Genomic DNA, 55,066 nt, shown 5'->3' with positions numbered 1-55,066 from the left:
ACAGGAACACGGTCATCGCCTTCAGCGGCGGGGCAATGAACGCGTAGGCGATCGCGCCACCCATGAACGGGCCGACGCAGGCACTGCCGACCACGCAGGCCAGCGCACCGGTGAAGAAGTCACCGGCCGGGCCGCTGCGGCTGGCCAGCGACTGGCCCAGGTTGCCGATGCCGCCGCCCAGGGTGAACACGCCGGACAGGCTCAGGCCTACCGCGAACATGATGTAGGCCAGCGCCGCCACCACGCCCGGGTGCTGCAGCTGGAAGCCGATGCCGACGGCGTTGCCGATTGCGCGCAGGCCCACCATCAACGCACCGATCACCGCGAATGCGACCAGCACGCCCAAGGTGTACCAGAGCGCGTGGCTGCGTGCGCGCTGCGGGCTTTCGCCACTCTGTGCCAGGCTCAGGACCTTCAGCGACAGGATCGGCAGCACGCAGGGCATCAGGTTCAACACCAGGCCGCCGGCCAGCGCCAGCAGCAGCACCCAGACGAACGAACGGTCCGGGTTCGGTGTGGTCGCCGGCGGGCGCGTACGCAGCGCGTTGTCACCGCGCGCATCGGCGGCGAATTCATTGCCGTCCACGGTGCCTGCGACGGCCGGGGGGGCGGCATCCGTATTGGGCACCGTCGGCAGCAGGCGCAGGGGGGCGCCGTTGGCGCCTTCGCGTGGCGCCACAGCCAACGGGCTGATTACCTCGTTGCGCGGCGGTGCCTGGTCGGCGCTGGCGCTGACCTTGCCGGCCGGGATCGACAGCTTCACCCGGCGGGTCATTGGCGGGTAGCAGATGCCATCGGTCTGGCAGCCCTGGAAGGTCACCACGAGGGTGCCGTCAACCGCGTCGGCAACCGTGCGCCGCAACGGCAGCGGCACTTCCACCTGGTTGAAGTACACCGAGACATCGCCGAAGTGCTCGTCGCGATGCGATTGCGCGGCTGGCCAACGCGGCGTGCCGGCCTGCACGCCGGTGCTGCCTTCCAGCTTCAGCGAGGTGCGGTCGCGATACAGGTAGTAGCCCGGTGCCGGGCTGAAGCGCAGCAGCAGGGTGTTGCCGTCGCTGGCGATGGCATCGAAGCCGAACGCCTGTTCCGACGGCAGCGGCAGCGCCTGGCTGTTGCTGGCCGCACCCGGCAGGCGCAGGCCGCCGCTGTTGCCGGCACCGGCCAGTGGGTTGTTGAACGGACTGGCCGCACCGGCGCGGCTGGCCGGGGCCGCCGCCTGTGCACCGCTGCCGGGCAGGGTGACCTGCACCACGCGCTTCTGCGGCGGGTAGCAGACACCGGCATCGGCGCAGCCCTGGTAACGCACTTCCAGACTGATGGTACCGGCGGCCTCGGTCGGCGTGCCGGGCAGGCTGGCCTGCAGGCGCTCGCGATAGGTTTCGACCTCGCCGAAGAAATCGTCGTGGTGCTTGTCGCCCTTGGGCATCTGCAGCGCGCCGGCATTGAAGGCCGGGTCGGCCTTGACGCTGGTGCGGTGGCGATACAGGTAATAGCCGGGCGCGATCTTGAACTGCAGTTGCACCTGGCCACGTTCGGGGGCGGTGGCGGTCAGCGCGAACGCCTGGTCCACCGGCAGCAGGTCTTTCTCATCCAGGGCGAACGCCGGCAGCGAGAGCCACAACAGGGCGCACAGGGCGGCGCCACGCGCAAACAGAGTCTTCAATCAGTGTCCTCCCGGGTCTGTGCCCGGATCCAGTCCAGATACGCCGGCAGGCCGGCCCGGGTTTCGACCGCGATGCACTCCGGGAGTTCATACGGATGCAGTTCGACGATCCGGGCGATTGCGTCATTGACGCGACTCGCGGTGGTCTTCACCAGCAGCTGCAGCTCGGCGTCGGTGGTCACCTCGCCCTGCCAGCGGTAGGTCGACTGCGCGCCATCGAGGCGGGTCACGCACGCGGCCAGGCGCTCGCCAACCAGCGCGTGCGCGATGCGCTCGGCACTGGCCCGGTCCGGGCAGGTGGTCAACAGCAGCAGGACGGGATCGACGGTCGACATGACCGTCGAGTATAGGGCCGCCGCCGGGTCAGGACCCGGCGGCGGCCGTGGACCGCTGCGTTGCGCGGTCAGTTGGCCAGCTGGCAGGTGGCCGGCTTGGCCGAGGTGAACAGGCCAGGGGTCGCCCACTCGGGGTGGTCGATGAACGGGTTGCGGTTGCCCTGGAAGCTGTAGATCACGTCATTGCGCGCGCGCTCGGCATCATCCGGCGGGTCGGACAGGTGCCAGTCGATCAGCGTCGACAGCAGGCCCATGTAGGCCGGTGAGCTGCTGGTCTTGACGATCCTGCTGCGGTCGTCGGTCAGCTCCAGGTCCGGCTCGGACTGGCCAGTGGCTGCATCCTTGCCGCCCTCGTAGCGGATCGCCATGTACATTACCGCACGCGCCATGTCGCCCTTGCGCTTGCCCCACACCTCGAACGTGCCGGTGTTGCCGTCCGGCGTGCGCACCCAGTTGGAGTTGCCCGGATAGCCACCACTGCCGCCACCCTGGCCGTTGTTGGCCTCGGTGGCGCGCTCGCCGCAGCTGGCGTCGCACTTGCCGAACGGCTTGTTGCCACGGTCGGCGTTCCACTGTGCATCGGTCAGGTACAGCATGTGGGTGTCGGTATACGGCGCGTACGGCAGGCCCTTGTCACCCGTGGTGGTGGCAAAACCCAGCGAGTTCGGCCAGGTGTGCTCGCGGTTGTACTTCAGGCCACTGCCGCTGCCGGCGCGATCGGTCACCTTGGCGTAGCTGCGGTTGCGATACGCGTCAAGGATGCGGTTCGGGTTGTTCGGGTCCTCGTCTGCGATCTCCAGGATGGTCCAGGTACTGGTGCCCGAGCCGCTGTACGGGTAGGCGGTGTGGCCCTTGATTGTCGCGTGCAGCGAGCAGCGCAGCTGGCTCGGGCTGGAGGTGTTGACCTTGGAGTAGTAGCCGGCCGGCACACCCGGGTTGCCCGGGTCCGGATTGCCGCCGGTGCTGGCCACGGTGAAGGCGATGCGGCTGTCGGCCGCCGGGTGTGCGCCCTGCAGGTCGGTGATGCGCGCGGCGCGGATGTCGAAGCGGCAGGCTTCACCGGCCACCAGCGCGGTGTTGGTGGACAGCTTCACGCTGCGTCCGCTGGCCGGGAAGGTCAGCGGCACGCTGCCGGAGGTACCGCAGCTCAGCGCGAACGCGCCGCTGGCCAGGTTCACCGTCTCGCTGAACACCACTTCCAGATCGGCCGCGGCCGGGAAGGTGCTGCTGCCCTGCGCCGGGGTGGTGGTGGACACCGACGGCGGCGTGTTCGGGCCCGGGGTGCCGCCGCCACTGAAGGTCTGGCCGTTGTTGCAGCTGCCGAAGGTCTGCCTGGCCGACTCGGCCCAGGTGAAGTGGGCGTACTGGCTGCCGCTGCCGGTCAGCTGCAGCGAGGTGCCCGGCGCCGTGCTGTTGGTCTCGGCCACCGGAATGTTCTGGCTGGTCATGCCGGCGGCAGGGCCACCGGAGGCGGTGATGGCGCCCTCGTAGCTGAGGAACTGGACCACCTTGCCGCTGGCGTCGACCAGGGCGATGCCGTCGTTCGGGCCGTTCTGGATGCCGTTGGTCGGGTAGTTGACCACGGCGATGCTGGCGCTGCCGCAACCGGCGGCGGTGCCGGCCGGGACCGGGTTGTTGGCGTAGACCGTGGCGGCCGAAGGATTGCTGCCGTTGTAGAGGTAGAGGCGGTAGCCGGACAGGTCTTCACCTGCGGTAGCGACCACTTCGATGGCTTCGCCGACGTCACCGGCGGCGGTGCTGTCGTCGTAGTGCAGTTCGTTGATGAAGACCTCGGCCTGGGCCGGCGCCGCGGCCAGTGCCAGCAGGCAGGCGGCGGCAAGCGGGGACAGCAATCGCATCGACTACTCCTTGTGATTGGGAATGCCTGACCGAGCCTAAGGCCGATCCAGTGACACTTTGTCGTAAATGAACGTCAGATATCTGACAGTGCGACGCTTGTCACCGAAATTGTCCAGGACCGACGCCTTGGCCGAGGCGCGCGGGTGGAAAAATTTTTTCATTCCGCCCTTGAAAGGGGGCGGCGGGGCTCCATCTCTGCCCTGCTCCCGACGTTGTCGGGTTTCTTCACGTGCGGTTCTGGCACTCGCCTGGGGTGAGTGCTAACATCGCCGGACTTTTTTAGACCAATCAATCACTTAAGAGGTCTCCTATGAGCATCAAGCCGCTGCACGACCGCGTTGTGGTCAAGCCGATCGAAGCCGACGAAATCTCCGCCGGTGGCATCGTCATCCCCGACTCGGCCAAGGAAAAGTCCACCAAGGGTGAGGTCGTGGCCGTCGGCCCGGGCAAGCCGCTGGACAACGGCAACGTGCGCGCGCCGTCGCTGAAGGTCGGCGACAAGGTCATCTATGGCCAGTACGCCGGCAGCTCGTACAAGAGCGAAGGCGTCGAATACAAGGTCCTGCGCGAAGACGACGTGCTCGCCGTCATCGGCTGAGCCTCGGCGCGACCTGTTTCAACCTGATCCCAAACTCCCAGCCGCCGGGCACCGTCCGGCGCTACCAATGAGGTAAATGCAATGGCTGCCAAGGATATTCGTTTCGGTGAAGACGCCCGTTCGCGCATGGTGCGCGGCGTCAACGTTCTCGCCAATGCCGTCAAGGCCACCCTGGGCCCGAAGGGCCGCAACGTCGTGCTGGAAAAGAGCTTCGGCGCCCCGACCATCACCAAGGACGGCGTCTCCGTCGCCAAGGAAATCGAACTGGCTGACAAGTTCGAGAACATGGGCGCGCAGATGGTGAAGGAAGTTGCTTCGCGCACCAACGACGATGCCGGCGACGGCACCACCACCGCCACCGTGCTGGCCCAGGCCCTGATCCGCGAAGGCGCCAAGGCCGTTGCCGCCGGCATGAACCCGATGGACCTCAAGCGCGGTATCGACAAGGCCGTTTCGGCCGCCGTCGCCGAGCTGAAGAACATCTCCAAGCCGACCGCCGACGACAAGGCGATCGCCCAGGTCGGTACCATCTCGGCCAACTCGGACGAGTCGATCGGCCAGATCATCGCTGACGCGATGAAGGAAGTCGGCAAGGAAGGCGTCATCACCGTTGAAGAAGGCTCGGGCCTGGACAACGAGCTGGACGTGGTCAAGGGCATGCAGTTCGACCGCGGCTACCTGTCGCCGTACTTCATCAACAACCAGCAGTCGCAGACCGCTGACCTGGATGACCCGTTCATCCTGCTGCACGACAAGAAGATCTCCAACGTCCGTGACCTGCTGCCGGTGCTGGAAGGCGTCGCCAAGGCCGGCAAGCCGCTGCTGATCGTGGCCGAGGAAGTTGAAGGCGAAGCGCTGGCCACCCTGGTCGTCAACACCATCCGTGGCATCGTCAAGGTCGTGGCCGTCAAGGCCCCGGGCTTCGGCGACCGTCGCAAGGCGATGCTGGAAGACATGGCCGTGCTGACCGGCGGCACCGTGATCTCCGAAGAAGTCGGCCTGTCGCTGGAGAAGGCCACCATCAAGGACCTGGGCCGCGCCAAGAAGGTGCAGGTCTCCAAGGAGAACACCACCATCATCGACGGCGTCGGCGACAAGGCCAACGTTGATGCACGCGTGGCGCAGATCAAGACCCAGATCCAGGACACCTCCTCGGATTACGACCGCGAGAAGCTGCAGGAACGCGTGGCCAAGCTGGCCGGCGGTGTTGCCGTGATCAAGGTCGGCGCCTCGACCGAAATCGAAATGAAGGAAAAGAAGGATCGCGTCGACGACGCCCTGCACGCCACCCGTGCGGCCGTTGAAGAAGGCGTGGTTCCGGGCGGCGGCGTTGCCCTGGTCCGCGCGATCACCGCGCTGGCCGGCCTGAAGGGCGCCAACGAAGACCAGAACCACGGCATCCAGATCGCCCTGCGTGCGATGGAAGCCCCGCTGCGCGAGATCGTTGCCAACGCCGGTGACGAGCCGTCGGTCATCATCAACAAGGTCAAGGAAGGCACCGGCAGCTTCGGCTACAACGCCGCTACCGGCGAGTTCGGCGACATGCTGCAGTTCGGCATCCTGGACCCGACCAAGGTGACCCGTTCGGCGCTGCAGAACGCGGCCTCGATCGCTGGCCTGATGATCACCACCGAAGCCATGGTTGCCGAAGCTCCGAAGAAGGACGAGCCGGCCATGGGCGGCGCCGGTGGCATGGGCGGCATGGGTGGCATGGGCGGCATGGACTTCTAAGGTCCACGCCCGCGTCGGACGTTGCCGGCCCTGGCCGGCGCGTCTCCCCGATGCAAGGAAAAACCCCGCCGCGAGGCGGGGTTTTTTTGTTGTCCGGTTGCCGCCATGGCGCCGCGTCGCTACGCTCGCAGGACCATGCCTACCTCGTTCATCGTCGTCGACGACTTCCTCTCTCCAGCCGATGCACACGGCCTGCGCCAGGCCGGGCTGGGCCTGACCTACCCGGCGCAGGAGGGGGCATTCCCCGGGCGTAATTCGCTCGAACGGCTGGAGCTGGACGGCCTGTCCGAGGCCGCGTCGCGGTTGGTCAACGAGCCGCTGCGGCCGGTCAATCCGTTGCAGTCGCACGGCAAGTTCCGGCTGACCCTGGCCAGCGATGTGGGTCGCGCCAAGGTGCACACCGACCATTCGCACTGGTCCGGCATCCTCTACCTCAGCGCCCCGGAGCACTGCGAAGGGGGTACCGAGTTCTTCCGCCATCGCCGCACCAACACCGAGCGCATGGCGCTGAACGCCCACGAGCTGGCTGCGCTGGGCTACGCCAACGGCGGCGACATGCATCGGGACATCATCGAGCGCGACAGCGTCGACGACAGCCAGTGGGAAATGACCATGCGCATCCCGATGCGCTTCAACCGCCTGGTGCTGCTGCGCCCGTGGTTCTGGCATACCGCCGGCCCGGCCTTCGGCGACCGGCCGGAGAATGGGCGGCTGGTCTACCTGATGTTCTTCGAGCAGGCGCGTTGAAGGGAGGTCATCCACGCATGGCGTGGATCTACTTCACGAATGCCTTTGCTGCGCCGTACTCCCACTGCCACGGTACGCCGATGTCGCCGAGCACGAAGGCCACCAGCGCCGGGAAGGTCGCCTCGGCGCGCACATCGTTGCCCAGGATCACCACGCAGCGCTGCTGCTGCTCGACGCACACCAGCGTATTACCGACTGCATCATCGTGGCCGCCCTTGTAGAAGCCCGCGCCTTGCGGGCCACGGAACGTCACCACCCCCAGGCCGGCCGCCAGGTCCTTGCGCTGCAGCGCCTTCGGCAGCTCCGGCTGCAGTGTGGGGAACTGGCTGGCGGTGGTGATCGGCAGCTGCGGCCGCACCAGCTCCTTGCGCATCTTCGCTGACAGCCCATCGCCGCGCACGTAGCCGGCGGCGAAACGGGCCATGTCGGCGATGGTGGTATCCATCGAACCGGCCGCGCGTACGCGGCTGCGCTCATCGTGCGGCTTGGCGGTGCCCTCCATGGTCCAGCCGTCGGCCAGGTTGGTGGCGAAGTCCCCGCGCCACATCATGCTGGTGCGGGTCATGCCGAAGCGGTCGAATACCCGCTGCTGCATCAACGCACCCACATCCTCGCCCAGCCGTCCGCGTTCGATCACGAACTGCAGCAGGATCAGCCCTTCGCCGGAATAGCCGTAGCGGCTGCCTGGATCGAAGTGGAACTTCAGCCGGCCGTCCGGTTCAAGAAACCCGAAGTTGGCAAAGCCACTGGCGTGGTTGAGCAGCAGGCGAGGGGTGAGCTGGCGCCAGCGCGCATCATCGGCCAGCACGCGGTAGTCGGCGTACTTCTTCGTTTCGGGCGGATAGTCCGGCAACGGCTTGTCCAGCGCTGTGGCGATGCTGGCATCCAGATCGATCCTGCGGTCCTGCGCCAGCTGCGCGACCAGATGGCCGAATGCCATCTTGGTCAGCGAGGCGGCGTACATCACCGTATCGGTGCGCAGTGGTTCGCCTGCGGTATTGCGCTCGCCGTAGGCGGCGACGTGCACCACCTTGCCGCCGTCGATCACCGCCAGTGCCATGCCGCGCGCCTGTGCGGCCTGCATCAACCGCTGCGCTTCGGCATCGATGCGGACCGGCGAGGGTACCGGGGGAGGTGCAGCCAGCACGGCCAGCGGGTACAGCGTCAGCAACATCAGGGCAGCACGGCACATGCGTGGAACTCCTGGTGGGGCGCACGGTGATGCTACGCCAGGCTGCCGCTGGCGTCATTGCCGGATGTCAGCTGGCCTGCGGCCGGCGCAGGCAGATCCGGGACGCGCCGGCACCGATGTCCACCTGGCCGCCGCGCATTGCATCCGCACCAAGGATCAGCGCCGGCCGGGCCTCCAGGCCGATCGCCTTGAACACTGGCAGTTCGCTGATGCGGACCTCCATCGAGGGGTGCTGCCAGCCGTTGCCGGCCATGCCGGGCAGGGTGTACAGCCAGGTTGCCTGCTTTCCGCCGCCCAGGCCTTCGGTGCCCTTTTCACGCACCCGCACCCGTGCGTCGCTGCCGTCGGTGCGCAGCCCCAGTGCGCGGGCTGCTTCGGCGTTGAGGACGGTCTGCGCGGCACCGGTGTCGACCACGGCGATGGCGTCCACCGCGGGCGCGCCCAGTGCAAGCATGATGAAACCGAACTGGCGCAGGCCGTCAGTGCGTCCGGGCAGCGCATTGGGCTGGCAACCCGGTCCTTCCAGGTTCAATCCGCCGGGTGTCCACAGCGCCAGTTGATTGCGGCCGAAGTCCCAACGGGTGTCCCAGCGTCCGGTCAGATCGTTGCCGATCAAGCCGTCAATGGCCGGATCATCGTCCTTCGGCAACGACGACAGATCGACCTTCATGGCTTGGGCCTGCAGCTGCCAACTGCCCAGCTGCCAGGACGTTCTGCGTATGCGCTGCAGCCGCGCGGAGGCTGCACTTGCCCCTTGGGCCTGCGATACCTCCGCATCCGCATCTCCCAGACCGTAGCGCCGCACGACGCGGTCATCGACCAGCGTGGCGCCTGCCGCGCTGTCGACCACGAAGCGCAGCGGTTCGGCACGCCCGTCCAGCGACACGGCCACGGCCGGATGACCGCCCTGCATCCACATCGGCAGGATGTGTTCGGGGGAATCGGACGCCAGCGCAGCCAGCGGGGCAGCAAGCAGGACGAATGGGATGAGGCGCAAGGCAGGTCTCCGCAGTGATCATGGGTGACCATTGGCGCGCAGCGGCGTATCGCGGGAACATCGGCGTTGATACCGTCCTGATACAGACCTGCCTGATACTGCCTGCATGACGACTCCCGCCCGTGTCATCGTTGTCGATGACGACGCCAGCATCCGTGATGCCATCGCCGATTGCCTGTTGCTGCATGGCTACCAGGTACGGGTGGCAGCGGACGCGACGGCGCTGGACGTGCTGCTGCAGGTCGATCGCCCGGACGTGATCATCCTCGACTGGATGATGCCCGGTGAGGATGGCCTGTCGGTCTGCCGCCGGCTGCAGGCACGGGCCATTCCGATCCTGATGCTGTCGGCGATGGGCAGCGCACCGGACAGGGTGATCGGCCTGGAGATGGGCGCGGACGACTACCTGGCCAAGCCGTTCGACCCGCGCGAGCTGCTGGCGCGGGTACGCGCGCTGCTGCGCCGGCAGGACAAGCTGCGCGCGCAGGTAGCCAGTGAACTGCGCTTTTCTGGTTGGCGGTTGCTGCCGGAACAACGTCGCCTGCTGGCGCCGGATGGGAACGAGCTGGTGCTCAGCCGTGGTGAATTCAGCCTGTTGCTGGCGCTGGCCGAACGCCCCGGGCGGGTGCTGGGGCGCGAGCAGCTGCTGCAGCTGAGCCGTGGCGAACCGAGTGACAGCGTCGACCGCGCGGTCGACCTGGCGATCAGCCGCCTGCGCCGCAAGCTCGGGCAGGCCTCACCCGGTGCGGAAGCCCTGGTGCAGACATCGCGTGGCGAAGGCTATCGCTTCCACGCCGAGGTACAGGTGCTGTGAACAGCCGGTGGCCGACCGCGCGTTGGATCACGATGCTGGCCCTGGCCAGCCTGCTGCTGGCGACACTGGTCAGCGTGGCCGTGGTTGGCTGGATGCCTCGGCCCGCGCCGCCACCGATGCGGTTGGACCAGGCCGTGCAGGTGCTGCGGGGGGAGCAGGCCGCGGCACCACTGGGCCTGCATCTGGCGACGCAGGATGCGCCACCAAAGGGCAGTGCCAGTGACTGGCTCACCCAGTTGGCGGCGCTGCAGATGGGTTTGCCGGCGAAGGAGGTGCGCCTGGTCTGGAGCGGACAGGGCAAGGCGCCTGATGTGCAGGTCATCGAAGGCGGCGAGGTGCTCGACGGCACGGCGCGGGTCGGTGTACTGAAGGCGCAGGCCGCGCTGCTGACCGCGATGCAATGGCCGCCGTTTGAACTGGGCGTGCGCCAGGCCGATGGCCGCTGGCGGGTGGTCGGCAGCGATCACAGTGATCTGGCAGCTTGGCGGCGACAGGTGATACTGGCGCTGCTGGGCGGTGCCGTGTTGCTGGCGCCGCTGGCGGCGTGGGCATCGATCCGGCTGGGGCGTCCACTACGACGCTTGGCCGATGCCAGTGCACGTGTGGACCTGCAAGCCGACACGCCCCTGCCGGATGATGGCCCGCGCGAGGTACAGATGCTGGCCGCCGCGATCGGCACCGGTCGAGAGCGCCTGCGTGCGCAGGCCCAGGACATGACCCATATGCTGGCTGCAGTGGCGCACGACCTGCGCACACCATTGACCGGCCTGCGACTGCGCGCCGAGTTCGCGCCCACACCACAGGCGGCCCGGATGGTGGCGGACATCGAGCGCATGGACACGATGATCGAGCAGGTGCTCGATTACGCACGCGGCGAATTGCAGCCGTTGCAGATGCGCCCGCTGGATCTGGCCGCGCTGCTGGAGGAGTGCGTGCAGGCAGCGTTGCTGCGCGGTGTCGAGATCTCCATCCAGGGGCCGGACAGTCTGCCCTGGCACGGCGACGCGCTGCTGCTTCGGCGCGCGTTCGACAACCTTATCGACAATGCCGATCGCTATGCCGGGGCGGTGGAACTGCGGCTTGCCGTGGTTGAGCGAGGGGTCCAGCTGGAGGTGATGGATCGGGGCCCAGGTATCGCCGAGGGCGACCGAGTACGCCTGCTGCAACCGTTCCAGCGCAGCGAGCGTTCTCGTAGTCGCACCACCGGTGGAGCGGGACTTGGGCTGGCAGTGGCCGCCAATGTGGCGAGGCGGCACGCGGGCGAACTGCAGCTGCTGCACCGGGAGGGCGGCGGGCTGGTTGCGTGCCTGCTGCTGGGAAAGTTCACCTGATATCGGCTGTGGTTTACAGGCAGCGGCTGTTCGGCTGTATGATTAGGCGCCTAACCATATCACGTGCGTGAGATGATCGAAGCCAAGCACCATGCCCTGATCGAGGAAGCGCAGCGACGCGGTCACGCCAACATCGCGCCGCTGCGCCTGTGTTTCCAGCTGCTCTCGCTGTCCTTGTCGATCGATCGCGACTGCGCCGCGCGGCTGGCACCGCATGGGCTCAGCGAGGGTCGCTTCATCGTGCTGTTCCTGTTGCACGGGGCCGGTGGCGCACTGCCGCCGCATGTGCTGGCCGAGCGCGCCGGCGTGACCCGCGCCACCATCAGCGGCCTGCTCGATGGCCTGCAGCGCGAAGGCCTGCTGCAGCGTCGCAACGATGACGGGGATGGCCGCCGCCTGCAGATCGTGCTGACCGCACCGGGAAAGCGTTTGGCCGAATCGCTGTTCGAGCAGCACACGCAATGGATCGGTGGGCTGTTCAACGGCCTGGATGCTGATGAACAGCAGCAGCTGTCACAGCTGGTGCACAAGGTCTGGCAGCACACGGACGCCGGGCGGGAATCCGCAGCATGAGCACGGCCATTCCTGCGGAACGCCGGCAAGCACTCAACACCGGCCGCGTCCCCGCCACCCATCTGGCAGAATGCCTGGCAGTGGATTTTGCCGCGCTGCTGCAGGTGGTGGCGCCTGCGCTTGCACCGGAGGCGCTGCAACGCATGCGGGACGCCTCAGGCAAGGGCATCACGCTGCGCATGGCCCTGGCTGCGCAACTGCTGCGTGAGGCGGGGCAGGGGGCGCCTGCGCTCTGGCAGCATCACAGCTCCGATACAGTGCGCGGCTGGGCCTGCTACCTGATCGGCAGCGATGCCCGCGCAACGCTGGCAGGGAAGCTGCAGCAGATGCGCACACTGGCCGATGACCCCCATTTCGGTGTGCGCGAATGGGCGTGGCTGGCACTACGCACGGACATCGTTGCCGCACCACTGCAGGCGCTGGAGCACCTGCAACCGTGGTCACAGGAAACATCGCCGTACCTGCGCCGCTTCGCCTGCGAAGCACTGCGTCCGCGCGGTGTCTGGGCCACTCATATCGCACTGTTCAAGCAGCACCCGGAACATGCATCCGCGCTGCTGGAAGCACTGGCCGACGATCCGGAACGCTATGTGCAGGATTCGGTCGGAAATTGGCTCAACGATGCCGGCAAGACTCAGCCGCAGTGGCTGCGCCAGCTGTGTACGCGTTGGCAGCATGAGCGCCACAGCGACGCCAACGCCTACATCCGCAAACGCGCGCTGCGCTCGCTCCGGTAGTGCCGGCCGCTGGCCGGCAACCCCCGAACCCTCAAGGAAGAACCACCATGTCGCACACCTTCATCGAACTCTACACCGCCACCCCTGCCTGGACCACACTTCCGCCCGAGCAGCGGAACGCCTTCTTCGCCCGTATCGGCGCCGGCATGCAGCAGTTCGATCCGGTCCGCATCACGCCGCTGGCGATGGGCCGCATTGCCTCGGGCGTACCGCACGGCAGCGATGAGCAGTTCTATGCGGTCTGGCGCTGCGCAAGCCGCGAGGAGGTCGATGCGTTGATGGCCGGCATTGCCGCTACCGGCTGGCATGAGTACTTCACCACCACCCAGGCGGTAGGCGCGATGGACAGCATGGCCCAGCACCTTGCCGACCTGGCCGCCTTGTAGCGGCGCGGCAGACGCCGGCAGATCCCGGTGCTGGGCATGGGTGGCACATGCGCCTGTCACCCAGACGCGGTAAACAGGACATTGCCAATGTCCATCCGCAGGAAGGTCGATCATGCAGAGCACGCTCCAGGTCACGCTGTTCGGCCCTCTTGGCGACAGCCCGGCGTTGCAGTTGCCGGGGCTGGAGGGGCCGTCGGTGGCCATCCAGGAATCGGCCCTGCGGCGCTTGGTTTCCGATCTCTACACCGCGCGTTCCCTGCTCAACCCCGAGCAGCTGGACGAGGCCCGGCAGGAACTGGATCGCGTGCTGGAACGCTGGGCCGACATCCATGAGGGCCTGCTGCTGGATGTGGAAGTGCATGGCAAATGAGAGACGTTGCGTGGTTGCCGCCGCGTGGGCAGGGCCGGCGCGCATCTCGCTGAACCGCGTCCCCAGTTGCGGATGAAACATTTTGCACTGCGCAAAAGCTGTGCTATCAATACAACCCATGAACGCAGCCGCCACCCGCTTTTACTGGTATTACTTTCCGAAGCCACTGGCGGAGGAAGGACTGCGCTCACCCTGAAGAAAGCTTCAGACGCATTCCCGAAAGCCGCCAGCGAACCTGGCGGCTTTTTTCATGCCGCCACGCTGGGGACCCCAACGTTCCGGAGACCTCCCCCAATGCCCCCGCACACCGACGACCTGCGTATCCGCACCATCGAACCGCTGACACCGCCTGCCCAGCTGCTGGCGATGCTGCCGTGTGACGATGAAGCCTCCGACACCGTCAGCGCCTCGCGCGCGGCCCTGCACCAGATCCTGCATGGCCGTGACGACCGCCTGGCAGTGGTGGTTGGCCCATGCTCGATCCACGACCCGAAGGCCGCCATCGAGTACGCCCAGCGCCTGAAGCCGCTGCGTGACGCGCTGGCCGGGGAACTTGAAATCGTGATGCGCGTGTACTTCGAGAAGCCGCGCACCACGGTGGGCTGGAAGGGCCTGATCAACGATCCGGACCTGGACGGCAGCTTCAGGATCGACAAGGGCCTGCGCATCGCCCGTGGCCTGCTGCGCGACATCAACAAGCTCGGCCTGCCGGCCGGCGTCGAGTTCCTCGACGTGATCTCGCCGCAATACATCGCCGATCTGGTGGCCTGGGGCGCCATTGGTGCGCGCACCACCGAAAGCCAGGTGCACCGCGAACTGGCCTCGGGGCTGTCGTGCCCGGTCGGCTTCAAGAACGGCACCGATGGCAACGTGAAGATCGCCGCCGACGCGGTGGGTGCGGCCTCCAATCCGCATCACTTCCTGTCGGTCACCAAGCAGGGCGGCACCGCCATCGTGTCGACCACTGGCAACCCGGACTGCCATGTGATCCTGCGCGGCGGCAAGCAGCCGAACTACGATGCAGGCAGTGTCGCCGAGGCCTGCCAGGCGCTGGCCAAGGCCAAGCTGCCGACTCGTCTGATGATCGACGCCAGCCATGCCAACAGCCTGAAGAACCCGGACAACCAGCCGAAGGTGATCGAGGACATCGCCGTTCAGTTGGAAGACGGTGAACAGCGCATCGTCGGTGTGATGATCGAGAGCCATCTGGTCGGTGGTCGCCAGGAACTGGTGGAAGGCCAACCGCTGGTCTACGGGCAGAGCATCACCGATGGCTGCATCGACTGGGACACCACCGTGACGGTGCTGGAGCGACTGGCCGCGGCCGTGCGCGCCCGTCGCGACGTGAAGGTGTCCGAAGCCGCTTGAGTGCGGCACGTGTGTGGATGGCGGCCAGTGCCTGCGGGGGTGCGGCCGCGATCAGGGCCGGTCGGAGTTGGAGACCGGCCCATCTGCACCGGCGATGCGCCTGGCGCTGCGCATGAGCGACAGCGCCAGGTACATCGCCGGGGTGGTGCGGATTCCGCCGCGCGAACCTCAATGCACTTCGTCGTGGTACACGAACTTCGGCATTTCCCAGCGGTAGTGGATCGCCAGCAGGCGCAGCGCGAAGCCGCCGCCGAGGCAGCACAGGATCGCGGTGGCGTCGGCCACGCCCCAGTGCAGCAGCAACAGGTAGGCCGCGCCGGTCAGCAGCGCGATGATCGCGTACAGCTCCTTCTGGAAGATCAGCGGCACCTCGTTGCAGAGGATGTCGCGCAGCACGCCGCCGAACGCGCCGGTCAGCATGCCGGCGATCAGCACGATCGGCATCGCATGGCCGGCTTCGCGCGCAATCGAGCAGCCGATCAGGGTGAAGGCGATCAGGCCCAGGCCATCGAGCACCAGGAAGGTGCGGCGGAAGTGGTGCATCCAGCGCGCCACCCAGGTGGCGATCAGCGCCGCGCACACGGTGAAGCCCAGGTACTCGGGATGCTTCACCCAGCCCAGCGGGTAGTGGCCGAGCAGGATGTCGCGCAGTGAACCACCGCCGAGTGCGGTGACGCAGGCGATCATGACCACGCCGAACAGGTCCATGCGGCGGCGGCCGGCGGACAGCGCGCCGGTCATGGCTTCGGCGGAAATGGCGATCAGGTAGATGATGGACAGCAGCATGGGGCAGGCTCCGGGCGCGGTGGGGCCGGCCATGCGCGGACGCCGCCATTGCCTGCGCAATGACGGAATGACGATGACCGGTGCCGCTCCCGCTGTCCTTTTGCCTGAGAGTTCAGCGGCATGGGCCGCGTGCCCCTTCGGCGGATCGTCCCGGGCATGCCCGGTGACCTCTCTCCAGCTCGGCGAGTCGAATGCATGGTTGGTGGGATTCCAGCCCACCGGCCTGAGCGATCATGGGAGCCTGCGCCTTCGGCGGGCGCCAGCGCGGCGCCTCTCTCCTGCATTCGGGCGCCAGTATATCCGCTGCAGTGCAGCACGGCATAATCCGGGCATGGCCCCGTCCCTCCGCCCGTGGTTCCTGTACCTGCTCGAATGTCGCGATGGCAGCTATTACGCCGGCATCAGCACCGACGTGGACGCGCGTTTCGCCGCCCACCAGGCTGGCAAGGGCGCGCGCTACACCCGGGCCCGGCCGCCGCTGCGGGTGCTGGCCGTGCGCGAGTACCCGGACCGGGCCGCCGCCTCCCGCGCCGAATGGCAGCTCAAGCAGCAGCCGCGCGAACGCAAGCTGGCCTGGCTGCAGGCGGTGGATGCTCGGTCCCTGTAGATCCATGGCATACATGGATGCCTCTGTGCCGCCATGCGATGATCGCCCAGCCCTCAGCGCTGGAGACCCGGATGTCCACCGTCGCCCTGTTGTTCGCTCTCTCCGCGTCAACCAGTCCGGCTGTCGACCCGGCCACCCTCGCGGCCATCGAAGCCACCTGCCATGACTACGTGGACGGTCAGCTGGAAGCCGACCCGCAGCGCGTGGCCCGTTCGCTGCACCCGGACCTGGCCAAGCGCGCGGTCCTCGGCGATACGCCCGACGAGCGGCTGGGCCTGCGCCGCATGTCGAAGGAAGAACTGGTCGCGCTGACGAAGCAGGGCGCGCTGAAAACCCCGAAGGATCAATGGGACCGCCGCTGCACGGTGCTGGACGTGACCGGCAATGCCGCCTCGGTGCGATTGGAAACGCCGTGGTTCGTCGATTACTTCCACATGGGGCGCTTCGACCAGCGCTGGGTCATCGTCAACGCGTTGTGGTACCCGAAACCGAAGGCGAAGTGAGCGCGATGCGTGCCGCCGGTAAGGCATGGGTCTCCGTCGTCGTACTGGCCGCCGGCATCGCAATGCTGCCTGGCCTGCTGTACCTGTTCGGGCTGGCGCTGGTGGAAGGCCGGCCGCAGCCGGCGGACCGCGCGCCCAGTGGTGTGGCTGCGTGCAGCAGTGAACCGCGAACAGGATTTCAGCCGATGAATCCCTGGAGTTTCGCCGCGCAGTTCTTCGACGACGACGCGATGAAGAAGAAGGTGCCAGAGGTGGAACGGGAGGCGTTCTGGATTGCCCGCCGCCATCTTTGGCGGCAGCCACGGCACGACATGCTGCGCTGGCATCTGAGCAGCACGGCACTGACGATCTGGATTACCCGCAACTGGAGTGCCGCGCAGATTGCCGACACCGCAAGGAAGGAGGACTTCTGCCGCGCATGGTCGAAACGGCGGGTGCCCGGCGGCCCGATGAAGCGGTAGATCCACGCCATGCATGGATGATGTTGGAGTCAGAGCCCTTTCCTGCGGAGAGGGGACGGACCGCGCGGCAGCCGGCCAGCGGCCGGCACTACCGTCGGGGTCGCCGGTCTTCCTGGTCATCACCGAAGATGATGCGCGCGCTGCGCTGGTAGCTCCAGTACGCCACGGCCCAGTTCAGCAGCACTACGATGCGGTTGCGGAAGCCGATCAGGAAGAACACGTGCGCGGCCAGCCAGAACCACCAGGCCAGCACGCCCGACAGCTGCAGCCGCCCCAGGTGCACGATCGCGGCCATGCGACCGATAGTGGCCAGGTTGCCGTAGTCGGCGTACTTGAACGGGCCGGGCTCGGGCTTGCCGTGCAGGCGTGCACGGATCACCTCGGCCACGTATTTGCCCATCTGCTTGGCGGCGGGCGCCACGCCGGGTACCGGCTTGCCGTTGGCCTGGCTCAGTGCGGCCAGGTCACCGGCCACGAACAGCTCCGGGTGATCGGGCAGGGTCAGGTCCGGTTGCACCGGCACGCGGCCGGCGCGGTCCAGTGGCACGTCCAGCGTGCGCGCCAGCGGTGAAGCGGCCACGCCGGCGGCCCAGACCACGGTGCGGGCCGGCACGAACTGGTCACCGAGCGTGAAGCCCTGGCTGTCGATGTCGCTCACCGGGGTACCGGTCAGCACTTCCACGCCCAGCTTTTCCAGCTGCCGCCGTGCTTTCAGCGAAAGCACTTCCGGGAACGAGGACAGCACGCGCGGGCCGGCTTCGACCAGCCGCACCTTGGCGCTGGCCGGATCAATGTGGCGGAACTCATTGCGCAATGTATGCCGCGCGATCTCGGCCAGGGTGCCGGCCAGTTCAACACCGGTGGGACCGCCACCGACCACCGCGAAGCTCAGCCATGCGGCCTTCTTCGCCGGGTCCGGTTCTGCTTCGGCACGCTCGAACGCCAGCAGCAGCTTGCGGCGCAGCGCGATCGCATCGTCCAGCGTCTTCAGGCCGGGCGCATCATCGGCCCACTGGTCGTTGCCGAAGTAGGCGTGGGTGGCGCCGGTGGCCAGCAGCAGGCTGTCGTAGTCCAGCGTGCTGCCATCGGCCATGCGGATCTGCCGGGACTGCTTGTCGATGGCGACCACTTCGCCGAGGCGGACTTCCACGTTGCGCTGGTGGCCGAGGATATGGCGCAGTGGTGCAGCGATATCCGGCGCGGACAGGCCGGCGGTGGCCACCTGGTACAGCAGCGGCTGGAACAGATGATGGTTGCGGCGGTCGACCAGGGTGATGCGTATGCGCTCGCGGGCCAGGGCACGGGTGGCCCAGAGACCGGCAAAACCGCCGCCGACAACAACCAGGTGGGGAACGCGCTCGCGACTCATCGACTCACTCCAGTGGGGGCATTGGGGGAAGCGCCTGGCATCTTCGCACGGCGACTGCCTGTCACGTCAGCGCCCGCGTGGATCGGCGATACTCGGGTTCAGGCAACCGCCCGCGAGGAGTCCATGAGCGAACCGGAAAAGCGCATCGCCCTGTTGATCGACGCCGACAATGCGCCGGCCTCGAAGATCGACGAGGTGTTGGCCGAAGTGGCCCGCTATGGGGTGGCCAACGTGCGCCGCGCCTATGGCAACTGGAAGAGCCCGCGACTGAAGGGGTGGGAAGCGGTGCTGCATGAGTATGCGATCCGTCCCATCCAGCAGTTCGCCTACAGCAAGGGCAAGAATGCCTCGGACATGGCAATGGTGATCGATGCCATGGACCTGCTGTACGCACGCAACCTGGATGGCTTTGCCATCGTCTCCAGCGATGCGGACTTCACCCCGATGGTGATGCGCCTGCTGACCGATGGCGTGAAGGTGTACGGTTTCGGCGAGAAGAAAACACCCGAGCCGTTCGTCAACGCGTGCTCGAAATTCACCTACCTGGAAGCACTGGGCCAGACCCACGCCAGCGTGCCGGATACCGAACAGGCATCCAGCGAACAGGCCTCGAACGAGCCGGTGGCCAACGACGATGCGCGCCCGCGCAAGAGCGGTGCGGAAATGCGCAGCGACACGCGGCTGGTGAAGATGCTGCGCCGCGCGGTGTCCGCGGCCGAGGGCGAGGATGGCTGGTCGCACCTCGGCCCGGTCGGCAGCCAGATCGGCAACCAGGCGTCGTTCGACCCGCGCAACTACGGCTACGGCAAGCTCAGCGATCTGCTGGCAGCGATCGGCCTGTTCGAACTGAAGAAGGATGGCAAGTCGTCCTACGTGCGCGCGCTGCCGAAAAAGAACCGGTAATGCCGGCCGCTGGCCAGCGAGGAACCGGTAGTGCCGGCCGCTGGCCGGCAATTCCCTGACGCCAGATCCCGCATCCGGTATGCACACACCCCGCCCGATCAGGGGTATCGTTGCCGCTCGCATTGCCAGCAAGGAATACCCGCATGTTGAAGATCTGGGGCCGTCGCAATTCCAGCAACGTCCGCAAGGTGCTGTGGTGTGCCGAGGAAATCGGCCTGCCGTACGAGTCCATCGAGGTCGGTGGCAGCCACGGCGGCACGCAGACGCCGGAATACCAGGCGATGAATCCCAATGGCCTGGTACCGGTGATCGAAGACCACGGCCTGCCGCTGTGGGAATCGAACGCCATCGTGCGCTACCTGAGTGCGCGCTACGCGCTGGGCACGCTGTACGCCGAAGACCCGATGGAACGCGCCCAGGCCGAGAAGTGGATGGACTGGAGCACCTCGCGCATGGCGCCGCTGTACACCGACCTGATCTGGGGCATCATGCGCACCGCCCCGGCCGACCGCGACGAAGCGCGGATCAATGCCGCCATCGTGCGCGCCGGCGACTACCTGGCGATGGCCGATGCCACCCTGGCCAAGCAGCCGTGGCTGTCCGGCGAGACATTCGCGATGGGTGACATCCCGCTGGGCTCGCTGATCTATGCCTGGTTTGAACTGCCGATCCAGCGTCCGGAACTGCCGCACCTGGCCGACTGGTACGCCCGTCTTCGCGAGCGCCCCGCCTACCAGCGCGGCGTGATGTCGCCGCTGACGTAAGCGAAAGCGTCCGGGGTCAGAGCCCTTTTCTGCGAAAAGGGATCCGACCCCAGGGCATCGGGGTCGGATCCCACCCGACGGGTAGGCTCTGACCCCTCAATAAAGATCCGTCGGATCCACATCCAGCGACCAGCGCACCTTGCGTGCTTCCGGCAGCGCATACAGCTGCGGTACCAGTTGCGAAAGCACCCCGTGCAGCGGTGGCCGCTGCGCGGCAGACAGCAGCAGCTGGGCGCGCTGGTAACCTGCGCGCCGTGGCATCGGCGCCGGCATGGGTCCATAGGCTTCCACCACGTCCTGCTCGCCCAGCAGCTGTCGCGCTGCCAGCAGGAATGCATTGGCATGCTCCACCTGCTGCGCTTCGGCGCGCATCAGCGCCAGATGCGCGAACGGCGGGAATCCTGCGGCCTGGCGCTGGTTCAACTCGGCCTGCGCGAACGGGTGGTAGCCACCGCTGACCAGGGTCTCCAGCAGTGGGTGCCCCGGGTGATGCGTCTGCAGCCAGACTTCGCCCGGGTCGCGCGCGCGTCCGGCGCGACCGGCGACCTGGATCAGCTGCTGCGCCAGTTTCTCGCTGGCGCGGAAGTCGGCCGAGAACAGGCCCTCGTCGATGCCGACCACCACCACCAGGGTCAGCTTGGGCAGGTCGTGGCCCTTGGCCAAGATCTGCGTGCCGACCAGGATGCTGGGCTGGTCGCCCAGTTTCGCCAGCTGTTGTTCCAGTGCATCGCGTCGCGAGGTGGTGCTGCGGTCGATGCGCACCACCGGGAAGTCGGCGAAGGCGGCGGTGAGATGTTCTTCCAGGCGCTCGGTGCCGATGCCCTGCGGTTGCAGCGCCAGACTCCCGCACGCGGGGCATGCCAGCGGCGCCGGTTGCCGCGCACCGCAGTGATGGCACTGCAGGCGACGACCGCCGCCATGCACGGTCATCGGTGCATCGCAGCGGTTGCATGGCGCGGTCCAGCCGCAGTCGTGGCACAGCAGTACCGGCGCATAGCCACGGCGGTTCTTGAACACCAGCACCTGCTGGCCGCGCTGCAGGTGCTCGCCGATGCCGGCCAGCACGTCGGCCGAGAGGCCGTCATGCAATGGTCGCTTGCGCACATCAAGGATGCGCACGCGCGGTGGCCGCGCATCACCGGCACGCTGCTTCAGGCGCAGGTGGGTGTAGCGCCCGGCATAGGCGTTGTGCAGCGTCTCCAGTGAAGGCGTAGCGCTGCCCAGCAGCACCGGAACGCCCAGCGCCTTGCCCCGGACCAGAGCGAAATCGCGTGCGTGGTAGCGGATGCCGTCCTGCTGCTTGTAGCTGCCGTCATGCTCCTCGTCGACGATCAGCAGGCCGGCCTGCGGCAGCGGCGTGAACACCGCCGAGCGGGTGCCGACGATCACCCGTGCCTCGCCGCGCGAAGCCGCCGCCCAGACCCGGGCGCGCTCGTTGTCGTTCAACCCCGAATGCAGTGCATGCACGGCGATGCCGAGGCGGCCGCGGAAGCGTGCCAGGGTCTGCGGGGTGAGGCCGATTTCCGGCACCAGCACCAGCGCCTGCTTGCCTTGGGCCAGGCAGTGGATGATGGCCTGCAGGTAGACCTCGGTCTTGCCGCTGCCGGTTACGCCATCCAGCAGGAACGGTTGGAAGCCCTCGACTGCGTTGATCGCCGCCACGGCCTCTGCCTGCTCCGTGTTGAGGGTGGGGCCAGGCAGTGGCTGCGCGTGCTGCGGAGCGACGCGCAGCGCCACGCGTTCAACCAGCTCGCGCTTGGCCAGGCTGCGCGCGGCGGTGCGCCAGTCGTCCATGCGTTCGCCCAGCACGTCCTCATCGACGATGGCGTCGGCCAGCAGCTCGGCCAGCTGCCGGGGGCGGCTGCCGGCGCGCAGTTTTTCGCGCTGGGCGCGGCCTTCGGCGGTCAGCTGCCAGCCCCAATGATGGGTGTCGGGCAGGGCGTCGCCATGGCGCAGCGGGCCCGGCAGGGCGGTGCTCAGCACCTCGCCCAGTGGCGCATGGGTGTAGCGCGCCAGCCACTGCAGGCTGTGCCACAGCTCGCCCTGGAGCAGCGGTTGCGGGTCGCACCAGGCCAAGGCCTGGCGCAGTCCCTGGCCGTCATCGGTCTGGCCGTGCCCCACCACTACGCCGACCAGCTCGCGGTTGCCGAACGGCACCTTCAGGCGGCAGCCGACCGCGACCGTGGGGCCATCGCCCTCTGGTGACACGTAGTCGAACAGGCGCGGCAGCGGGACGGGCAGGGCGACCTGCAGGGTCGGAATGGGTGAAAGCATCGGGCCAGTGTAACGGGCCATGCGCGCGCGGATGGCAGGGGCCAGAGACTGCCGGGGGGCCTCCGTCGAATCATAAATGTCACCTAAATATCGGTGTCCATTGGAGATTCAGTCTTATCCACATGTTCTGTGGATAACGTTGTGCGTTACCGGTCGACGGGAACGCAGGAGGCCGATGGCGACGAGCTCACGCTTGGGTTGGTCAAAAAATCGCCACACTTCAAAGTCATTCAAAATCAACAACTTGAGTGTGAAACATTGCTGAAACAGAGTGAATTCAGCTGGATGCCGCAGTTTTCCCCGAGGCGGGCGTGGTGCTGTGCACAACCTGCAGCACGAAGTGCCTGCGCGCGCAAGTCCTACGGGTGCCGATGGGCTGCCGCTATCATGCCGGCAGACCTTTGGAGTGACCGATGACGGCTGTGCCCGCCCCTGTTTCCTCGACCGCGGCCGGCGCGCTGTCGGCGTTCCTGCGCGGCGTCGAGCGCCGCGCCCTGGTGGTGGCTGAGCTGCAGTGCGGCGATGCCGCGCGAGCCGAGCAGACCCTGGTGGCGGTGATGCGCGCCTTCGCCGCGGTCGCCAGCGACCTGCCGATGGCGCAGTGGCCCACCCGCTTCTGGACCTTGCTGGGCCAGCGCCAGGCGCTGCGCGAGCCGGTGGGCGGCCAGTGGCTGCCGCCGTTGGCCGCGCTGGGCGAGATGGGGCCGCTGCCGCGCTTGGCATTCCTGCTGCGGGTGGGCGGCAGTCTGGACGAGGGTATCGCCATGCGCGTGCTCGACCAGGACGAAGCGGGCTACCAGCACCTGCTGGCTTATGCCTGCCCCCGTGATGCGCACGGCCAGCCCGATGCGTCGGCATGGCGCCAGCTGGCCGAACAGGTGCAGCTGCGCATCCGCGACCTGCCGGCCAAGCGCCTGCAGCAGCTGCAACAGCCGGCTGCGTCGGCCGCCAGCAATGAAGCTCCCGCGACCAGCTGGCGCGCACCGCAGCGCGATGATCGTGCGGCCGCCCAGGGCAAGCGGCGGCGTCCCAATGCCAGGCCGCGCTGGCGCGGCCCGGTGATCCTGCTGGTGACGGTGGCGGTGCTGTTGGCCGCGGCACTGGGCTGGCGCTACTGGCAAGGACATTCATCCGGTAGCGACGCTCCACTGCCGGAAGGGGTAGTGGGCGAAGCTGGCCCGGTCACGGTGGAAGCGCTTCCGCCGAGCAAGGTCAATGCCACGCCGGATGCGACCCCGGCCCAAGCCTCCGACGACGCCATGATGCTGGCCGACCGCGACTATCCGCTGGTGGCCGATGCCGATCTGTATGCCTGGACCGCCGCCGGCGGCCCGTTGCCGGTGGACGAATCGCAATCCAGGCCGAGCCGGCCCGAGCCGGCCAGCGCCACGCTGGAAACCGCTGCCGCCGATGAATAAGACCCTGTTCGCCAGCCTGCTGCTGGCCCTGCCGTTGGCGCTGTCCGCCGCGCCGCAGACCTTGAGCGTGCCGCTGCCGCCGCCAGTGCCGGGCAGTTCACCGGCGGCTCCCGCTCCGGCCACCACAAACACGACGCCCGCTGCGTTCACCCAGCTCGACGCCCAGCAGCAGCGTCAGCGCCGTGCCGACTACGCGGCCTGGCGCGCCCTGCCGGAGAGCGAGCGGGAGCGCATCCGGCAGGCTGCGGCGCGGTTCAATGCGCTGCCGGCGGACCAGCAGCAGCGCCTGCGCGAGCAGTTCCAGGCGCAGGACCAGGCCTTCCGCGAGGGCTGGCGGCTGGGCCCGCAGCTGGGACTGGAGTTCCCCAAGCTGCACGGCCTGTTCGGCTTCGTGCCACCGGAACAGCGCGAGGCCGCGCTGGCCGTGCTGCGCCAGCTCAGCCCAGCGCAGCTGGCCCAGCTGACCCTGGTCGCGCAGCGCACGCCACCGCAGGAGCGTGACACGGTGCGAGGCGCGTTCCTCGCCGTGCCGGCCGCCGAGCGCGATACCTGGCTCAAGCGCCAGGCGGGTCAGTAAACCGGAAGGCGTAGCGTCCAGGGGTAGCGTCGACTGTTGGTCGACTGCTCTTCATACTGATCCGCGAAAAACCCGCGCTGCGCGCGGAAGTCGACTGACAGTCGACTCTACAGGGCGGGCGGTTTTCCCGGTAACGCGATCGCAACGCGTGATGCTGGGGCCTGCCGGAACCCAGCATTCACGCCATGTCATGGGAATGCGCGCGCTGCGCGCGTAAGATGACCGGCCGCAACCCGGTGCCTGTGCCCTTCGCGCGCAACCGTAGTTCGCGTCAAGCACCTTATGTCTACTGCAACCTCCACGCCGCGCTTCAGCAAGGAAGTCGGCGCCACCGGTCTGCTCGCCCTGCCGCTTGTGCTCGGGCATGTGTCCACCGGTCTGATCTCCTTCGTCGACAACGTCATTGCCGGCCACCACGCCACCGCGACCCTGGCCGCAGTGACCATCGGCACGGCGCTGTTGTGGCTGCCGATGCTGATCCCGATCGGCACCCTGATCTCGCTCACCGCCTCGGTATCGCAGCTGCACGGCGCCGGCCGCGAGCGCGAGATCGGCCCGCTGTTCCGCCAGGCACTGTGGCTGGCGCTGGGGCTGGGGCTGATCATGTTCACCTTCCTCACGGTGGTGCCGCCGCTGCTGCCATCGTTCGGCATCGCGCCGGACATCGTGCCGGGGGCGACCGCGTTCCTGCACGCGGTGCGCTGGGGCGGGCCCGCACTGACCCTGTACTTCTGCATGCGTTACCTGAGCGAAGGCATGCACTGGACGTTGCCGACCATGCTGCTCGGCTTCGGCGGCCTGCTGGTGCTGGCGCCGATGGGCTACGTGCTGGCCAACGGCAAGCTCGGTTTCCCGGAACTGGGTGCGGAAGGCCTGGGCATCGCTTCGGCGGTGATGATGTGGCTGCAGGCCACGGCGTTTGCCCTCTACCTGTGGCGCACCAAGCGCTTCGCCCACCTGCAGCTGTTCTCGCACTTCGAAGGACCGCGCTGGAAGGCGATCTGGGACCTGCTGCGCACCGGCCTGCCGATCGGCATTACCGTGCTGATGGAAGGCGGCCTGTTCATCGTCACCGCGCTGCTGATCGGCCGTCTGGGTGCGAATGAAGCGGCCGCGCACCAGATCGCGATCAACGTGGCGCAGCTGTGCTTCATGATCCCGATGGGCGTGGCCGAGGCCACCACCGTGCGCGTCGGCCATGCGGTTGGCCGTGGCGATGGCTTCGGCGTACGGCGTGCGGCCTGGGCCGGCTACGCGATCATCATGGGCACGCAGACGCTGTCGGCGGCGGTGCTGCTGTTCGGCCACGATGCCATCGTCGGTGTCTACACCAACGACCTGGCGGTGGCCGGCCTGGCCTCGACGCTGCTGCTGTACGCGGCCACCTTCCAGTTCCCGGATGGCATCCAGGTACTGTCGGCCGGCGCGCTGCGCGGCCTGAAAGACACCCGCGTGCCGATGTTCATCGCCATGTTCGCGTACTGGGGCCTGGGCATGCCGCTCGGCGCCGGGCTCGGCCTGGGCCTGGGCATGGGCCCGCAGGGCATGTGGATCGGCCTGATCGTTGGCCTGACCGCCGCTGCCATCCTGATGGGCTGGCGCCTGCGCCGCAGCAGCCTGCGCATCGGCCAGTCGATGTTGTCCTGACCTTTCCGCCCGCCATGCCGACCCATGGCGGGCGATCCCCTGACTTGTGTCCGATGCTGCATCACGCGGCACCGGCTATGCTGGTACCACGGCAAGAAGCCATCCGGAGCGTTCCATGAATCAACCCGTGCCCCCGCTGCCCCCGGCGCGTCGCAACCCCGTCGCCAGTTTCTTCATCGGGCTGTGGGACGTCATGAACTTCACCCGCCGGTTGATCCTCAACCTGCTGTTCTTCGGCCTGCTGTTCCTGCTGCTGGTGATGTTCGTCATCGCGGCGGGCATGGGTGCCGGTGCCAGCAAGTCACTGCAGGATCGCACCACCCTGGTGATCGCCCCGGAAGGTCGCCTGGTCGAGCAGTTCAGCGCCGACCCGGTCAGCCGTGCACTGGCCAAGGCGGTGGGCGACAACGGCGCCGAAGAGATCCAGCTGCGCGACCTGCTGCGGGTGATCGAGTCGGCCAAGGAAGACAAGAAGATCGAGCGCGTGGTGCTGGAGCTGGACAAGCTGCAGCCGTCCGGCTTCGCTTCGCTGCGTGAAGTGGCCACCGCGCTGCAGGACCTGCGTGCCTCCGGCAAGCAGCTGGTGGCCTACAGCGAGAGCATGGGCCAGTCGCAGTACCTGCTGGCCGCACAGGCCGACGAGGTCTACCTGGACCCGATGGGGTCGGTGGTGCTCGAGGGCCTGGGCCGCTACCGCCAGTACTTCCGCACCGGCCTGCAGGACAAGCTGGGCGTGGACGTGCACCTGTTCAAGGTGGGCGAGTACAAGTCCGCTGCCGAGCCGTACGTGCTCGATGCGGCCTCGCCGGCCTCCAAGGAAGCCGACCTGTTCTGGATGAACGACGTGTGGCAGCGCTATCTGGCGGACATCGCCAAGGCGCGTCGCCTGGACCCGGCACAGCTGGCCGCCGGCATCGACACGCTGCCGGAAGGCATCGCCGCCGCCGGTGGCGACCTGGCCAAGTTCGCCCTGCAGCAGAAGCTGGTGACCGCGCTGAAGACCCGCGAGGAGTTCGAGGATCTGATGATCGAGCGCGGCGTGGCCGACGACGATGCCGACGGTGGTTTCCGCAACGTCGACTTCGGCACCTACCTGGGCCAGCTCGATGCGCGCCGCAACCCGGTGGACAACCGTCCGCAGGTAGCGGTGGTTGTGGCCGCCGGCGAAATCAGCGGCGGCGATCTCCCGGCCGGCCGCATCGGTGGCGAATCGACCTCGGCGCTGCTGCGTGCCGCGCGTGACGACGAGAACGTGAAGGCGGTGGTGCTGCGCGTGGATTCGCCGGGCGGTGAAGTGTTCGCCTCCGAGCAGATCCGCCGCGAAGTGGTGGCCCTGCAGGCCGCCGGCAAGCCGGTGGTGGTGTCGATGGGCGACCTGGCCGCCTCCGGTGGCTACTGGATCAGCATGAATGCCGATCGCATCTATGCCGATCCGTCGACCATCACCGGTTCGATCGGCATCTTCGGCATGGTGCCGAACTTCAGCCGCGCGCTGGACAAGATCGGCGTGCACACCGATGGTGTCGGCACCACCCGTTTCGCGGGTGCGTTCGATGTCACCCGCCCGATGGATCCGGCCGTGGGCCAGGTCATCCAGTCGGTGATCAACAAGGGTTACGCCGACTTCACCGGTCGCGTCGCCGACGCCCGCAAGAAGCCGGTCGAGGCCGTCGACGAAGTGGCGCGTGGCCGCGTGTGGAGCGGTGCGCAGGCCAAGGAACGTGGCCTGGTCGATGCCTTCGGTGGCCTGAAGGATGCCGTGGCCGATGCCGCCAGCCGTGCCAAGCTGGGCAAGGCTGATGCCTACCGCGTGCGCTACATCGAGAAGGCGGCGACGCCGTTCGCGCAGTTCGTCAGCGGTTTCGCCGGCAGCCGCGCCGGCGCCTGGATGCTGTCCGACTCGGGCATGGCGCGGATGGTGCTGGCGCGCGCGATGCCGGAAGTGGATACGCAGCTGCGCTTTGTCGAGAACGCGGCGCGCGAGAAGGGCAACGGCACGCCGGTGAAGGCGCTGGCCTACTGCTTCTGCGGGTTCTGATCGGCAGCGGTGACGAATGAAAACGCCCGGCCCTGGCCGGGCGTTTTCATTGGTGGGGTCGGATCCCTTTGCCCCGCAAAGGGCTCTGACCCCACAGGTCACTGCGTCGCGTCGGCCTCGGCCTTGCGTTCGCGTGCGGCGGCCTCTTCCACCGCTTTCTGCGCGCCCTTGGCGCGGTCCAGCGGTTCCTGCATCGCACGCGACATCGCTTTGGGCACCGGTGGCTTCTCCGGGTTCGGCGTCGGCGGCCGCTGGCAGGCCACCAGCAGCACGCCGGCCAGCAGGGACGAGAACAGGGTCAGGATGCGCATGGCGGCTCTCCGCAGTGGGCGTACGTGCAGTGTCGCATCCTCGGCAGAGGGCCGCCGTGAGCGCGTATCCTTGCCGCATCGAAATGCAGCGGGCGCGGCCCCGGAGGAAACATGACCCAGCAACGGTGGCGCCTGGACGGGCAGACCGCCCTGATCACCGGTGCCAGCGCCGGTATCGGCCTGGCCATCGCGCACGAACTGGCCGGCTTCGGCGCGGACCTGATGATCGTCGGGCGCGATATCGACATGCTGGAGACCGCGCGCGACGAGCTGCTGGATGTGTATCCGCAGATGCAGGTGCACGCGCTGGCCGCCGATGTCTCCGACGACGAGGACCGCCGGCAGATCCTGGACTGGGTGGAAGACCACAGTGATGGCCTGCACATCCTGGTCAACAACGCTGGCGGCAACGTCACCAAGGCGGCCACGGAGTATTCAGAGGACGAATGGCGGAAGATCTTCGAGACCAACCTGTTCTCGGCGTTCGAGCTGTCGCGCTACGCGCATCCGCTGCTGGCTCGCCACGCATCGTCGTCGATCGTCAACGTCGGCAGCGTGTCCGGCCTGACCCATGTGCGCAGCGGCGTGGTCTACGGCATGAGCAAGGCCGCGATGCACCAGATGACCCGCAACCTGGCCGTCGAGTGGGCCGAGGATGGCATCCGGGTCAATGCAGTGGCGCCGTGGTACATCCGCACGCGGCGGACCTCCGGTCCGTTGTCGGACCCGGATTACTACGAGGAAGTGATCAACCGCACGCCGATGCGTCGTATCGGCGAGCCGGAGGAAGTGGCCGCCGCGGTGGGCTTCCTCTGCCTGCCGGCAGCCAGCTATGTCACCGGTGAGTGCATCGCGGTGGATGGCGGCTTCCTGCGCTACGGGTTCTGATCTTTCAGCGGGTAGTGCCGGCCGCTGGCCGGCAACTGCAATCATCTGAAGATCCTGTGGTTGCCGGCCAGTGGCCGGCACTACCGGGTGGCGGTCACCCCGGTACCGGGCAGTTGCTGGCCTCCAACACCGCCTGCAGCCGCTCGCGTTCACCGCGCGCGGTATCGCGGTTTTCCGGTGCGGCGAAGCGTTCACGGCCGCGGGCATCGCGGAAGCGCTGCTGCCAGCTGCCGCATCGCTGTGCTTCGGGAAGTTCCTCGCAGCGGTCGCGCACGACTTCGCAGCCGGCCGCGTTCATCGGCGTGACCCCGCCCAGGCCCTGCACCGTCATCGGTTCGCAGCGACCAGGTGATGCCTCGTACTCGTGCAGATAACCACCGCCCTGTCCGTCGGTGCACTGGAAGATCGGGGGAAGCGGCGGCTTCGGTGGACCGTTGCCTGCTTCGGCACGGGCATCGGCATCACGGCGCAGGGTCGCACTGTCGAGAATCTGGTTGGCACCTTCGCGTTCAACCATTCCCGCTTCCATGATGGTGCGTCCTTCGTCCGCGCGTCGTGGTTTCGCTGGGGCCGCAGGGGCAACGGCCGGTCCGGCCGGCACCGGCGCGGGTGTTTCGACGGGGGCGGGTGCAGGTTCCGCAGCCACAGGTGCAGCGGCAGCCGGCTGCGGGTTGGCCGGGCCGGGCACGCGCAGCACCTGCTGCTTGCTGCGGGTGGGGCACGGCGTGCGCTGCAGGGTAGGGACGTCACTACTGCTGGAGGTACAGCGGTAGATCACGCCCTCTTCGGCCAACGCGCTTCCGGGCAGCAGCGCCAGAAGCAACCAGATCAGTCTGTTCATGCTCACAGCGTACAGGCTGCGCTCAACGCTGGCAGTCGCGTGACAGGCGCGCGTCGATGCCACGCTGTTCGTTGTTGATGGCGGTGCGCTCGCTCTGCAATGCGCTGTTGTAGCGACGGTCCAGTTCCCAGCGGCGGTCGCGCAGGCGCGCACAGACCTCCTGTGGCGGCAGCGCGTGGCAGCTGTCGCGCACCAGCACGCTGCCGGCCGGGACCTGCACGCCTACGCCGACGGCGGGCGGCCGGTAACCTGCACCCTCGCCGACGGGCGGACCGATCGGTGTGCCGATGGCCGGGCGCGGACCCGGGTACGATGGGCCCCGATGCCCGTGTGGCAGCCAGACGCTGGTCCACAACGGCACCCAACGCGGATTGCCCTCGTTGCTGTCGCTGGTATAGCGCTGGCCATCGTCGCGCACGCATTCGTACAGCGGCTGCGGCGGCTGGATGTAGACGTGGCGGACCTCGCGGTCACGCATCACCGGAGATTCGTCCGGCGGTGCGGGCGGCGCATCGCTGCGCACCACCCGCGGCGCTGGATCGCGCGGGCGCTGCAGGTCGCGGACTTCCTGGCGGCCGCTGCTGCAGGGCCTGTCCTGCAGGGCCACGGCGCCGTTGCTGGCGACGCAGCGGTAGACCCGCACATCCTCGGCCGCCGGTGCCGTCGATGGCAGCAGCAGGCACAGGCCCAAAGCGGTGCGCAGCAGGTTCATGACGGCAGGGTGCGCCATTGTCCGGGGCAGCGCAATCGGCCGCTCAGGAGCGCAGCACGTTGCCGCTGAGCGCGTCGCGGATCGGGGTGGGCTGGGCCAGGCCGCCGGTTTCGCCATCCAGGATGCCATCAAGCAGGCGCAGCAGGCGTGGATCCAGTTCTTCGCGGCGGCGCGCCGGTGGTTCGCCGGCCAGGTTGGCGCTGGTGGAGACCAGCGGGCCTCCCCAGGCACGGCAGAGTTCGGCCACCAGCGGGTGGGCGCTGATGCGCACGGCGATGCCGCTGTGCTCCCCGGTGACCCACGGCTGGGCACGGGGTCCGGCCGGCAGGATCCAGGTGTTGGCGCCGGGCCAGCTGGCCAGCACCGCGCGCTGGCGTGCGTCCGGCAGGGCCTGCAGGCGCACCCAGCCTTCCAGCTGCGCCAGATCGGCCGCGACCAGAATCATGCCTTTTTCGATCGGGCGTTGTTTCAGTCGCAGCACCATGTGCACCGCCGCCTCGTGCGAAGGGTCACAGCCCAGGCCCCAGACCGCTTCGGTCGGGTAGGCGATCACGCCGCCCGCGCGGAGCGTGGCGACAGCAGAGTCCAGGGTGAGTTCTTTCATGGCGGCGACCGGCCCGGCGTGGGCCTTCATTATCCCCCTGCTGCGTGCAGAAGGGGTGGTCGGCGCGGACGGTAGGTGCGGACCGTTGGTCCGCACACCTTGCCCCTCATCCACGCATGGCGTGGATCTACTTCTTTGCGGCGGCCTTCTTCGCCGGGGCCTTCTTCGCGGCGGCCTTCTTTACTGCTTTCTTGGCCGCGGCCTTCTTGGCAGGCGCTTTCTTTGCAGCGGCCTTCTTCGGCGCGGCTTCCTTCTTCACTGCCGCCTTCTTGGCCGGGGCTTTCTTCGCGGCGGCCTTCTTGGCACCGAAGCCCTTGCGCACCGGCTTGCCGGTTTCTTCCATCAACTGCTGCACTTCAGCCAGGGTCAGCGACGCCGGTTCGCGATCCTTGGGGATCTTGCCGTTCATCCTGCCGTCGCTGATGTACGGGCCGAAGCGGCCGTTCAACACCTGGATGTCGCTGCCCTCGAACTCCTTGATGATCCGGTTGCGCGCGATCTCTTCCTTCTCTTCGATCAGGAACACGGCGCGCGCCAGGTCGATGGTGTACGGGTCGTCCTCCTTCTTCAGCGAGGCATAGGTGCTGCCGCGCTTGGCGAACGGGCCGAAGCGGCCGATGCCGACGCTGACCGGCTCGCCGTTGTCCTCGCCCAGTGCGCGCGGCATCAGGAACAGCTCCAGCGCGTCTTCCAGGGAAATGGTGTGCATCGACTGGCCGGGGCGCAGCGAAGCGAACTTCGGCTTCTCCTCGGCATCTTCGGCGGTGCTGCCGATGGCGGCATAGGGCCCGAAACGGCCCAGCCGCACGCTGACCGGCTTGCCGGTCTTGGGGTCGGTGCCGAGCTCGCGCGCGCCACTGGCCTCTGCGCGGTCGACCGATTCCTTCTTGTCTTCGACCAGTTCCTTGAACGGTTCCCAGAAGCGCGACATCAGCGGGATCCAGTCTTCTTCGCCACGCGAGACGGCATCGAGCTCGTCTTCAAGCTTGGCGGTGAAGTCGTAATCCACGTACTGGGTGAAGTGGCTGGACAGGAACTTGGAAACCGCGCGGCCCACATCGGACGGGCGGAAGCTGCGCCCTTCCATTTCCACGTACTTGCGGAACAACAGGGTCTGGATGATCGAGGCGTAGGTCGAGGGACGGCCGATGCCGTACTCTTCCAGCGCCTTCACCAGCGCCGCTTCGGTGTAGCGCGGTGGCGGCTGGGTGAAATGCTGTTCGGCCTGGATGCGTTCCAGCGGTACGCGGTCGCCGGGCTTCATCGCCGGCAGCTTGCGGCCTTCGTCCTCGTCCTCGGCACTCTTGTTGTCCTTGCCTTCCTCGTACACGGCCAGGAAGCCGGGCACGACCACGGTGGTGCCGCTGGCGCGGAACACGTGTTCGCTGCCGGCCGACAGGTCGACGCTGACCGTGTTGAGCGTGGCCGGAATCATCTGGCAGGCCACTGCACGCTTCCAGATCAGCTCGTACAGGCGGCGCTCGTCGTCGGTGAGGAAGCGTGCGACCTGGGCCGGGGTGCGCAGGGCCGAGGTCGGGCGTACCGCTTCGTGCGCTTCCTGGGCGTTCTTCGACTTGGTCTGGTAGGTGTTGGGCTGGTCGGGCAGCGAGGCGATGCCGTAATCACGGGCGATCACGTCGCGGATCTCGGCCAGCGCATCCTGCGACAGGTTCACCGAGTCGGTACGCATGTACGAGATCAGGCCGACGGTGCCTTCGTCACCAATCGCCACGCCTTCATACAGCTTCTGCGCCACCTGCATGGTCTTGCGGGTGGTGAAGCCGAGCTTGCGCGAGGCTTCCTGCTGCAGGGTGGAGGTGGTGAACGGCGGCGCCGGGCGGCGCTTGCGCTCCTTGCTGGCCACGTCGGTGACGTGCAGCGAGCCCTGCGCGGCCTGCTGGATGCGCATCCGCGCCGCTTCAGCGGTGTCGCCATCGGTGATGGTGAACTGCTCGAACTTCTGCCCGTCCAGCTTGATCAGCTTGGCGTTGAAGTGCTGCGACGGGTGCGCGCACTCGGCGGCGATCGACCAGTACTCGCGGGCGATGAAGGCTTCGATCTCTTCCTCGCGCTCGACGATCATGCGCAGCGCCGGGCTCTGCACGCGGCCGGCGGACAGGCCGCGCTGGACCTTGCGCCACAGCACCGGCGACAGGTTGAAACCGACCAGGTAATCCAGCGCGCGGCGCGCCTGCTGGGCATCGACCAGGTCGCTGGCGATCGCGCGCGGCTGGCTGATGGCTTCCTTGATGGCGCGCGGGGTGATCTCGGTGAACACCACGCGCTGCATCGGCTTGTCCTTGACCAGCCCGCGTTCCTTCAGGATCTCGGCGATATGCCAGCTGATCGCTTCACCCTCGCGATCCGGGTCGGTCGCCAGCAGGATGTCGTCGGCGCCCTTGGCGGCCTTGGCGATCGCATCGACGTGCTTCTCGTTCTTGTCGATCACGTCATAGTGCATGGCGAACCCGTTGTCCGGGTCGACCGCGCCTTCCTTCGGAATCAGGTCACGCACATGCCCATACGAGGCCAGGACGGTGTAGTCCTTGCCGAGGTATTTGTTGATCGTCTTGGCCTTGGCCGGCGATTCGACGATGAGCAGGTGCTTGGGCATGGCAGCAGGGTCTGTGGGGCGAACCGTGGGGAAGGGGCCGCTAGGGTGGAGCAAATGGCCGCATTAGTGAAGCGGCCACGCGCAAATCCATAAACTGAACGCCCGGTAATGTGCCGGGCGTTCAGGTTTCACCTTATTAGAGGAATCACGCCCGGCCAGCCCGTGTCAAGCAGCCAGCCGTGAGGATGGCCGTTCAGGAGGCCATCTTGGCGATGAAGCCGACCGCGAACACCAGCAGCGCCAGGCCCACCAGCGACAGTACCGCGGTCAACACCAGTACCAGCACGGTGACGGTGCCCAGCTCGCGGCGCTGCAGGTGGGGCTGGTCGGTGTAGGCCCAGCGGTCGACCACCAGAGTGTCGCAGATCATGTCGTGCAGGCCCTGCTTGCGTTCGGTGAAGGCCGCCATCAGGAAGCCGATGCCGAGGGTGAAGCTGCTCAGCAGCATGGCCCAGTAACGACCGAACGCGCGGGCCTTGGTCAGGCGCTCGCCGTTGCCGCGGACGACCTTGATGCCGACCGCCATCTTGCCCAGCGTGGCGCCGCCCTTCGAGGCATGGAACCAGGTGTAGTACGCCATGCCGATGCAGAGGTTGATCAGGGCACTGGCCAGCTGGGCCACGATCTCGATGGCCGATTCGCCACTGCCCACCGCGCCCATGCTGGCGCCCAGGATCGCACCGAGGATGGCCCCGATGATGCTGCCGGGGATGACCAGCACGAAGTAGTCGATCATGTAGGCCGCCACGCGCTTCCAGAAGCCTGCGTAGACCACTTCACCGCCCACCACAGGTTGTGCGTGGCCACCGCTGCCGACGGCGGCTGGAGCGCTGTATGGCGAGCTGCTGAGCGCGCCGGTGCCGGGCAACGGTGCGGTGCCGCTATCGATGGCGGCATAGTCGCTGCGCAGGTCGAACCCGCCGCTGCTGGTGGCCGTGCTGGCATCGGCCAGCGTCTGCAGGCCGAGCTCGTCGACCACCTGGCGCAGTGCAGCCCACTGGGCCATGCCCTCGCGCCAGACCAGGGTGTCCAGGTTCAACTGGCCGCGCTGGAAGCGCTGGCGGATCTCCTGGACCGGCAGCGGGCCCTGGCGTTGCTGTCCTTCGGCGTAGTACCACTCAGTCATTGCATGTTCCCTGTTGAATCATCCTTGGAGTTGCTGGCGTGCGCGTGGCTCAGCCGCGGCACGTCGGCGGCAGGTACTTGTCGTTGCTTTCGCCACTGCATTCCCAGCGGCCGCTGTCGCGATCATATTCCAGCCACAGCAGGTCGCCGTCGATGCCCTTGCCTGGTACCGCCAGCGTTGCTTCGATGCCGCAGTGACCGTTGTTGAAGCGGCCGATGTTCACCGCCGACAGGCCCGCGTTGGCGAAGTCGCCCGGGGCCGGGAAGCCGGCGTCATTGGCACCCGGGCAGCGGCCTTCGTCATCGGCGAAATGCTGCACCTGGTCCTTCAGCGGCTGCAGCGCGGCCACGGCGCCGGCGACTTTGCTGCGCACGGTGTAGTCGTTGTAGGCCGGCAGCGCGATGGCGGCCAGAATGGCCACGATCGGGACCAGTACCAGCAACAGGGCACCACCGATGATGGCGGTCAGCGCACAGCCGGACAGCTTCTTTTTCGGTGCCGGCAGGACGGTGGCCGATGCACTGGCGGCGTAGGGCGTGGACGGCGGCAGTACCGGCGGCTGCGGCGGAGGCGGTGCGACGCGTTCCGGTTCGGGTTCGACCGGCGGTACGGCGGCGTCCAGCGCCGGCACGATCAGGCCGAGTTCGTCCACGACGGTGCGCAACGGCTGCCATTGCGGCAGTCCGTCGCGCCAGACCAGGGTGTCCAGGGTGATCTGGTTGTTTCGGAACAGCTCGACCAACTGTTCCGCCGGCAGCGGACCTTGCTGCCGGTTGCCTTCTGCATGGAACCACTCGCTCACGGGGACGCTCCTGAATGCGCTATGCCCCCAAGTGTACGGTCAGTGCAGGGGTTCTGGCTCGTCCATGAACATCTGCGTCTCCATCCAGGCATAGGCCGCTTCGGAGCCAGGCTGGTTGAACAGCACCATCAGTACGACCCATTTCAGGTCGTCCAGGTCCAGTTCGTCCTGGTCCAGAGCCATCGCCCGGTCCAGCACCAGTTCGCGCTGGTCGGCGTCGAGGATGCCGTGCTGTTCCAGGTACAGCAGGAAGCCGCGGCATTCCACGTCCAGCTTGTCCAGCTCGGGGCCGTGGTAGACGCGCACGGGGCCGTCGACCCGTGCCTGGGCCACGCTCGGCCGCTGCGCGGCCAGGGCGTCGAGCCAGTCGAACGCCTTGTTGATCTCGGTTGGGCTGAAACCGGCCTGGATCAGGCCGTTCTGGAGCGAATCGCGGTCACGGATCAGGTCCGCGTCTTCGCTGAAATAGTGTTCAAACAGGTACAGCAGTACGTCCAGGATGCTCTCTTTCATTGCCCCTCGGCCTGCGTCGCGCGACGCTGTGGAGGTGAAGAAACTAGGGAGTTCGACAGTAGCGGCCGTGTACGCACACCACGATTCCCGCCAGTTCCATGGCCAGCAGCATGGAGGACACCTGGGGCGCCGTCAATCCACAGCGTGTGATCAGTGAATCCATACTGCTTGGGTCGTGGTCCAGGGCCCGCCACAAGCACTGGTAGTCAGGGTCGTCGGCCCAACGCGCCGGCAGGAGCGCCGGCGGTGCCTGTTCAGTGGGGGTGCCCAGCCGTGATTGCAAGCCCGGCAGCTGCTGGCGAAGGGCAGGGGCCAGCAGTTCCAGCACTTCCTCGGGGCGCTCGACCAGTGCGGCCCCTTCACGGATCAGCCGGTGGCAGCCCGCTGCGCGTGGGTTGAGTACCGAGCCGGGCAGGGCACAGACTTCACGGCCCGCCTCGGCAGCCAGCCGTGCGGTGATCAGGGCGCCGGAGCGTTGCGCAGCCTCGACCACCACCGTCGCCAGCGCCAGCCCGGCCACCAGGCGGTTGCGCGCGGGGAAGTGGCCCGGGCGTGCCGGTGTGCCGGGCAGGTACTCGCTGAGCACCGCGCCCTCGGCGGCGATCCGCCCCTGCAACCGTTGGTGGCTGTCCGGATAGGCCCGATCAGGGCCGGTCCCGATCACCGCCACGGTGCAGCCGCCTGCCTCCAATGTGGCCAGATGGGCGGCCGCGTCGATGCCGGCCGCCAGGCCACTGGTTACGGCCAGTCCGGCCTCGACGAAGCAGCCGGCAAAGCGCGCGGCCAGCGCGCGTCCTCCCGGGGTTGGCGAGCGGCTGCCGACCAGCGCCACCGAGGGGCGCCAGGCCAGGCTCGGATCGCCCGCCACGAACAGCGCCAGTGGCGGGTTCGGGACGTCCAGCAGGGGCGGCGGAAAGGCCGCATCGGCAAAGGACAGCAGATGGTGGTCGTCGTCTTCCAGCCAGTGCCGCGCCACGGTCCAGGCGCGGGCGTCGGGGCGTTCCAGTGCAGCGCACTGCTCTGGCGTGCAACCGTGCGCGCGCCAGGTCGCGGCGCCCTGCGCGATTGCGGTCTCCGCGCTGCCCGCGGCCTGCAGCAGGGTCCGCCGTGGCGCCAGCGCGCCGCCTGCCATCACCAGGCGCAGCAGCGCCTCATCAGCTTGCTTGGTCATTCCCCCACTATCGAGCGCATGCAACAAAGGCGCCCTAGGGCGCCTTCGCATGTGGCTGTCAGACTTTGCCGGAGACCGTCCCTGTAGAGTCGACTGTCACTCGACTACCGCGCGCAGCGCGGGCGCTTTCGGGGGGCGGTGAAGAGCAGTCGACCAACAGTCGACTCTACCGCGCGTCCGGGTGCAGGGCGTTGTACCCCACGCGCACCGGCTTCACGCCCTGCATCACCAGCGCGTAGCTGACATTGTCGAAGGTGCGGAACACCATGGCATGCGCCGCGTACTCGTCCGGCAGCGAGACCCGGCCGGCGCCGGTGCTGAGCGAATCGTCCGTGCGCGACGAGTTCGGGTACTTCATGCGGTGCGCCACATGGCGGCCCGGGCGCCACAGCGAGAACACGGTTCCATTGTCCACGCCCTGCGTGCGACCAGCCGAGATCGCGATCACGTCGCGGGGGCCGCCGGCAGTGAACATGTCGGTGACGGCCAGCACGCGTACGTCGACGCCCTCGACGCCTGCGGCGGGGACATGGGGCACGAACTGCAGGTCGTACGGCCTGGCCTCGATCGGCACCAGGCGGTCGCCGGCACGCACCTCACGGCCGCCTTCGTTCTTGTCCAGCACCAGGGTGGACGCCTCGACCTTGCCTCCGGCGACATGGGTGATGGTGCCGGTGGCGACCTGGGCCAGCTCATAGCCGAGCACGCCGCGGCGGTGGTTGGGTGCGCTGTAGGCGCGCCACAGGTTGCCGCTGCCCGGGGTGACGTCGCCGTTGGCGGTCAGGTCCTCGGTCGGCTTGGGCTGGGCGTAGCGCACGGTCGGGCGGACAACCGCCCAGCGCTGGCCTACCTGGGCGTCAGCCAGGCGCACATAGACGGCGTGGCCGCTGGTGGCACGCAGGCGTTCCTCTTCCAGGCCGGCCACGTAGGGCAGCTGCTCGATGCTGTCGACCACGCTCAGCTGCTTCAGGAACGGCTCGACCTGGGCCAGCGGAATGGCGTCGATCGGGGCCTCCTGGCGTGGGCCGGGCCGGGCCGCCACGGTCACCCGGTCCAGGTAGGCCAGGCTCAGGACGTCACCGGGATAGATCAGGTGCGGATTGGCGATCTGCGGATTGGCCTGCCAGATCTCCGGCCACAGCCACGGCTTCTGCAGGAAACGTGCGGCGATATCCCACAACGTATCCCCTTTTCGGACCACATAGGTGTCCGGGTGCCCGCCATTCACTTCCACGGCGGTAGCATAGGCAGCCACGGTCAGCATCGCCGCGGCGACGACCGTACGAAAACGAAGCAACATAAGTGTGAAGCCCTGATTCCCCAACAGGTCCGCGCACTATAGTCCAGAAACCGGGGCGCAAGGCAAGCGTTGGAGCTAGAATCTGCGACGTATGCCGGCGTGCCGGCCCCCTATCCGGAAACAGCCATGGCCCTTCTCCCCATTCTCGAGTTCCCCGATCCGCGCCTGCGTACCAAGGCCGCGTTGATCGAAGCTGCCGAAGTCACCACGCCGGCCTTCCAGGAACTGATCGACAACATGTTCCTGACCATGTACGACGCCCCGGGCATCGGCCTGGCCGCCACCCAGGTGGACGTGCACAAGCGCTTCATGGTCATCGACGTCAGCGAAGAAAAGAATGAACCGCATGTGTTCATCAATCCGGAAATCGTCGCCAAGGACGGGGGCCGGGTGTACCAGGAGGGCTGCCTGTCGGTTCCGGGCATCTTCGCCGACGTGACCCGTGCCGACACCATCACCGTGAAGTACCTGGACCGCAACGGCCAGGAACAGCAGATGGAGGCTGGTGACGTGCTGGCCACCTGCATCCAGCACGAGATGGATCACCTGGACGGCAAGCTGTTCATCGACTATCTGTCGCCGCTCAAGCGCGAGATGGTGCGCAAGAAGCTGGCCAAGCAGCGCAAGCACGTGGCGTGATCGCCAATCCGGGCCACCCTTCGGGTGGCCCGTGCCTGCGCGGCTCGCGCGGGCTCTACGGCGCCGGCCGACGGCGCCGTTTTCTTTCCTGCACGAATCCATCCTGCAAGTGGGGTAGCCATGAGGATTGTCTTTGCCGGTACGCCGGAATTCGCGGTGTCGTCGCTGCGCGCGGCTGCGCGCCACCATGAGGTCGTGGCCGTCTATACCCAGCCTGATCGCCCGGCCGGCCGAGGCCGTGGCCTGGCGCCTTCGCCGGTCAAGCTCGAAGCCGTGGCCCGTGGCATTCCGGTCTACCAGCCGGAGTCGCTGAAGGACGCGGCCGCCCAACAGCAGTTGCGCGACCTGCAGCCGGACCTGATGGTGGTGGTGGCCTATGGCCTGATCCTGCCCAAGGCAGTACTGGCCATCCCGACCCATGGTTGCTGGAACGTGCATGCATCGCTGCTGCCGCGCTGGCGCGGCGCTGCGCCGATCCAGCGTGCGATCCAGGCTGGTGACGCGAAGACCGGGGTGTGCCTGATGCAGATGGAGGCTGGCCTGGATACCGGCCCGGTGCTGCTGCACCAGGAGCTGCCGATCGCCGCCACCGATACCGGCGGCCAGCTGCACGACAAGCTGGCCGAGCTTGGTGCCCAGGTGTTGTCCGATGGCCTGGGCCTGCTGCGCGCGGGCATCAAGCCGATCGCGCGACCGCAGCCGGAACAGGGCGTGACGTACGCGCACAAGCTGGACAAGGCCGAAGCCAGGCTGGACTGGGCGCAGGATGCCGACGCGCTGGCGCGTACCGTGCGCGCGTTCAATCCGTGGCCGATCGCCGAGGCAACGCTGGCTGGCGAACGCGTGCGCATCCATGGCGCGGTGGCGCTGGAGGCAGACCACGGCCAGGTGCCGGGCACCGTGCTGGCCGCCGGCCGCGACGGCATCGACATTGCCTGTGGCCAGGGCGCGCTGCGCCTGCGCGTGCTGCAGCGTGAAGGCGGCAAGGCGATCACCGCTGCCGATTACCTCAACGCTCGCCGCGACCTGCGCGTGGGGGCATAAGAGGTGTCCAAGCAGAACGATTTCTCCGTCGCCAAGGCGGCACCGGGCGCGGCCACGCGCATGCTGGCCGCACGCGTGCTGGCACAGGTGTTCACCCGTGGCCGTTCGCTGAAGGCCGAACTGGCCTGGGCGCTGCCGAAGCTGGCCGACAGCCGCGACCGCGCGCTGCTGGAAGCCCTGTGTTTCGCTGTGCTGCGCCGTCGCAGCACCTATGATGCGGCCTTGCAGGCCTGGATGCAGAAGCCGCTGTCGGCGCGCGATGCCGACCTGCGCACGCTGCTGATGGTCGGTTTCGCCCAGCTGGACGTGCTCGAACTGCCTGCGCACGCAGCGCTTTCGGCTACGGTCGATGCGGCGCGCGCGCTGGGCCGTGAGCGCCAGGCAGGCCTGGTCAACGCGATCCTGCGCCGCGCCCAGCGCGAGGGGTTCCCCGAACAGCCTGCGCGCGACGCCTTCCCGGAATGGTTGGCTGATGCGATCGAGCGCGACTGGCCGGCGCAGGCCGAAGCGATCTTCAGCGCCAGCCTGCAACCCGCGCCCTTGTGGCTGCGTGCCAGCCGCCAGCACGGCGGTCGCGACAAGGCCCTGGCGACGCTGGCCGAGGCCGGCATTGCCGCTGAAGCCACTGCACTGTGCGCCGATGCGTTGCGCCTGGCGACCTCCGTTGCCGTGAACCAGCTGCCGGGCTTCGGCGATGGTGCACTGTCGGTGCAGGACCTGTCGGCGCAATGCGCGGCCGATGCGTTGGCACCCGCGACCGGTGCCCGCGTGCTGGATGCCTGCGCGGCACCCGGCGGCAAATCGGCGCATCTGCTGGAGCGTGACCCGAGCCTGCGCCTGCTGGCGCTGGATATCGACGCGCGCCGTCTGGCCCGGGCACGTGACACTTACACCCGCACCGGTGTGGGCGAGCATGCGCAGACCCTGGTCGCCGATGCCAGCGATCCCGGTTCGTGGTGGGACGGCGTGCCGTTCGACGCGATCCTGCTGGATGCGCCATGTTCGGCCACGGGCGTGATCCGCCGCCAGCCGGATGTGATGTTCCACCGTCGCGCCGAGGACGTCGATGCACTGGTGGGCGTGCAGGCGCGCCTGCTGGAAGCCTGCTGGTCGATGCTGCGCCCCGGCGGCGTGCTGCTGTACGCCACCTGCTCGATCCTGCGCGCCGAGAACATCGATCAGGTGCGTGCGTTCCTGAAGTGGCATCCGGACGCGGTGGCGCAGCCGCTGGGCGATGCGTTCGGCGTGGATTGCGAAGGCGTGGCACGCCAGCGACTGCCTGGTGACAACGATGCTGACGGTTTCTTCTACGCGCGTCTGATAAAAGCAGCCTGACCCCCCCGCTGCCGTTTCGAGTCCCATGCTGAAGACCCACGCGTCGCGCCAGACGTGGTTGTTCGTGGTGGTGGCCCTGCTGGTGCTGGGGGCCGGGCTCGGTCTCCGCGATCCGTGGCCCTCTGACGAACCACGCTTCGCGCTGGTGGCCAGGCAGATGGTCGACAGCGGTTACTGGTTGTTCCCGCATCGCGGTACCGAGCTGTATTCGGACAAGCCGCCGATGCTGATGTGGTGGCAGGCCTCGCTGTATGGCCTGGTTGGCCACTGGCGCGTGGCCTTCCTGCTGCCCTCGCTGCTGGCCGCATTGGGCACGCTGTGGTGCGTGGTCGATCTGGGGCGCCGGCTGTGGACGCGGCAGGTCGGACTCTGCGCGGGGTGGGCACTGCTGTTCGCGCTGCAGTTCACCTTCCAGGCGAAGAAGGCGCAGATCGATCCGCTGCTGGTGCTGTTCATCACTCTGGCCAACTATGGCCTGCTGCGCCACCTGCTGCTGGGCCCGGCCTGGCGCTGGTGGTGGCTGGGCTGGTTCTTTGCCGGTATCGGGGTGATCACCAAGGGCGTGGGCATGCTGGCGCTGCTGATGATCGTGCCGGCGGCCATCGCTGCAGCCCTGCAGTGGCCCCGTGTTTCCCTGCACGCACGCGATGGCCGCTTCTGGCTGGCACCGCTGGCCTTCCTGCTGGCGATATCGCTGTGGCTGGCGCCCATGCTGCTGGCCGCGCTGGGCACCGGATCGGACGAGTACCGCGGCTACATCAACGACATCCTGGTGCGGCAGACGGCCCGCCGCTACACGCAGTCCTGGGACCATCACCAGCCGTGGTGGTACTTCTTCGGTGTCATGCCAACGATGTGGATACCCGCATTCCTGGCGCTGCCATGGGCGATCCCGGCGTGGCGGCGGCGCCTGTGCCGCCGCGATCCACGCTACCTGCTGCCGCTGGCGTGGTGGTTGCTGGTCGTGCTGTTCTTCTCGATTCCCCAGGGCAAGCGTGATGTCTACATCCTGCCGGCGCTGCCGATGTTCTGCCTGGCGCTGGCGCCGCTGCTGCCCGGGCTGCTGAAGCGGCGCGATGTGCAGCGCGTGCTGGGAGGGTTTGCCGCGTTGCTGGCACTGGGCTTGAGCCTGGTCGGGGCGCTCGCGTTGCTGGGTGATCCGCGCTTCGAGGTGAACCTTGCCCATGGACGCGGATTGCCGCCCGGCGCGACCGATGCATTGGCGTGGGCGGCGCTGGCGATGGCGATCTGGTCGGCGTTGAGCCTGTGGGCGTGCGGGCGCCGACGTCGGCACGTTGCCTTGGTCTCTACCCTGGCCGGGGTATGGGTGCTGTATAGCCTGGTCGGTTATCCGGTGTTGAACGATTCCAGCTCGGCCCGTGGCCTGATGCGTGAGGTCAGCGCACGCATCGGTCCGCAGGCCGAGCTGGGATTGGTGGCATGGAAAGAGCAGAACCTGCTGATGGCCGATCGCGCGGCGGCCACCTTTGGATTCGAAGCGCGTTGGCATCAACAGCTGCAGGCGGCCGTGCGCTGGCAGCGGCTGGTTCCGCAGCACCGCTGGCTGCTGGTGAACGAAGATGCGATGCAGGCCTGCATTGACCGTGCGCAGGCCGAAATGGCAGGCATTTCCAATCGTCGCCGCTGGTGGCTTGTGCCTGCCGATGCGGTCGCCGGCACCTGCCGGCCGTCGGCGGCGGAACTCGAGCACGAGCGCCGCCTGCAGGGGCCCGGCCTTACCGATTAAGCGTTCGGGCAATGTGGCTCAGGTGCTGGCCAAGGCGGCGTGATAGGTGGCCGAGGTCGCCCCGGCGAAGGTCTGCAGGCCGAACTCACGCTCTGCATGGCGGCGGGCGGCCATGCCCATCGCCGGCAGCGCCTGGCGTTGTTCATACATCGCCTGCACCTGTGCGGCGATGGCGGCCACGTTGCGGGTGGGCACGATCCAGCCGTCGACTCCCTGCTCGATGTTTTCCGGCAGCCCCGCGTAGTCGCTGACCAGCATCGGCCTGGCGCTGGCCATCATTTCGCGGCAGGCGAAGGAAATTGTTTCGATGTCGTTGGACAGCACGAAGCCGACGTCGCCGGCGGCGATCAGTGGGCGCGTATCGGCCAGCAGTCCGGTGAAGTGGACCTGCGTGGCGACATCACCGAGGGCCTGCACCTGCGCGCGTTGCTGCGCGTTGGGCAGGTGACCCGCGACCGCCATGTGTACGTGCGGCCGGATCGCGTCGGGGAGCAGGGCAATGGCCTGCGCGAGGTCGATCCAGCCCTTGTAGTCATCGGTGCCGGCGTTGCTGACCAGCAGCAGCGCATCCGGGTCCTGCGTCCATTGCTGCCGCATTGCCTGGCCGGCGTCGGCCGGCAGCGGCGCGAAGCGGTCCAGGTCGACGCCGTTGCGGACCACATCGATCGGGCAGCGCCGGTAAGGGCCCTGCTCCAGCAGACGCCCGGTGTGTGCCGAAACCGCAATCACGCGGTCGGTGGCCCAGCGGGCCCTGAAGGCATTGCCAAGCGTACGGGTGGGCTTGCTGTTGTGCTTGGTCAGGATGATCGGCGGGCGGCGCATGCCGAGCAGTCCCTGCATCACGAAGCGGTGATCACGCGCACCGTTGACGTGGACCAGGTCGATGCCCTCGTCCCGCACCAGCCGGCGCAGCGCATGCTGTTCGGCCAGTTGTCGTGGCAAGGTCGGCAGGCCGCTGCCAAAGGCCATCGGCAGCGGGGTGGCGATTCCTTCCTCGGCCACCGTGCGCAGCAGGCGGCTGTCGGCGGGGGCTGCGACATGGAGCGTGTGCTGTCCATGCAGGGCGCGCGCCAGGGACACGATGTACGTGGTGTGGCCGCCACCGTCGCCATAGTGGAAGTTGGTGTACAGGATTTTCATGGGGGATCTTCAGGCAACGCGCGGCAAGTGTGACACAGCCGGCTCAGGGCCGTTCCACAGGGGCTGGAGGATCGGCCACCGCCTGGCCGTTGCCCAGCATCCACAGCATGATGGTCTTCTGCCGTACGTAGTTGGCACGCACATAGGCATAGACCAGGCCGTGCCAGCCGTCGCGGAAGCCGCCGCGGAACAGGAAGCCACGCCAGAACCGCCAGGCCGGCGCCAGCACCAGCTTGCCCAGCGTGGCGCGCTTGCCACGCGCGAACTCGTGCTCGGCCATCATCCGCGCATACTTCTCGGTCTTGGCCAGCTGCTGCTGCAACGATCGATAGGGATAGTGGATGAGATCGCCGCGCAGGGTGCCGACGCTGCCATCGACGCTGGCCGCCTCGTGGATCTCGCGCTTGCCGCGCCAGCCGCCCTGGCGGCGGTCGAACAGGCGCATCACCCGGTCCGGGTAGGCATTGCCGTGGCGCAGGAACCTGCCAAAGTACTCAGACAGGCGGGCGAAGCGGTAGCCGGCGTGGCCGGCGAAGCCGCCGTCACGGGCCTGTTCGATGGCCGCACGCAGCTCGGGGCTGATGCGCTCGTCGGCATCCAGGCACAGTACCCAGTCGTGGCTGGCCTGCTCGACGCAGAACGCCTTCTGGCTGCGGAAGCCCTCGAACCGACGCTGCAGCACGCGGGCACCGGCAGCCTCGGCGATGGCCACGGTCGCATCGGTGGACTGCGAGTCCACCACCACGATCTCATCGCAGAAGGCCAGCGAGGCCAGGCAGTCGCCGATGCGCCCGGCCTCGTTGAACGCGATAATGCACGCCGAGATGCGAGGCCGTTCGATGGGAGCGGTCGTGGAGGACATGATGGCCGGGTACCTGTTGTTTGCGACGGAGCGCTATGCGCTGCCTATTCTCGCCCCGTTGGCGCAGGCGTTGCACGCGTCCGGGCAGGAGGTTGCGGCCTGGTTCGAAGGCGGCGCGGCCGGCAGCAGCCTGCCGGGGGTGGCCAACGTCGGCCTGAAGCAGGCCCTGGCAATGCGCCCGCGGGCGGTGTTCAGCGCGGCCAACTGGGTGCCGACCTTCCTTTCGGGGGCCAAGGTGCAGCTGTTCCATGGCTTCAACGTGGAAAAGCGCGACAGCGCGCGCGGCCACTTCCGGGTGCGCGGCATGTTCGACCTGTACTGCACGCAGGGGCCGGCCACCACGACACCGTTCCGCGAGATCGCGGCCCAGCAGGGCCATTTCGCGGTGGCCGAGACCGGCTGGCCGAAGCTGGACCCGCTGTTCCGCGATGACGGTGGCGAGAGCGCCGCACTGCGCGCGCCGGCCGGCGATCGCCCGGTGATCCTGTTTGGTTCCACCTTCACCGAGCGGCTGAGTGCGGCACCGCACCTGCATGCGCAGATCGCCGCCGATATCGCTGCCGGTGGGTGCTACTGGCTGCTGACCCTGCATCCCAAATGTCCGCCGGAACTGTTCGAGCGCTACCGCGCGCTGGCCGGTGCCAATGCCCGCTTCATCGAGCCGGAGCAGGTGATGGCCGCGCAGCGCGCCGCCGATGTGCTGGTGTCGGACACCTCGTCGATCGTTTCGGAGTTCATCGTCCAGCACAAGCCGGTGGTGACCTTCCGCAACCGCGTGCCGAAGCCGCACATGATTGATTTCGACGACCCGGCACAGCTGCCGGCGATGCTGCAGCGCGCGCTGCATCCGGACGCCGCGCTGCAGGCGGAAATCGTGCGTTACGCCGATGCCATCCATCCGTACCGCGACGGCCTGTCCAGCGAGCGGGTAATCGCGGCCACCGAGGATTTCCTGTCCGGTGAAATGGGTGCGCTGCGCCGCAAGCCTCTCGGCAGCTGGGTGCGCGATCTGCAGATCCGAAGGGACCTGGGCTATTGGGGCCCCTCGCAGCGATGATGCCTCGCTGACCCTGCTCGCGGTAGTGCCGGCCGGGATCCGACCCCGCATCACCAGCGCAGTTTGCGCCGCGCCAGCGCGGCCGCCAGTTGATCCATCGCCTGCTGTGCCTGTGCCTGCGGCAGATGGTGCAGGGTGAGTGCCACGTCGCCATGCGCACCGGCGGTGTCCAGTTGCAGGCTGCTGGTGCCCAGCACCTTGTCCAGCGGTGAACGCTGCAGGCGCAGGCCCTGCACCTTGTCCAGTTCGGCCCAGCGCCACCAGCGTTTCCACCAGCCGCCGCGCACGGCCACATAGTGCTCGTCCAGATACCAGCCCATGCGTACCATCTGCCGGTGTGCGACCAACAACGCGACCGGCAGCCAGGCCAGCACGGCCAGGCCCCACGTGCCCCAGCGCCAGTACGCGGCGGCGGCCAGCAGCGGCACCAGCAGCAGCGCGCCCAGGCACAGCCGCCACCAGCCACGTTGCGGGATGGACTGCCATTGCGCCGGTGGCCAGTGCAGCTGGGGGAGCAGGTGCTGCACCAGTTGCGTGCAATGCTCGCGGGTTGCCAGCGGCGCCAGTTCGCGCAGGGCGCGGTCCTCATCACGCGAAGGGCCACCGGCGGCACTGTCGATGCGCAGCTGGCGCAGCCCGAACCAGCGCGGCAGGGTGCCTTCGCGCAGCGTCCAGGCCTGGATGCGGCGACGTGCCACGCTGCTGCGGGTGCGGCTGAGCATCCCGGCCGACACCGTCAGGCGGCGGTCCTGCTCGACGAGGGTGAAGCCGTGGTAACGCAACAGGGTCAGCACCACCGACAGCACGCGCAGCGCCAGCCAGCCCAGCAGCAGGGCCGCCGCCGCCAGCAGCAACGCGCCGGTCACGCCGGGATGCAGGTGGCTGGCATAGCCGAAGGCCTCGCGGCCGCCGCGCTGGATGGCATCGTCCATCACCGGCCGCGGCACGGTCTGGAACAGGACGCCGAACGCGGCCACTGCCAGTGCCCAGCCGCGGTTGGAGAGCAGTCCCATGCGCACCACGTCCCAGCTGGACAGTCGCAGCAGTACGCGTTCGCTGTCGACGTCGGCAAGGGGCGGTGCATCGACGTCGTCGTTGGCCTGCCGCGCCTGCCCGCGCTGGCGGACCAGCCGTTCCAGCGCCAGTGCCTGGTCCAGCTTCAGTACCCGCATCTCCGCTTCAGGGCGCACACCGCCGGCCGATTCCAGGCGCAGTTCGGCCACGCCGAACAGGCGGTGCAGCGGGTTCTGCCGCACTTCCACGTTGTGGATGCGTGCGAACGGGATCTCGCGGCGGTTGCGCGCCAACAGGCCACTGCGCACGGTGATCGCATCGCTGCCGATGCGGTAGCGGTAGCTGAGGTACTGCATCACCGACACCAGGACCAGGGCGGCAATTGCCGTCAGCGGAATCAGCTGCGCCCACATCGGATCGCGGTCGCCGCGCTGGCCGAACACCAGCAGCGCGACCAGTGGCAGGAAGTAGTGGCGCAGCTGCATCAGCAGCACGAACAGCCACGACCACGGGTGCAGGCGGTGGTCCTCGGTACCGGCGGGCGGCGGTGCAGGCAGGGGCGGCGGCAGGCTCACAGGGCGTCGGCGTCCTGGTCGAGCTGGTGGGACAGGGTGTCGCGCAGGCGCTCGGCGTCCGCCTGGTCCAGGCCGCTCACGGTCACCGCGCTCATGCGGGTGCCTGCGGTGTGCACGATCAGCGTGGCCAGGCCGGCACGGCGCTCCAGCGGGCCCCGGCGCAGATCGAGATGCTGCACTCGCGACAGGGGAATGCGCGTCTCCAGCTGCCACATGAGGTCGCGGCGCAGGCCCAGGCCCTGTGCGTCCAGCCGCCAACGGGTGCGGACCAGGCGTCGACGGCCCAGCCACGCACCAAAAGCCACACCCATCAGCAGCCCGGCTGCAGCGGTCCACAGGCCACCGGGCAGATCGAAGAACCACGCCGCCGCCGCCAGTGGCAGGCCCGGGACGAACAGGCCGCCAAAGGCACCTTCCAGTGCGGCCAGGCGGGCTGCGCGTTGCGGCAGTGACTGCCAGTCGGTGGCGGGTGATGCAGGAATCGTGGCGTCGGTCACGCGGGCTCCGTCAGGCAGCAGGGCGGGCGGTAGCGGCCGTGGCCGCACCGCGCAGACGGTAGCAGGTCGGCTGCGTTACTGGGCAGCCTGGATCAGCGCATCGACATCCAGCAGGTGGCCGGCACGGTCGGCCTTGGTGCGCAGGTAGTTCTCGTTCTCGGCAGTGATCTCGCCGGTGACCGGAATGCAGTCCAGCACTTCGATGCCGGCATTGCGCAGGCGCTGTGCCTTGGTCGGGTTGTTGCTGAGCAGCGCCACGCGCGAAATGCCCAGGCCACGCAGCATCGCCACCGCGCTGCCGTAGCGCCGCTCGTCGGCACCGAAGCCCAGCTGTGCATCGGCGTCGATGGTGTCCAGGCCGTCGTGCTGGTAGCCATAGGCGCGCATCTTGGCGGCGATGCCGGTGCCGCGGCCTTCCTGGTCCAGGTACAGCAGCACGCCACCACCCAGGTCCTTCAGCTTGCGCAGGCCACGCCGCAGCTGGTCGCCGCAGTCGCACTTGAGTGAACCGAACAGATCGCCGGTCAGGCACGAAGAATGCACGCGTACCGGCACCACTGTCGACAGGTCCGGCTCGCCGACGATGATCGCGACCTGGTCGCGCTGCGCCACGCCGCCGCGGAAGACTGCAAAGGTGGTCATGCCGACGTCGCGCAGCGGAACCGGCGAACGCGCCACCAGTTCGTAGTCGTGGGCCGCATGTGCTGCGCCTTCGGCCAGGTCGCACAGGGCCACCTCGGCCGCACCGTCGAAAGTGTGGTCATCGACGTCCAGGCGCACCGCGACCATCGCTGGCAGCAGCAGACCCAGGCGGGCAAGCTCCACCGCGCCGGCATCGAAGGCGTCGCCGGCGCTCCAGCTTTCGGGCATCGGCCCGGGTTCGCGCAGGTAGCCCAGCGAGGGCAGGGCCTCGAAGGCCACGCCGCTCAGCGGCAGGCGCGCGCCCTGTGGTGCCTCCACGCCGAGCACGCGGGCGCGGGTGGCGGTCAGGAACAGGTAATGGTGCTCGTGGGCGGCAGCGGCGAAGGCGGCGAAGCTGCTGGTCGTGGCGCTGTCCAGCGCGATCACCGCCAGGCGCTGGCCCTGGCCATCGTGGAGCAGCACCGGACGACCGGCGCGCAGTTCGGCCACCGCGCGTTCGCAGCGGATCGCGGCCGGATCGCCGAACAGGGAAGAAGCAGCAGGCATGGCAGGACCGGGGGAGGCGGACATCGCAGTCTCTATGGGGGCGCCGGCGTCGTATTCAACGTGGTGCGGCCAGTGGTCGCAGGCGGCCGTCAGTGGGGGTGTTCCTCAGTTGCGTACGGGTCTTCCTCGCTACTGCCCGGTGGCCGCAGCGTATAGCGCTTGTAGGTCCACTGGTACTGCGCCGGGTCGCGGCGGGCGATGCGTTCGATGCCGGCGTTGAGGGCGGTGGCCGCCACCAGCGGGTCCGGATCGGCCACGGCCGGGTCGGTCGGCTCGATGTGCAGGGCGAACTCCATGTCCGGCCCGATGCGTTCGCACCAGCCATGGAGCACGGTGGCACCCGTGCGTTCGGCCAGCCGGTTGACCAGGGTCATGGTCAGCGCCTGCACGCCGAAGAACGGCACGAACACGCCATCGCCGGCCTTGGGCTGCTGGTCGGGCAGGATGCCGGTGGCGCCGCCGTCCTTGAGCACCTTGAACAGCTGGCGCACGGCCGGGCCTTCGGCGCGCACCTGCTGTACGTTCTGGCCGCCGCGCACCAGCTGCAGGAAGGCATCGCTGGCCTCGTCCTCCGGCGGCTTGTAGACGATGGCGATCTGCCCGCGCGAGGCCAGCCACTGGTTCAGCAGCTCCCAGTTGCCGAAGTGCGGCGCGGCCACGATCACGCCCTTGCCGCTGGCCAGGGCGGCGTCGTACAGGGCCTCGCCATGGCGCTGCTTCAGGTGCAGGCGCAGGTTGTCGGCCGGCGCCTGGCTCCACAGCCGCAGGGTTTCGATGGCCTGCAGCGCGGTGGAGCGCAGCAGATCACGGTGCAGGCGGTCGCGCGCGGCGCCATCCAGTTCCGGGTAGGCCAGTTCCAGGTTGCGCCGGGTGACGCGGCTCTCACGGGCATTGAGGGCGATCCACGCCCACGCCAGGGCGCGCGCGAACGCCCGCAGCAGCGGCCAGGGCAGGCGGGCGAACAGGGTGGTGGCGCGGTAGACCAGCCGGGCTTTGCGTTGCGGATTCATCGGCGCCAGTTTAGCCAAGGGCGCTGCTATCGTGGCCGGCCCTGTTCATTGGAAGCCCACGATGCTCGTCCTGATCCAGCGTGTCAGCCAGGCCGCCGTCCATGTCGACGATGAGGCCGTGGGGCAGATCGGCCCTGGCCTGTTGGCCCTGGTCGGCATGGAGCCGGGCGATACCGAGGCCCAGTTGCGGCGGATGGCCGAGCGCCTGCTGGGCTACCGGGTATTCGCCGACGAGGCCGGGAAGATGAACCGCTCGCTGCGCGATACCGGCGGCGGCCTGCTGCTGGTCAGCCAGTTCACCCTGGCCGCCGACACCCGTTCGGGCATGCGGCCGAGCTTCACCACGGCCGCGCCGCCGGAAGAGGCTGAACGCGGGTTCAATCGATTTGTCGAGATCTGTCGTGAAAATCACGCGCCAGGGGTGGAAACGGGCCGATTTGGTGCCCATATGGTCGTCAGCCTGGTCAATGACGGTCCCGTGACCTTCCTTCTCCGGCCCTGAGCCTGCGGGACCACCGCCCGGCAGGCAGGGCCCCGGGCTGGTATAATGCTACGTTCCCTATTTCTCCCTGCCGGTGGCGCGAGCACTACATGGCCAACGAACGTCCTGCCCAATCCGAAATCAAGCAACTGATCAGCAAGGGCCTGGAACAGGGCTACCTGACCTACGCCGAAGTCAATGACCATCTGCCGGACGACATGGTCGACCCGGAACAGATCGAAGACATCATCGGCATGATCAACGGCATGGGCATCGATGTCCATGAAGTTGCGCCGGATGTGGAAACCCTGCTTCTCAACGATGGCAACACCGGCAACCGCGAAGTCGATGACACCGCGGCTGAAGAAGCTGCCGCCGCGCTGAGCGCGCTCGACACCGAAGGTGGCCGTACCACCGACCCGGTGCGCATGTACATGCGCGAAATGGGCACCGTCGAGCTGCTGACCCGCGAAGGCGAAATCGCCATCGCCAAGCGCATCGAGGAAGGCCTTTCGCAGGTCCAGGCGGCCCTGGGCCAGTTCCCGGTTTCGGTCGAGTCGCTGCTGAACGACTACGAAGCCCACAAGGAAGGCAAGAAGCGCCTGGCCGAAGTGATCGTCGGCTTCAACGACCTGGTCGACGAAGAGCCGGCGCCGCCGGCGGTCGCTGCCGATGACAGCGCCGATGCGGACGCCGAAGGCGACGAGGACGAGGACGACGATGTCGACGGTGGCGATGAAGAAGCCGCACCGACCGGTCCGGATCCGGAGGAAGTCGCCGCGCGCATGCAGGCGCTGAGCGATGCCTTCAACGCCTTCAAGAAGGCCGCGACCAAGGGCGACAAGAAGAACCTGCCGCGCCTGCGCGAAGAAATGTCGGCGGTGTTCGTCACCCTGAAGCTGCCGCTGCCGCTGACCGATGTGCTGACCAAGCAGCTGCGCGACACCATGGCGTCGATCAAGGCCCATGAGCGTCGCGTGCTGAACCTGGCGACCGTTACCGCCCGCATGCCGCGCAAGGACTTCATCCGTTCCTGGGAAGGCAACCAGACCAACCTGGAGTGGGTGGAAGACGCACTGAAGCGCAAGCAGAAGTGGTCCTCGGCGCTGCGCGAAGTGAAGGACCAGATCATTGCCGAACAGCAGGCGACGATCGACATCGAGACGCTGACCCAGCTGGACCTGGAAGAGCTGAAGGAAATCAGCCGTGCCATGGCCTACGGTGAAGCCAAGGCGCGCAAGGCCAAGAAGGAAATGGTCGAGGCCAACCTGCGCCTGGTGATCTCGATCGCCAAGAAGTACACCAACCGTGGCCTGCAGTTCCTCGACCTGATCCAGGAAGGCAACATCGGCCTGATGAAGGCCGTGGACAAGTTCGAGTACCGCCGCGGTTACAAGTTCTCGACCTACGCCACCTGGTGGATCCGCCAGGCGATCACCCGCTCGATCGCCGACCAGGCACGCACCATCCGTATTCCGGTGCACATGATCGAGACGATCAACAAGTTGAACCGCATTTCCCGCCAGATGCTCCAGCAGTACGGCCGCGAGGCTACGCCGGAGGAGCTGGCCAAGGAAATGGACATGCCGGAAGACAAGATCCGCAAGGTGATGAAGATCGCCAAGGAGCCGATCTCGATGGAAACCCCGATCGGCGACGACGAGGATTCCCATCTGGGCGACTTCATCGAGGACACCAACGTGGAGTCCCCGATCGAGAACACCACCAACATCAATCTGTCTGAAACCGTGCGCGACGTGCTGGCCGGCCTCACCCCGAGGGAAGCCAAGGTGCTGCGCATGCGCTTCGGCATCGACATGAACACCGACCACACGCTGGAAGAGGTCGGCAAGCAGTTCGACGTGACCCGCGAGCGCATCCGCCAGATTGAAGCGAAGGCCCTGCGCAAGCTGCGTCACCCGAGCCGCTCGGAGCAGCTGCGCAGCTTCCTGGATATCGATTGATTTCCAGCGGCTGTTGAAGCGTTGAGAGAAACCCCGCCTGGTGCGGGGTTTTTCTTTTTGGGGTGTGTGTGCTTTCTGTAGAGTCGAGCCAGCTGCTCTTTGCGATGACGTATCCAGCAGGTCTTCTCAACGGCTGCGCGTTTGCGCCGCTATTGGATTGGGAAGATGTGATGCGCGACGAGCGCGAGGATTCACTGGGATTCGCCCGAAGAGCGACGCTGGCGTTGCTGACGCAGTCTGGTGCTGGATTATTTGCTGGCTTCGGCGGCGGACAACCAGAAGGGGCTGGAAGAGACCAGGAGGACTGTGGCGCTGTTCCACGCGCACCTGCGGCGGCAGGTCTGGTTTGCGGACGTGGCGGAGAAGCGGTTGGGGCATGTGGCTGAGGCTCTTGCTGCTGCCGGGTAGCCGATCGAGCGCGGCCTCCACTACACTGTGAGGCTGCGCCGGGCCTATAGCTCAACGGTTAGAGCAGGGGACTCATAATCCCTTGGTTCCAGGTTCGAATCCTGGTGGGCCCACCACATTGACGTCCAGAGAAGTCCGGAGACGTCCACGAAACCCTTGAGTTGCTTGATTTCAGCGCTGCAACGCAAAGGAGCGGAGAACATGGACGATCAGATGATCTGCCCGATGTGCATGGGATACGTGCCACGCGGTGCCATCGTGTGCCGGGGGTGCAAGGCCAGGATTGAGTACGGCAGCCCCGGATGGGCTTCTTTGTTGGTCTTGGTCTGTTCCATTTCCTTCGGAATCTGGTCGGGCGCCGTCCTGGCATGGTGGATTGGGCTGATCGGTGGCGTGGTCTTGTTCGGCCTTGGATCTGCTGGGTTCAAGCGCCTGTTTCGCAACCGGGTCATCTTCCGCCTCAAGTACTGAGTACGGTCTGAGGTGCCTGAGAGAAGTCGATCTGGTGGCCGATAGGCGCATTGGCCCCGTCAGAAGTCATCAGGATCGTAGGGCTCAAGATGTGGCGTTGCTCCGGCTAGGCCGAGCGCTTCATTGAGCGCGTCCATAGTCGTCCAGATCCCGCCGCTTCCGTCATACATGAAGCGGACACCACACCCGTTAGCCCATCGGATCACAGTGGCAAGCCTAGGCTTCCTGCCTGGCTGGCAGAGTTCCTGCAGGTCGCGGAACTGAAGGATCGCATTTTTCATGCGGATAGCTCATCTAGCCGGGAACGTGCGCCCCTCCTTCAGGCATTGGGACAGTCTCTTCTCAAACGCGAAAGAGTCGTTTTGAAGCGCCTCCAGTCCTGTGCAAGCGCGCCGGTCGTGCAGCTCAAGGTGGAAATTGAGATACATGCCGCCTACCCACAGGGACAGGAGTATGGATAGGGAAATGGGCAGCCACTTGGGCAACTCGATGTCTAGGATGTCCAGCATGGCTCCGCGCAGGCTTGTCTGGTTGTAGCCGTACCGTCTCAGACGCAGCTTGGGTTCTACCCCGAAATCACGGACGGTTGTAAAAGGGCTGAGAACTTCTGGTCTTGCCTGGCGACCCTTCGTCGCATCCTCGGGTTGTGGAACCGCTCGATGTATTCGAACACATCCGCCCTCGCGGCATCGAGCGTTGG

The 55,066-nt window shown here is 67.5% G+C and carries 53 protein-coding genes, 1 tRNA gene, 1 pseudogene and 2 riboswitches (1 of these 57 cut by a window edge); of the genes and pseudogenes, 29 read left to right on the top strand and 26 right to left on the bottom strand.

Annotated elements, in window-relative coordinates:
- The 3 genes from AC5P99_RS19630 to AC5P99_RS19620 form a co-directional block, all read right to left on the bottom strand.
- On the bottom strand, positions 1 to 1,666 hold the 5' portion of the coding sequence (locus AC5P99_RS19630; protein WP_088436221.1) for a protein-disulfide reductase DsbD family protein. The gene continues 707 nt to the left of window position 1, outside the view; only the first 1,666 of its 2,373 coding nucleotides appear in the window; its start codon is at positions 1,664 to 1,666; its stop codon lies beyond the left edge, outside the window.
- Positions 1,663 to 2,001, bottom strand: coding sequence for a divalent-cation tolerance protein CutA (gene cutA / locus AC5P99_RS19625; protein ID WP_049396392.1), 339 nt, complete (start codon positions 1,999 to 2,001; stop codon positions 1,663 to 1,665). The genes AC5P99_RS19630 and cutA overlap by 4 nt, the downstream gene beginning before the upstream one ends.
- Positions 2,002 to 2,069: 68 nt before the next feature.
- Complete coding sequence (locus AC5P99_RS19620; protein WP_005414629.1) at positions 2,070 to 3,860, bottom strand: endonuclease; 1,791 nt, start codon at positions 3,858 to 3,860, stop codon at positions 2,070 to 2,072.
- Between the two features lie 311 nt (positions 3,861 to 4,171).
- Here AC5P99_RS19620 and AC5P99_RS19615 point away from each other — a divergent pair, with 311 nt between their 5' ends.
- The 3 genes from AC5P99_RS19615 to AC5P99_RS19605 all read left to right on the top strand — a co-directional run bounded on the left by AC5P99_RS19615 (position 4,172) and on the right by AC5P99_RS19605 (position 6,937).
- Complete coding sequence (locus tag AC5P99_RS19615; protein ID WP_005411227.1) at positions 4,172 to 4,459, top strand: co-chaperone GroES; 288 nt, start codon at positions 4,172 to 4,174, stop codon at positions 4,457 to 4,459.
- Positions 4,460 to 4,540: 81 nt separating this feature from the next.
- Positions 4,541 to 6,190, top strand: coding sequence for a chaperonin GroEL (groL, locus tag AC5P99_RS19610; protein ID WP_005411226.1), 1,650 nt, complete (start codon positions 4,541 to 4,543; stop codon positions 6,188 to 6,190).
- Between the two features lie 135 nt (positions 6,191 to 6,325).
- Entirely contained in the window at positions 6,326 to 6,937 is a 612-nt protein-coding gene (locus AC5P99_RS19605; protein ID WP_005411225.1) for a DUF6445 family protein, read from the top strand.
- Positions 6,938 to 6,965: 28 nt separating this feature from the next.
- Here the strand turns inward: AC5P99_RS19605 and AC5P99_RS19600 are convergent, their stop codons facing one another.
- Together AC5P99_RS19600 and AC5P99_RS19595 are read right to left on the bottom strand one after the other, a co-directional pair.
- Positions 6,966 to 8,129 carry a serine hydrolase domain-containing protein gene (locus AC5P99_RS19600; protein WP_495213461.1) on the bottom strand — a complete coding sequence of 388 codons (1,164 nt, stop codon included), beginning with the start codon at positions 8,127 to 8,129 and terminating at the stop codon, positions 6,966 to 6,968.
- Positions 8,130 to 8,196: 67 nt separating this feature from the next.
- On the bottom strand, positions 8,197 to 9,126 hold the full coding sequence (locus tag AC5P99_RS19595) for an aspartyl protease family protein (RefSeq protein WP_464048784.1): 930 nt from the start codon (positions 9,124 to 9,126) through the stop codon (positions 8,197 to 8,199).
- Between the two features lie 106 nt (positions 9,127 to 9,232).
- On the opposite strand from AC5P99_RS19595, the gene AC5P99_RS19590 reads away from it, so the two are divergent.
- From AC5P99_RS19590 to AC5P99_RS19560, 7 genes are all read left to right on the top strand, one after another.
- Positions 9,233 to 9,940 (top strand): response regulator, encoded by a 708-nt coding sequence (locus AC5P99_RS19590; protein ID WP_005411222.1) that lies wholly within the window; start codon positions 9,233 to 9,235, stop codon positions 9,938 to 9,940.
- 32 nt (positions 9,941 to 9,972) lie between these two features.
- The gene (locus AC5P99_RS19585; RefSeq protein WP_100438957.1) at positions 9,973 to 11,271 is read left to right on the top strand and encodes a sensor histidine kinase; all 1,299 of its coding nucleotides are present in this window, start codon (positions 9,973 to 9,975) and stop codon (positions 11,269 to 11,271) included.
- A gap of 72 nt (positions 11,272 to 11,343) precedes the next feature.
- The gene (locus AC5P99_RS19580; RefSeq protein ID WP_495213462.1) at positions 11,344 to 11,844 is read left to right on the top strand and encodes a MarR family winged helix-turn-helix transcriptional regulator; all 501 of its coding nucleotides are present in this window, start codon (positions 11,344 to 11,346) and stop codon (positions 11,842 to 11,844) included.
- On the top strand, positions 11,841 to 12,581 hold the full coding sequence (locus AC5P99_RS19575) for a DNA alkylation repair protein (protein WP_005411219.1): 741 nt from the start codon (positions 11,841 to 11,843) through the stop codon (positions 12,579 to 12,581). Before AC5P99_RS19580 ends, AC5P99_RS19575 begins: the two co-directional genes overlap by 4 nt.
- Positions 12,582 to 12,628: 47 nt before the next feature.
- Positions 12,629 to 12,967 (top strand): DUF6616 family protein, encoded by a 339-nt coding sequence (locus tag AC5P99_RS19570; RefSeq protein WP_005411218.1) that lies wholly within the window; start codon positions 12,629 to 12,631, stop codon positions 12,965 to 12,967.
- A 112-nt stretch (positions 12,968 to 13,079) separates the two neighbouring features.
- Positions 13,080 to 13,337, top strand: a complete 258-nt coding sequence (locus tag AC5P99_RS19565; protein WP_005411217.1) for a hypothetical protein — start codon at positions 13,080 to 13,082, stop codon at positions 13,335 to 13,337.
- A gap of 294 nt (positions 13,338 to 13,631) precedes the next feature.
- Positions 13,632 to 14,705 carry a 3-deoxy-7-phosphoheptulonate synthase gene (locus tag AC5P99_RS19560; RefSeq protein WP_005411216.1) on the top strand — a complete coding sequence of 358 codons (1,074 nt, stop codon included), beginning with the start codon at positions 13,632 to 13,634 and terminating at the stop codon, positions 14,703 to 14,705.
- Positions 14,706 to 14,873: 168 nt separating this feature from the next.
- Here AC5P99_RS19560 and AC5P99_RS19555 read toward each other — a convergent pair whose 3' ends face one another.
- Positions 14,874 to 15,491 carry a trimeric intracellular cation channel family protein gene (locus AC5P99_RS19555; protein ID WP_005411215.1) on the bottom strand — a complete coding sequence of 206 codons (618 nt, stop codon included), beginning with the start codon at positions 15,489 to 15,491 and terminating at the stop codon, positions 14,874 to 14,876.
- An 82-nt stretch (positions 15,492 to 15,573) separates the two neighbouring features.
- Positions 15,574 to 15,679: riboswitch (glycine riboswitch) on the bottom strand.
- Positions 15,680 to 15,692: 13 nt separating this feature from the next.
- A riboswitch (glycine riboswitch) is annotated at positions 15,693 to 15,782 on the bottom strand.
- Positions 15,783 to 15,822: 40 nt separating this feature from the next.
- On the opposite strand from AC5P99_RS19555, the gene AC5P99_RS19550 reads away from it, so the two are divergent.
- From AC5P99_RS19550 to AC5P99_RS19540, 3 genes are all read left to right on the top strand, one after another.
- Positions 15,823 to 16,098 (top strand): GIY-YIG nuclease family protein, encoded by a 276-nt coding sequence (locus AC5P99_RS19550; protein ID WP_049450289.1) that lies wholly within the window; start codon positions 15,823 to 15,825, stop codon positions 16,096 to 16,098.
- Between the two features lie 71 nt (positions 16,099 to 16,169).
- Positions 16,170 to 16,601 carry a nuclear transport factor 2 family protein gene (locus AC5P99_RS19545; RefSeq protein WP_059035568.1) on the top strand — a complete coding sequence of 144 codons (432 nt, stop codon included), beginning with the start codon at positions 16,170 to 16,172 and terminating at the stop codon, positions 16,599 to 16,601.
- 5 nt (positions 16,602 to 16,606) lie between these two features.
- Complete coding sequence (locus AC5P99_RS19540; protein ID WP_099605094.1) at positions 16,607 to 17,062, top strand: hypothetical protein; 456 nt, start codon at positions 16,607 to 16,609, stop codon at positions 17,060 to 17,062.
- Between the two features lie 88 nt (positions 17,063 to 17,150).
- On the opposite strand, the gene AC5P99_RS19535 is transcribed toward AC5P99_RS19540, so the two are convergent.
- Positions 17,151 to 18,431, bottom strand: coding sequence for an NAD(P)/FAD-dependent oxidoreductase (locus tag AC5P99_RS19535; RefSeq protein WP_099605095.1), 1,281 nt, complete (start codon positions 18,429 to 18,431; stop codon positions 17,151 to 17,153).
- Between the two features lie 123 nt (positions 18,432 to 18,554).
- Between AC5P99_RS19535 and AC5P99_RS19530 the strand changes: the two genes are divergently transcribed.
- Positions 18,555 to 19,334 (top strand): NYN domain-containing protein, encoded by a 780-nt coding sequence (locus AC5P99_RS19530; RefSeq protein WP_005411210.1) that lies wholly within the window; start codon positions 18,555 to 18,557, stop codon positions 19,332 to 19,334.
- 143 nt (positions 19,335 to 19,477) lie between these two features.
- Positions 19,478 to 20,098, top strand: coding sequence for a glutathione S-transferase family protein (locus AC5P99_RS19525; protein ID WP_005414615.1), 621 nt, complete (start codon positions 19,478 to 19,480; stop codon positions 20,096 to 20,098).
- Positions 20,099 to 20,194: 96 nt separating this feature from the next.
- On the opposite strand, the gene AC5P99_RS19520 is transcribed toward AC5P99_RS19525, so the two are convergent.
- Positions 20,195 to 22,372: a primosomal protein N' gene (locus AC5P99_RS19520; protein ID WP_446832551.1), complete on the bottom strand. Its 2,178-nt coding sequence runs from the start codon at positions 22,370 to 22,372 to the stop codon at positions 20,195 to 20,197.
- Positions 22,373 to 22,785: 413 nt separating this feature from the next.
- Here AC5P99_RS19520 and AC5P99_RS19515 point away from each other — a divergent pair, with 413 nt between their 5' ends.
- The 4 genes from AC5P99_RS19515 (at position 22,786) to sppA (ending at position 28,052) form a co-directional block, all read left to right on the top strand.
- On the top strand, positions 22,786 to 23,790 hold the full coding sequence (locus AC5P99_RS19515; protein ID WP_495213460.1) for a hypothetical protein: 1,005 nt from the start codon (positions 22,786 to 22,788) through the stop codon (positions 23,788 to 23,790).
- Positions 23,783 to 24,367, top strand: a complete 585-nt coding sequence (locus AC5P99_RS19510) for a DUF3106 domain-containing protein (protein WP_495213459.1) — start codon at positions 23,783 to 23,785, stop codon at positions 24,365 to 24,367. Before AC5P99_RS19515 ends, AC5P99_RS19510 begins: the two co-directional genes overlap by 8 nt.
- Before the next feature lie 282 nt (positions 24,368 to 24,649).
- A complete protein-coding gene (locus AC5P99_RS19505; protein WP_005414611.1) occupies positions 24,650 to 26,014 on the top strand; it encodes an MATE family efflux transporter in 1,365 nt (454 codons plus the stop codon).
- Positions 26,015 to 26,129: 115 nt separating this feature from the next.
- Positions 26,130 to 28,052, top strand: a complete 1,923-nt coding sequence (sppA, locus tag AC5P99_RS19500; RefSeq protein WP_049450300.1) for a signal peptide peptidase SppA — start codon at positions 26,130 to 26,132, stop codon at positions 28,050 to 28,052.
- Positions 28,053 to 28,150: 98 nt separating this feature from the next.
- Here sppA and AC5P99_RS19495 read toward each other — a convergent pair whose 3' ends face one another.
- Positions 28,151 to 28,363, bottom strand: coding sequence for a hypothetical protein (locus AC5P99_RS19495; RefSeq protein ID WP_005414610.1), 213 nt, complete (start codon positions 28,361 to 28,363; stop codon positions 28,151 to 28,153).
- Positions 28,364 to 28,474: 111 nt separating this feature from the next.
- Between AC5P99_RS19495 and AC5P99_RS19490 the strand changes: the two genes are divergently transcribed.
- Positions 28,475 to 29,251 (top strand): SDR family oxidoreductase, encoded by a 777-nt coding sequence (locus tag AC5P99_RS19490; RefSeq protein WP_005411202.1) that lies wholly within the window; start codon positions 28,475 to 28,477, stop codon positions 29,249 to 29,251.
- A gap of 94 nt (positions 29,252 to 29,345) precedes the next feature.
- Here the strand turns inward: AC5P99_RS19490 and AC5P99_RS19485 are convergent, their stop codons facing one another.
- The 9 genes from AC5P99_RS19485 to AC5P99_RS19445 all read right to left on the bottom strand — a co-directional run bounded on the left by AC5P99_RS19485 (position 29,346) and on the right by AC5P99_RS19445 (position 38,934).
- Positions 29,346 to 30,092: a hypothetical protein gene (locus tag AC5P99_RS19485; RefSeq protein WP_049450302.1), complete on the bottom strand. Its 747-nt coding sequence runs from the start codon at positions 30,090 to 30,092 to the stop codon at positions 29,346 to 29,348.
- Between the two features lie 22 nt (positions 30,093 to 30,114).
- On the bottom strand, positions 30,115 to 30,804 hold the full coding sequence (locus AC5P99_RS19480) for a DUF4124 domain-containing protein (protein WP_495213458.1): 690 nt from the start codon (positions 30,802 to 30,804) through the stop codon (positions 30,115 to 30,117).
- A 43-nt stretch (positions 30,805 to 30,847) separates the two neighbouring features.
- Entirely contained in the window at positions 30,848 to 31,438 is a 591-nt protein-coding gene (tsaC, locus tag AC5P99_RS19475) for an L-threonylcarbamoyladenylate synthase type 1 TsaC (RefSeq protein ID WP_005411199.1), read from the bottom strand.
- A 97-nt stretch (positions 31,439 to 31,535) separates the two neighbouring features.
- On the bottom strand, positions 31,536 to 34,022 hold the full coding sequence (locus AC5P99_RS19470) for a DNA topoisomerase I (RefSeq protein ID WP_005414607.1): 2,487 nt from the start codon (positions 34,020 to 34,022) through the stop codon (positions 31,536 to 31,538).
- Between the two features lie 193 nt (positions 34,023 to 34,215).
- The gene (locus AC5P99_RS19465; protein WP_005411197.1) at positions 34,216 to 35,148 is read right to left on the bottom strand and encodes an RDD family protein; all 933 of its coding nucleotides are present in this window, start codon (positions 35,146 to 35,148) and stop codon (positions 34,216 to 34,218) included.
- 49 nt (positions 35,149 to 35,197) lie between these two features.
- Complete coding sequence (locus AC5P99_RS19460; protein WP_099604889.1) at positions 35,198 to 35,950, bottom strand: pilin; 753 nt, start codon at positions 35,948 to 35,950, stop codon at positions 35,198 to 35,200.
- Positions 35,951 to 35,989: 39 nt separating this feature from the next.
- The gene (locus tag AC5P99_RS19455; protein WP_005411195.1) at positions 35,990 to 36,463 is read right to left on the bottom strand and encodes a DUF494 family protein; all 474 of its coding nucleotides are present in this window, start codon (positions 36,461 to 36,463) and stop codon (positions 35,990 to 35,992) included.
- Between the two features lie 43 nt (positions 36,464 to 36,506).
- The gene (gene dprA, locus AC5P99_RS19450; protein ID WP_005411194.1) at positions 36,507 to 37,634 is read right to left on the bottom strand and encodes a DNA-processing protein DprA; all 1,128 of its coding nucleotides are present in this window, start codon (positions 37,632 to 37,634) and stop codon (positions 36,507 to 36,509) included.
- Positions 37,635 to 37,800: 166 nt separating this feature from the next.
- Positions 37,801 to 38,934, bottom strand: a complete 1,134-nt coding sequence (locus AC5P99_RS19445) for a LysM peptidoglycan-binding domain-containing protein (protein WP_005414604.1) — start codon at positions 38,932 to 38,934, stop codon at positions 37,801 to 37,803.
- A gap of 126 nt (positions 38,935 to 39,060) precedes the next feature.
- On the opposite strand from AC5P99_RS19445, the gene def reads away from it, so the two are divergent.
- The 4 genes from def (at position 39,061) to AC5P99_RS19425 (ending at position 43,699) form a co-directional block, all read left to right on the top strand.
- Complete coding sequence (gene def / locus AC5P99_RS19440; RefSeq protein ID WP_005411192.1) at positions 39,061 to 39,573, top strand: peptide deformylase; 513 nt, start codon at positions 39,061 to 39,063, stop codon at positions 39,571 to 39,573.
- 120 nt (positions 39,574 to 39,693) lie between these two features.
- Complete coding sequence (fmt, locus tag AC5P99_RS19435) at positions 39,694 to 40,617, top strand: methionyl-tRNA formyltransferase (protein ID WP_088435847.1); 924 nt, start codon at positions 39,694 to 39,696, stop codon at positions 40,615 to 40,617.
- Between the two features lie 3 nt (positions 40,618 to 40,620).
- Entirely contained in the window at positions 40,621 to 41,952 is a 1,332-nt protein-coding gene (gene rsmB, locus AC5P99_RS19430) for a 16S rRNA (cytosine(967)-C(5))-methyltransferase RsmB (RefSeq protein ID WP_495213457.1), read from the top strand.
- 25 nt (positions 41,953 to 41,977) lie between these two features.
- Positions 41,978 to 43,699, top strand: coding sequence for an ArnT family glycosyltransferase (locus AC5P99_RS19425; RefSeq protein WP_049450312.1), 1,722 nt, complete (start codon positions 41,978 to 41,980; stop codon positions 43,697 to 43,699).
- Positions 43,700 to 43,717: 18 nt separating this feature from the next.
- Here AC5P99_RS19425 and AC5P99_RS19420 read toward each other — a convergent pair whose 3' ends face one another.
- Complete coding sequence (locus AC5P99_RS19420; protein ID WP_108269991.1) at positions 43,718 to 44,839, bottom strand: glycosyltransferase family 4 protein; 1,122 nt, start codon at positions 44,837 to 44,839, stop codon at positions 43,718 to 43,720.
- 43 nt (positions 44,840 to 44,882) lie between these two features.
- Positions 44,883 to 45,701, bottom strand: a complete 819-nt coding sequence (locus AC5P99_RS19415) for a glycosyltransferase family 2 protein (protein ID WP_005414597.1) — start codon at positions 45,699 to 45,701, stop codon at positions 44,883 to 44,885.
- On the opposite strand from AC5P99_RS19415, the gene AC5P99_RS19410 reads away from it, so the two are divergent.
- On the top strand, positions 45,700 to 46,758 hold the full coding sequence (locus tag AC5P99_RS19410) for a CDP-glycerol glycerophosphotransferase family protein (protein ID WP_495213456.1): 1,059 nt from the start codon (positions 45,700 to 45,702) through the stop codon (positions 46,756 to 46,758). The two genes, AC5P99_RS19415 and AC5P99_RS19410, sit on opposite strands and share 2 nt — an antisense overlap.
- A gap of 50 nt (positions 46,759 to 46,808) precedes the next feature.
- On the opposite strand, the gene AC5P99_RS19405 is transcribed toward AC5P99_RS19410, so the two are convergent.
- The 4 genes from AC5P99_RS19405 to AC5P99_RS19390 form a co-directional block, all read right to left on the bottom strand.
- Complete coding sequence (locus AC5P99_RS19405; protein ID WP_495213455.1) at positions 46,809 to 48,347, bottom strand: PH domain-containing protein; 1,539 nt, start codon at positions 48,345 to 48,347, stop codon at positions 46,809 to 46,811.
- Positions 48,344 to 48,844, bottom strand: a complete 501-nt coding sequence (locus tag AC5P99_RS19400) for a PH domain-containing protein (protein ID WP_164221807.1) — start codon at positions 48,842 to 48,844, stop codon at positions 48,344 to 48,346. Before AC5P99_RS19400 ends, AC5P99_RS19405 begins: the two co-directional genes overlap by 4 nt.
- Before the next feature lie 75 nt (positions 48,845 to 48,919).
- The gene (ribA, locus tag AC5P99_RS19395) at positions 48,920 to 50,056 is read right to left on the bottom strand and encodes a GTP cyclohydrolase II RibA (RefSeq protein WP_285309208.1); all 1,137 of its coding nucleotides are present in this window, start codon (positions 50,054 to 50,056) and stop codon (positions 48,920 to 48,922) included.
- A 65-nt stretch (positions 50,057 to 50,121) separates the two neighbouring features.
- A complete protein-coding gene (locus AC5P99_RS19390; protein WP_049450321.1) occupies positions 50,122 to 51,042 on the bottom strand; it encodes a lauroyl acyltransferase in 921 nt (306 codons plus the stop codon).
- A gap of 61 nt (positions 51,043 to 51,103) precedes the next feature.
- Here AC5P99_RS19390 and dtd point away from each other — a divergent pair, with 61 nt between their 5' ends.
- From dtd to AC5P99_RS19370, 4 genes are all read left to right on the top strand, one after another.
- The gene (gene dtd / locus AC5P99_RS19385; RefSeq protein ID WP_005411180.1) at positions 51,104 to 51,544 is read left to right on the top strand and encodes a D-aminoacyl-tRNA deacylase; all 441 of its coding nucleotides are present in this window, start codon (positions 51,104 to 51,106) and stop codon (positions 51,542 to 51,544) included.
- An 89-nt stretch (positions 51,545 to 51,633) separates the two neighbouring features.
- Complete coding sequence (rpoD, locus tag AC5P99_RS19380) at positions 51,634 to 53,487, top strand: RNA polymerase sigma factor RpoD (protein WP_005411179.1); 1,854 nt, start codon at positions 51,634 to 51,636, stop codon at positions 53,485 to 53,487.
- A gap of 448 nt (positions 53,488 to 53,935) precedes the next feature.
- Positions 53,936 to 54,011: transfer RNA gene (locus AC5P99_RS19375), tRNA-Ile, on the top strand.
- An 85-nt stretch (positions 54,012 to 54,096) separates the two neighbouring features.
- The gene (locus AC5P99_RS19370) at positions 54,097 to 54,366 is read left to right on the top strand and encodes a hypothetical protein (RefSeq protein WP_049450351.1); all 270 of its coding nucleotides are present in this window, start codon (positions 54,097 to 54,099) and stop codon (positions 54,364 to 54,366) included.
- Positions 54,367 to 54,425: 59 nt separating this feature from the next.
- On the opposite strand, the gene AC5P99_RS19365 is transcribed toward AC5P99_RS19370, so the two are convergent.
- The gene (locus AC5P99_RS19365; RefSeq protein WP_123959080.1) at positions 54,426 to 54,647 is read right to left on the bottom strand and encodes a hypothetical protein; all 222 of its coding nucleotides are present in this window, start codon (positions 54,645 to 54,647) and stop codon (positions 54,426 to 54,428) included.
- 284 nt (positions 54,648 to 54,931) lie between these two features.
- Positions 54,932 to 55,066 (bottom strand): annotated as a pseudogene (locus AC5P99_RS19360) (IS3 family transposase); the annotation flags it as partial.

The organism is Stenotrophomonas sp. YJH_SMC_80, assembly GCF_059372495.1.
Note: the sequence above shows the minus strand (reverse complement) of the source record. Positions and strands in the feature narration are given on the sequence as shown.

Excerpts from the sequence above, each read along its gene's own strand:
- cutA (WP_049396392.1), bottom strand. The coding sequence starts at position 2,001 with ATGTCGACCGTCGATCCCGTCCTGCTGCTGTTGACCACCTGCCCGGAC.
- AC5P99_RS19620 (WP_005414629.1), bottom strand. The coding sequence starts at position 3,860 with ATGCGATTGCTGTCCCCGCTTGCCGCCGCCTGCCTGCTGGCACTGGCC.
- AC5P99_RS19615 (WP_005411227.1), top strand. The coding sequence starts at position 4,172 with ATGAGCATCAAGCCGCTGCACGACCGCGTTGTGGTCAAGCCGATCGAA.
- groL (WP_005411226.1), top strand. The coding sequence starts at position 4,541 with ATGGCTGCCAAGGATATTCGTTTCGGTGAAGACGCCCGTTCGCGCATG.
- AC5P99_RS19605 (WP_005411225.1), top strand. The coding sequence starts at position 6,326 with ATGCCTACCTCGTTCATCGTCGTCGACGACTTCCTCTCTCCAGCCGAT.
- AC5P99_RS19600 (WP_495213461.1), bottom strand. The coding sequence starts at position 8,129 with ATGTGCCGTGCTGCCCTGATGTTGCTGACGCTGTACCCGCTGGCCGTG.
- AC5P99_RS19590 (WP_005411222.1), top strand. The coding sequence starts at position 9,233 with ATGACGACTCCCGCCCGTGTCATCGTTGTCGATGACGACGCCAGCATC.
- AC5P99_RS19585 (WP_100438957.1), top strand. The coding sequence starts at position 9,973 with ATGCTGGCCCTGGCCAGCCTGCTGCTGGCGACACTGGTCAGCGTGGCC.
- AC5P99_RS19580 (WP_495213462.1), top strand. The coding sequence starts at position 11,344 with ATGATCGAAGCCAAGCACCATGCCCTGATCGAGGAAGCGCAGCGACGC.
- AC5P99_RS19575 (WP_005411219.1), top strand. The coding sequence starts at position 11,841 with ATGAGCACGGCCATTCCTGCGGAACGCCGGCAAGCACTCAACACCGGC.
- AC5P99_RS19570 (WP_005411218.1), top strand. The coding sequence starts at position 12,629 with ATGTCGCACACCTTCATCGAACTCTACACCGCCACCCCTGCCTGGACC.
- AC5P99_RS19565 (WP_005411217.1), top strand. The coding sequence starts at position 13,080 with ATGCAGAGCACGCTCCAGGTCACGCTGTTCGGCCCTCTTGGCGACAGC.
- AC5P99_RS19560 (WP_005411216.1), top strand. The coding sequence starts at position 13,632 with ATGCCCCCGCACACCGACGACCTGCGTATCCGCACCATCGAACCGCTG.
- AC5P99_RS19555 (WP_005411215.1), bottom strand. The coding sequence starts at position 15,491 with ATGCTGCTGTCCATCATCTACCTGATCGCCATTTCCGCCGAAGCCATG.
- AC5P99_RS19550 (WP_049450289.1), top strand. The coding sequence starts at position 15,823 with ATGGCCCCGTCCCTCCGCCCGTGGTTCCTGTACCTGCTCGAATGTCGC.
- AC5P99_RS19545 (WP_059035568.1), top strand. The coding sequence starts at position 16,170 with ATGTCCACCGTCGCCCTGTTGTTCGCTCTCTCCGCGTCAACCAGTCCG.
- AC5P99_RS19540 (WP_099605094.1), top strand. The coding sequence starts at position 16,607 with ATGCGTGCCGCCGGTAAGGCATGGGTCTCCGTCGTCGTACTGGCCGCC.
- AC5P99_RS19535 (WP_099605095.1), bottom strand. The coding sequence starts at position 18,431 with ATGAGTCGCGAGCGCGTTCCCCACCTGGTTGTTGTCGGCGGCGGTTTT.
- AC5P99_RS19530 (WP_005411210.1), top strand. The coding sequence starts at position 18,555 with ATGAGCGAACCGGAAAAGCGCATCGCCCTGTTGATCGACGCCGACAAT.
- AC5P99_RS19525 (WP_005414615.1), top strand. The coding sequence starts at position 19,478 with ATGTTGAAGATCTGGGGCCGTCGCAATTCCAGCAACGTCCGCAAGGTG.
- AC5P99_RS19520 (WP_446832551.1), bottom strand. The coding sequence starts at position 22,372 with ATGCTTTCACCCATTCCGACCCTGCAGGTCGCCCTGCCCGTCCCGCTG.
- AC5P99_RS19515 (WP_495213460.1), top strand. The coding sequence starts at position 22,786 with ATGACGGCTGTGCCCGCCCCTGTTTCCTCGACCGCGGCCGGCGCGCTG.
- AC5P99_RS19510 (WP_495213459.1), top strand. The coding sequence starts at position 23,783 with ATGAATAAGACCCTGTTCGCCAGCCTGCTGCTGGCCCTGCCGTTGGCG.
- AC5P99_RS19505 (WP_005414611.1), top strand. The coding sequence starts at position 24,650 with ATGTCTACTGCAACCTCCACGCCGCGCTTCAGCAAGGAAGTCGGCGCC.
- sppA (WP_049450300.1), top strand. The coding sequence starts at position 26,130 with ATGAATCAACCCGTGCCCCCGCTGCCCCCGGCGCGTCGCAACCCCGTC.
- AC5P99_RS19495 (WP_005414610.1), bottom strand. The coding sequence starts at position 28,363 with ATGCGCATCCTGACCCTGTTCTCGTCCCTGCTGGCCGGCGTGCTGCTG.
- AC5P99_RS19490 (WP_005411202.1), top strand. The coding sequence starts at position 28,475 with ATGACCCAGCAACGGTGGCGCCTGGACGGGCAGACCGCCCTGATCACC.
- AC5P99_RS19485 (WP_049450302.1), bottom strand. The coding sequence starts at position 30,092 with ATGAACAGACTGATCTGGTTGCTTCTGGCGCTGCTGCCCGGAAGCGCG.
- AC5P99_RS19480 (WP_495213458.1), bottom strand. The coding sequence starts at position 30,804 with ATGAACCTGCTGCGCACCGCTTTGGGCCTGTGCCTGCTGCTGCCATCG.
- tsaC (WP_005411199.1), bottom strand. The coding sequence starts at position 31,438 with ATGAAGGCCCACGCCGGGCCGGTCGCCGCCATGAAAGAACTCACCCTG.
- AC5P99_RS19470 (WP_005414607.1), bottom strand. The coding sequence starts at position 34,022 with ATGCCCAAGCACCTGCTCATCGTCGAATCGCCGGCCAAGGCCAAGACG.
- AC5P99_RS19465 (WP_005411197.1), bottom strand. The coding sequence starts at position 35,148 with ATGACTGAGTGGTACTACGCCGAAGGACAGCAACGCCAGGGCCCGCTG.
- AC5P99_RS19455 (WP_005411195.1), bottom strand. The coding sequence starts at position 36,463 with ATGAAAGAGAGCATCCTGGACGTACTGCTGTACCTGTTTGAACACTAT.
- dprA (WP_005411194.1), bottom strand. The coding sequence starts at position 37,634 with ATGACCAAGCAAGCTGATGAGGCGCTGCTGCGCCTGGTGATGGCAGGC.
- AC5P99_RS19445 (WP_005414604.1), bottom strand. The coding sequence starts at position 38,934 with ATGTTGCTTCGTTTTCGTACGGTCGTCGCCGCGGCGATGCTGACCGTG.
- def (WP_005411192.1), top strand. The coding sequence starts at position 39,061 with ATGGCCCTTCTCCCCATTCTCGAGTTCCCCGATCCGCGCCTGCGTACC.
- fmt (WP_088435847.1), top strand. The coding sequence starts at position 39,694 with ATGAGGATTGTCTTTGCCGGTACGCCGGAATTCGCGGTGTCGTCGCTG.
- AC5P99_RS19425 (WP_049450312.1), top strand. The coding sequence starts at position 41,978 with ATGCTGAAGACCCACGCGTCGCGCCAGACGTGGTTGTTCGTGGTGGTG.
- AC5P99_RS19420 (WP_108269991.1), bottom strand. The coding sequence starts at position 44,839 with ATGAAAATCCTGTACACCAACTTCCACTATGGCGACGGTGGCGGCCAC.
- AC5P99_RS19410 (WP_495213456.1), top strand. The coding sequence starts at position 45,700 with ATGATGGCCGGGTACCTGTTGTTTGCGACGGAGCGCTATGCGCTGCCT.
- AC5P99_RS19415 (WP_005414597.1), bottom strand. The coding sequence starts at position 45,701 with ATGTCCTCCACGACCGCTCCCATCGAACGGCCTCGCATCTCGGCGTGC.
- ribA (WP_285309208.1), bottom strand. The coding sequence starts at position 50,056 with ATGTCCGCCTCCCCCGGTCCTGCCATGCCTGCTGCTTCTTCCCTGTTC.
- AC5P99_RS19390 (WP_049450321.1), bottom strand. The coding sequence starts at position 51,042 with ATGAATCCGCAACGCAAAGCCCGGCTGGTCTACCGCGCCACCACCCTG.
- dtd (WP_005411180.1), top strand. The coding sequence starts at position 51,104 with ATGCTCGTCCTGATCCAGCGTGTCAGCCAGGCCGCCGTCCATGTCGAC.
- rpoD (WP_005411179.1), top strand. The coding sequence starts at position 51,634 with ATGGCCAACGAACGTCCTGCCCAATCCGAAATCAAGCAACTGATCAGC.
- AC5P99_RS19370 (WP_049450351.1), top strand. The coding sequence starts at position 54,097 with ATGGACGATCAGATGATCTGCCCGATGTGCATGGGATACGTGCCACGC.
- AC5P99_RS19365 (WP_123959080.1), bottom strand. The coding sequence starts at position 54,647 with ATGAAAAATGCGATCCTTCAGTTCCGCGACCTGCAGGAACTCTGCCAG.